The organism is Staphylococcus sp. McC-251-APC-3A2 (assembly GCF_009695665.1).
Classification (GTDB): Bacteria; Bacillota; Bacilli; order Staphylococcales; family Staphylococcaceae; genus Staphylococcus; species Staphylococcus cohnii.
Genome location: NZ_VUNO01000008.1, coordinates 1 through 43,785, shown reverse-complemented (window position 1 = coordinate 43,785; position 43,785 = coordinate 1). Strand labels below are relative to the sequence as shown.

At 33.0% G+C, this 43,785-nt stretch carries 41 protein-coding genes and 2 pseudogenes; 23 read left to right on the top strand and 20 right to left on the bottom strand.

The genetic code is table 11. The features are described from left to right. Positions 1 to 1,136 precede the first annotated feature (1,136 nt). From ilvA to ilvD, 9 genes are all read right to left on the bottom strand, one after another. Positions 1,137 to 2,405, bottom strand: a complete 1,269-nt coding sequence (gene ilvA, locus FYJ81_RS12265) for a threonine ammonia-lyase IlvA (RefSeq protein WP_107383571.1) — start codon at positions 2,403 to 2,405, stop codon at positions 1,137 to 1,139. A gap of 27 nt (positions 2,406 to 2,432) precedes the next feature. Next, complete coding sequence (leuD, locus tag FYJ81_RS12260) at positions 2,433 to 3,008, bottom strand: 3-isopropylmalate dehydratase small subunit (protein WP_019469534.1); 576 nt, start codon at positions 3,006 to 3,008, stop codon at positions 2,433 to 2,435. A gap of 1 nt (position 3,009) precedes the next feature. Then, on the bottom strand, positions 3,010 to 4,380 hold the full coding sequence (gene leuC, locus FYJ81_RS12255; RefSeq protein ID WP_107383572.1) for a 3-isopropylmalate dehydratase large subunit: 1,371 nt from the start codon (positions 4,378 to 4,380) through the stop codon (positions 3,010 to 3,012). A gap of 17 nt (positions 4,381 to 4,397) precedes the next feature. Next, on the bottom strand, positions 4,398 to 5,438 hold the full coding sequence (gene leuB / locus FYJ81_RS12250) for a 3-isopropylmalate dehydrogenase (RefSeq protein WP_107383573.1): 1,041 nt from the start codon (positions 5,436 to 5,438) through the stop codon (positions 4,398 to 4,400). Continuing rightward, a complete protein-coding gene (locus tag FYJ81_RS12245) occupies positions 5,435 to 6,970 on the bottom strand; it encodes a 2-isopropylmalate synthase (protein ID WP_107383574.1) in 1,536 nt (511 codons plus the stop codon). The genes leuB and FYJ81_RS12245 overlap by 4 nt, the downstream gene beginning before the upstream one ends. Before the next feature lie 121 nt (positions 6,971 to 7,091). Continuing rightward, positions 7,092 to 8,096: a ketol-acid reductoisomerase gene (ilvC, locus tag FYJ81_RS12240; RefSeq protein ID WP_019469538.1), complete on the bottom strand. Its 1,005-nt coding sequence runs from the start codon at positions 8,094 to 8,096 to the stop codon at positions 7,092 to 7,094. 46 nt (positions 8,097 to 8,142) lie between these two features. Continuing rightward, positions 8,143 to 8,616, bottom strand: a complete 474-nt coding sequence (ilvN, locus tag FYJ81_RS12235) for an acetolactate synthase small subunit (RefSeq protein WP_107383575.1) — start codon at positions 8,614 to 8,616, stop codon at positions 8,143 to 8,145. Further along, positions 8,613 to 10,403, bottom strand: a complete 1,791-nt coding sequence (gene ilvB / locus FYJ81_RS12230; RefSeq protein ID WP_107383576.1) for a biosynthetic-type acetolactate synthase large subunit — start codon at positions 10,401 to 10,403, stop codon at positions 8,613 to 8,615. The genes ilvN and ilvB overlap by 4 nt, the downstream gene beginning before the upstream one ends. Positions 10,404 to 10,415: 12 nt before the next feature. Beyond that, the gene (gene ilvD / locus FYJ81_RS12225) at positions 10,416 to 12,104 is read right to left on the bottom strand and encodes a dihydroxy-acid dehydratase (protein ID WP_107383577.1); all 1,689 of its coding nucleotides are present in this window, start codon (positions 12,102 to 12,104) and stop codon (positions 10,416 to 10,418) included. A gap of 587 nt (positions 12,105 to 12,691) precedes the next feature. On the opposite strand from ilvD, the gene tsaE reads away from it, so the two are divergent. The 5 genes from tsaE to FYJ81_RS12200 all read left to right on the top strand — a co-directional run bounded on the left by tsaE (position 12,692) and on the right by FYJ81_RS12200 (position 16,013). After that, positions 12,692 to 13,153, top strand: coding sequence for a tRNA (adenosine(37)-N6)-threonylcarbamoyltransferase complex ATPase subunit type 1 TsaE (tsaE, locus tag FYJ81_RS12220; RefSeq protein ID WP_107505082.1), 462 nt, complete (start codon positions 12,692 to 12,694; stop codon positions 13,151 to 13,153). Further along, positions 13,134 to 13,796, top strand: a complete 663-nt coding sequence (gene tsaB, locus FYJ81_RS12215; RefSeq protein ID WP_107386127.1) for a tRNA (adenosine(37)-N6)-threonylcarbamoyltransferase complex dimerization subunit type 1 TsaB — start codon at positions 13,134 to 13,136, stop codon at positions 13,794 to 13,796. Before tsaE ends, tsaB begins: the two co-directional genes overlap by 20 nt. A gap of 11 nt (positions 13,797 to 13,807) precedes the next feature. Next, complete coding sequence (gene rimI, locus FYJ81_RS12210; RefSeq protein WP_394859185.1) at positions 13,808 to 14,233, top strand: ribosomal protein S18-alanine N-acetyltransferase; 426 nt, start codon at positions 13,808 to 13,810, stop codon at positions 14,231 to 14,233. Continuing rightward, a complete protein-coding gene (gene tsaD / locus FYJ81_RS12205; RefSeq protein WP_107386128.1) occupies positions 14,226 to 15,254 on the top strand; it encodes a tRNA (adenosine(37)-N6)-threonylcarbamoyltransferase complex transferase subunit TsaD in 1,029 nt (342 codons plus the stop codon). The genes rimI and tsaD overlap by 8 nt, the downstream gene beginning before the upstream one ends. Positions 15,255 to 15,590: 336 nt before the next feature. Further along, positions 15,591 to 16,013: a VOC family protein gene (locus FYJ81_RS12200; protein ID WP_107383582.1), complete on the top strand. Its 423-nt coding sequence runs from the start codon at positions 15,591 to 15,593 to the stop codon at positions 16,011 to 16,013. 114 nt (positions 16,014 to 16,127) lie between these two features. On the opposite strand, the gene FYJ81_RS12195 is transcribed toward FYJ81_RS12200, so the two are convergent. Both FYJ81_RS12195 and FYJ81_RS12190 read right to left on the bottom strand, forming a co-directional pair. Beyond that, positions 16,128 to 17,720, bottom strand: coding sequence for a MutS-related protein (locus FYJ81_RS12195; protein ID WP_107383583.1), 1,593 nt, complete (start codon positions 17,718 to 17,720; stop codon positions 16,128 to 16,130). Positions 17,721 to 18,065: 345 nt separating this feature from the next. Next, positions 18,066 to 19,994, bottom strand: coding sequence for an ABC-F family ATP-binding cassette domain-containing protein (locus tag FYJ81_RS12190; RefSeq protein ID WP_154409698.1), 1,929 nt, complete (start codon positions 19,992 to 19,994; stop codon positions 18,066 to 18,068). Between the two features lie 147 nt (positions 19,995 to 20,141). Between FYJ81_RS12190 and FYJ81_RS12185 the strand changes: the two genes are divergently transcribed. The 5 genes and pseudogenes from FYJ81_RS12185 to FYJ81_RS12165 all read left to right on the top strand — a co-directional run bounded on the left by FYJ81_RS12185 (position 20,142) and on the right by FYJ81_RS12165 (position 25,550). Next, complete coding sequence (locus FYJ81_RS12185; protein ID WP_107383585.1) at positions 20,142 to 20,783, top strand: redox-sensing transcriptional repressor Rex; 642 nt, start codon at positions 20,142 to 20,144, stop codon at positions 20,781 to 20,783. 198 nt (positions 20,784 to 20,981) lie between these two features. Then, a pseudogene (locus FYJ81_RS12180) lies at positions 20,982 to 22,066 on the top strand (YeeE/YedE family protein). A 25-nt stretch (positions 22,067 to 22,091) separates the two neighbouring features. Further along, positions 22,092 to 22,316 (top strand): sulfurtransferase TusA family protein, encoded by a 225-nt coding sequence (locus tag FYJ81_RS12175; protein ID WP_019469551.1) that lies wholly within the window; start codon positions 22,092 to 22,094, stop codon positions 22,314 to 22,316. Between the two features lie 786 nt (positions 22,317 to 23,102). After that, a complete protein-coding gene (locus FYJ81_RS12170; RefSeq protein ID WP_192945503.1) occupies positions 23,103 to 24,584 on the top strand; it encodes a sucrose-6-phosphate hydrolase in 1,482 nt (493 codons plus the stop codon). Then, positions 24,585 to 25,550, top strand: coding sequence for a carbohydrate kinase family protein (locus FYJ81_RS12165; protein ID WP_107386132.1), 966 nt, complete (start codon positions 24,585 to 24,587; stop codon positions 25,548 to 25,550). It abuts the gene before it with no gap. A gap of 190 nt (positions 25,551 to 25,740) precedes the next feature. Here FYJ81_RS12165 and agrA read toward each other — a convergent pair whose 3' ends face one another. From agrA to FYJ81_RS12135, 6 genes are all read right to left on the bottom strand, one after another. After that, the gene (agrA, locus tag FYJ81_RS12160; RefSeq protein ID WP_019469554.1) at positions 25,741 to 26,457 is read right to left on the bottom strand and encodes a quorum-sensing response regulator AgrA; all 717 of its coding nucleotides are present in this window, start codon (positions 26,455 to 26,457) and stop codon (positions 25,741 to 25,743) included. Between the two features lie 12 nt (positions 26,458 to 26,469). Continuing rightward, the gene (agrC, locus tag FYJ81_RS12155; protein WP_107524341.1) at positions 26,470 to 27,765 is read right to left on the bottom strand and encodes a quorum-sensing sensor histidine kinase AgrC; all 1,296 of its coding nucleotides are present in this window, start codon (positions 27,763 to 27,765) and stop codon (positions 26,470 to 26,472) included. 30 nt (positions 27,766 to 27,795) lie between these two features. Beyond that, positions 27,796 to 27,933 carry a cyclic lactone autoinducer peptide AgrD gene (gene agrD / locus FYJ81_RS12150; RefSeq protein WP_064264468.1) on the bottom strand — a complete coding sequence of 46 codons (138 nt, stop codon included), beginning with the start codon at positions 27,931 to 27,933 and terminating at the stop codon, positions 27,796 to 27,798. Positions 27,934 to 27,935: 2 nt separating this feature from the next. Continuing rightward, a complete protein-coding gene (locus FYJ81_RS12145) occupies positions 27,936 to 28,505 on the bottom strand; it encodes an accessory gene regulator AgrB (RefSeq protein ID WP_107386671.1) in 570 nt (189 codons plus the stop codon). Positions 28,506 to 29,243: 738 nt separating this feature from the next. Then, a complete protein-coding gene (locus tag FYJ81_RS12140; RefSeq protein ID WP_064264466.1) occupies positions 29,244 to 30,029 on the bottom strand; it encodes a carbon-nitrogen family hydrolase in 786 nt (261 codons plus the stop codon). 228 nt (positions 30,030 to 30,257) lie between these two features. Then, the gene (locus tag FYJ81_RS12135; RefSeq protein ID WP_107505336.1) at positions 30,258 to 30,887 is read right to left on the bottom strand and encodes a nitroreductase family protein; all 630 of its coding nucleotides are present in this window, start codon (positions 30,885 to 30,887) and stop codon (positions 30,258 to 30,260) included. 193 nt (positions 30,888 to 31,080) lie between these two features. On the opposite strand from FYJ81_RS12135, the gene FYJ81_RS12130 reads away from it, so the two are divergent. Beyond that, a complete protein-coding gene (locus tag FYJ81_RS12130; protein WP_154409697.1) occupies positions 31,081 to 33,357 on the top strand; it encodes an SdrH family protein in 2,277 nt (758 codons plus the stop codon). 80 nt (positions 33,358 to 33,437) lie between these two features. On the opposite strand, the gene mroQ is transcribed toward FYJ81_RS12130, so the two are convergent. After that, on the bottom strand, positions 33,438 to 34,181 hold the full coding sequence (mroQ, locus tag FYJ81_RS12125; protein ID WP_064264595.1) for an intramembrane glutamic endopeptidase MroQ: 744 nt from the start codon (positions 34,179 to 34,181) through the stop codon (positions 33,438 to 33,440). A gap of 176 nt (positions 34,182 to 34,357) precedes the next feature. Here mroQ and groES point away from each other — a divergent pair, with 176 nt between their 5' ends. Then, positions 34,358 to 34,642, top strand: a complete 285-nt coding sequence (gene groES / locus FYJ81_RS12120; RefSeq protein ID WP_019469562.1) for a co-chaperone GroES — start codon at positions 34,358 to 34,360, stop codon at positions 34,640 to 34,642. A gap of 48 nt (positions 34,643 to 34,690) precedes the next feature. Next, a complete protein-coding gene (groL, locus tag FYJ81_RS12115; RefSeq protein WP_064264596.1) occupies positions 34,691 to 36,313 on the top strand; it encodes a chaperonin GroEL in 1,623 nt (540 codons plus the stop codon). A 68-nt stretch (positions 36,314 to 36,381) separates the two neighbouring features. On the opposite strand, the gene FYJ81_RS12110 is transcribed toward groL, so the two are convergent. Next, positions 36,382 to 37,551: a site-specific integrase gene (locus FYJ81_RS12110; RefSeq protein WP_154409696.1), complete on the bottom strand. Its 1,170-nt coding sequence runs from the start codon at positions 37,549 to 37,551 to the stop codon at positions 36,382 to 36,384. A gap of 10 nt (positions 37,552 to 37,561) precedes the next feature. Further along, positions 37,562 to 38,197, bottom strand: a complete 636-nt coding sequence (locus tag FYJ81_RS12105) for a helix-turn-helix domain-containing protein (protein ID WP_154409695.1) — start codon at positions 38,195 to 38,197, stop codon at positions 37,562 to 37,564. 173 nt (positions 38,198 to 38,370) lie between these two features. Between FYJ81_RS12105 and FYJ81_RS12100 the strand changes: the two genes are divergently transcribed. The 10 genes and pseudogenes from FYJ81_RS12100 to FYJ81_RS12055 all read left to right on the top strand — a co-directional run. Beyond that, positions 38,371 to 38,583: a helix-turn-helix domain-containing protein gene (locus FYJ81_RS12100; protein WP_154409694.1), complete on the top strand. Its 213-nt coding sequence runs from the start codon at positions 38,371 to 38,373 to the stop codon at positions 38,581 to 38,583. A 3-nt stretch (positions 38,584 to 38,586) separates the two neighbouring features. Next, positions 38,587 to 38,889 (top strand): helix-turn-helix domain-containing protein, encoded by a 303-nt coding sequence (locus FYJ81_RS12095; RefSeq protein ID WP_154409693.1) that lies wholly within the window; start codon positions 38,587 to 38,589, stop codon positions 38,887 to 38,889. Further along, complete coding sequence (locus FYJ81_RS13055; RefSeq protein WP_192958343.1) at positions 38,886 to 39,026, top strand: hypothetical protein; 141 nt, start codon at positions 38,886 to 38,888, stop codon at positions 39,024 to 39,026. Before FYJ81_RS12095 ends, FYJ81_RS13055 begins: the two co-directional genes overlap by 4 nt. After that, positions 39,027 to 39,386, top strand: a complete 360-nt coding sequence (locus FYJ81_RS12090; RefSeq protein ID WP_154409692.1) for a pathogenicity island protein — start codon at positions 39,027 to 39,029, stop codon at positions 39,384 to 39,386. Between the two features lies 1 nt (position 39,387). Beyond that, the gene (locus FYJ81_RS12085; RefSeq protein WP_154409691.1) at positions 39,388 to 39,819 is read left to right on the top strand and encodes a hypothetical protein; all 432 of its coding nucleotides are present in this window, start codon (positions 39,388 to 39,390) and stop codon (positions 39,817 to 39,819) included. Positions 39,820 to 39,830: 11 nt separating this feature from the next. Continuing rightward, positions 39,831 to 40,136: a type II toxin-antitoxin system toxin TscT gene (gene tscT, locus FYJ81_RS12080; protein WP_154409690.1), complete on the top strand. Its 306-nt coding sequence runs from the start codon at positions 39,831 to 39,833 to the stop codon at positions 40,134 to 40,136. A 61-nt stretch (positions 40,137 to 40,197) separates the two neighbouring features. After that, positions 40,198 to 41,097 carry a primase alpha helix C-terminal domain-containing protein gene (locus FYJ81_RS12075; RefSeq protein WP_154409689.1) on the top strand — a complete coding sequence of 300 codons (900 nt, stop codon included), beginning with the start codon at positions 40,198 to 40,200 and terminating at the stop codon, positions 41,095 to 41,097. 15 nt (positions 41,098 to 41,112) lie between these two features. Further along, positions 41,113 to 42,567: a virulence-associated E family protein gene (locus tag FYJ81_RS12070; RefSeq protein WP_154409688.1), complete on the top strand. Its 1,455-nt coding sequence runs from the start codon at positions 41,113 to 41,115 to the stop codon at positions 42,565 to 42,567. A 286-nt stretch (positions 42,568 to 42,853) separates the two neighbouring features. Next, positions 42,854 to 43,195 carry a pathogenicity island protein gene (locus FYJ81_RS12065; protein WP_069795035.1) on the top strand — a complete coding sequence of 114 codons (342 nt, stop codon included), beginning with the start codon at positions 42,854 to 42,856 and terminating at the stop codon, positions 43,193 to 43,195. A gap of 311 nt (positions 43,196 to 43,506) precedes the next feature. Continuing rightward, positions 43,507 to 43,785: pseudogene (locus tag FYJ81_RS12055) on the top strand (hypothetical protein); the annotation flags it as partial.

The following is a 43,785-nucleotide window of genomic DNA, read 5'->3' as shown; positions in this document are numbered from 1 at the left end:
ACGTTGCCAGGCAATTAAGACCCGAAAGGGTCTCTTTTTTTGCATCAAAAAGGAGCTTAACTTCCAGTTCGAAGAACTGTAAACTGACAAAAGAAAGCGTTTGAAGCTGACGAAGTGAGCGAAAGACGAAACGAGCTTACAAGTGGTAAGTGAGTGAGGAAAGCGTGAAACTGAGAAAAGATGCGAGCGCTTGTCTAAAGTCAGGAAAGGTCCTTAGCGCCGAAGGTAGCCGACTTACGTTCCGCAAGAGTAGGACGTTGCCAGGCAATTAAGACCCGAAAGGGTCTCTTTTTTTGCATCAAAAAGGAGCTTAACTTCCAGTTCGAAGAACTGTAAACTGACAAAAGAAAGCGTTTGAAGCTGACGAAGTGAGCGAAAGACGAAACGAGCTTACAAGTGGTAAGTGAGTGAGGAAAGCGTGAAACTGAGAAAAGATGCGAGCGCTTGTCTAAAGTCAGGAAAGGTCCTTAGCGCCGATGGTAGTCGACTTACGTTCCGCAAGAGTAGGACGTTGCCAGGCAATTAAGACCCGAAAGGGTCTCTTTTTTTGCATCAAAAAGGAGCTTAACTTCCAGTTCGAAGAACTGTAAACTGACAAAAGAAAGCGTTTGAAGCTGACGAAGTGAGCGAAAGACGAAACGAGCTTACAAGTGGTAAGTGAGTGAGGAAAGCGTGAAACTGAGAAAAGATGCGAGCGCTTGTCTAAAGTCAGGAAAGGTCCTTAGCGCCGAAGGTAGCCGACTTACGTTCCGCAAGAGTAGGACGTTGCCAGGCAATTAAGACCCGAAAGGGTCTCTTTTTTTTGCATCAAAAAGGAGCTTAACTTCCAGTTCGAAGAACTGTAAACTGACAAAAGAAAGCGTTTGAAGCTGACGAAGTGAGCGAAAGACGAAACGAGCTTACAAGTGGTAAGTGAGTGAGGAAAGCGTGAAACTGAGAAAAGATGCGAGCGCTTGTCTAAAGTCAGGAAAGCTCCTTAGCGCCGAAGGTAGCCGACTTACGTTCTGTAAGAGAAAGGAAACGGAAATACATGGCATGAGCAAAAGCTCATGCATAAGTACCATTAGAACAATAAATTGAAAATGTTAAATTCGTATTGAACATAAAATAAAAAGTCTAGCATAAGCTAGACTTTTTTAAATTAATAGTGAATAAAGCATTTTATTCTCATTGATGTAGATATTTGAAGGGTCAAATTCATCTACATTTAACTTTAAGTTATCTAAATCTTGATGATTATTTAATTGGATACCGATGATAACAGTCCCTGTATTTTGAGAACTTTTCTTAAGATACTCAAATTTAGTAATGTCATCTTTTGGTCCAAGCACATCATTTACAAATTCTCTTAAAGCTCCAGGTCTTTGTGGGAAGTTGAGAATGAAATAATGTTTCATTTCCTCAAATAATAAAGAACGTTCTTCGATTTCTTTCATGCGGTTAATATCATTGTTACCACCACTTACAACACAAACAACTGTCTTACCTTTAATTTCTGAACGATATTGTTCTAATGCTGAAACACTCAAAGCACCAGCAGGTTCAGCTATAATTGCTTGTTTAGAATACATGTCTAAGATTGTTGAACATACAGCACCTTCATGGACTTGTACGTAGTCATCAACTACATTTTTGGCGATATCATATGTGATTTCACCGACTTTTGCTACAGATGCACCATCCACAAATTTATCAATTTCAGGTAAAGTCACAATTTGATTTTCTAGCACAACCGAAGCATACATGCTACTAGCACCAGCAGGCTCTACGCCAATGATTGAAGTTTGTGGTGAATGTTCTTTAAAGTAAGTACCTACCCCTGAAATTAATCCACCACCACCTATAGCTGCAAATAAATAATCAAATTGTACGTTATCCTCTTTAGATTGTTCTAAAATTTCTTTAGCTAGTGTACCTTGGCCAGCGATTGTATAAATATTATTAAATGGATCGATGAAATTCATTTTATGATCTTGTGTATACGTGAGCGCCTTTTTTAGACAATCATCAAATGTATCACCGGTGAGTACGACTTCAGTGTTACTTCCACCAAAAAATTTCACTTGATTTATCTTTTGAAGAGGCGTAGTCACAGGCATAAATATAACAGCATTTAAATTAAGTTTGTTAGCCGTGTATGCAACACCTTGTGCATGGTTACCTGCGCTTGCACATGTAATACCGTTTTGTCTATCACTTTCATTTAACGCTATAATTGCGTTATAAGCACCTCTTAATTTAAATGATCTAACCCATTGTAAGTCCTCTCTTTTTAAATAGACATCACAATCATATTTATGCGATAAGTAATGATCCTTTTGCAAAGGAGTTTCTTTAACAACATCTTTCAATTGTAAGAAAGCTTCATCTATATCTTTTGAAGAAACAGTTGTTTTAACAGCCATAAATTTCACACCTTTATTTAAGTTTCGTTAAAAAGTTTTTGACGTTTCATAAGCTTGAATTTCATCTTCGTATTGTAGTGTTACCGCAACATCATCAAGTCCATTAACAAGTTTATTTTTCCACGTTCCATCAATGTCAAAGTGAAATGATTTATTATTTGCAGTTACAGTTTGATTAGGTAAGTCAACAGTGACTTTGCCTGCATTGGCAATATATTGACGTTCATCTGCATTTAATACGATAGGTAACATCGCATTTTTAGTACAATTCATATAAAATATATCGCTATAACTACCAGCAATTATAATATCAAACCCATAATCTTTAATTGCCCAAGCTGCATGTTCACGGCTCGAGCCACAACCAAAATTATCACCCGTTACTAAAATAGTGGCATCTTGGTATTCTGGTTTATTTGGATTGAAATCTGGATTGTCGGATCCATCCTCTAAGTAGCGCCATTCATCAAAGGCAAAAGGTCCAAAACCAGATTTAGAAATTCGTTTTAGGTGCACTTTTGGAATGATTTGGTCAGTATCTATATTATCATGGAACAGTGGCACAACTTTACCAGTATAGGTTGTGATTGGTTGAATTTCCATATTATACAACCACCTTTCTTACGTCTACAAACTTACCGTTAATGGCTGCAGCAGCTGCCATAGCAGGGGAGACTAGATGTGTTCGTGCACCTTTGCCTTGACGTCCTTCAAAGTTACGATTACTTGTTGATGCACAATGCACACCAGCAGGTACTTGATCTGGGTTCATACCAAGACACATCGAACAACCAGGTTCTCTCCATTCAAATCCAGCATTTTTAAATACTTTATCAAGCCCTAGCTTTTCTGCTTCTATCTTTACAGTTCTAGACCCTGGAACAACGATTGCTGTAATATTAGGATGCACTTGATTTCCTTTTACAATATGGCTCGCTTCTATTAGGTCAGATAGTCGGGCGTTCGTACAAGAACCTAAAAATACATAACCTAAATCAATGTCTTCTGCTTTTTGGCCTGGTTTTAACCCCATATAGTTGTAGGCACGTTCATCATTAACGTCATTGATTTCGGGGAATGGTGTATTAAAGCTAACACCCATTTCAGGGCTAGTACCCCAAGTCACTTGTGGTTCTAAATCAGATACATCTAGTTGTATGATTTTATCAAAATTTGCATCTTCATCTGTGTATAATTCACGCCATTCATCCACAGAGTACGCATAGTTTGTTGCATAGGGTCTTCCTTTAACATATTCAAATGTAGTTTCATCAGGAGCCATCATGCCATATTTTGCACCTGCTTCGATTGCCATATTACAAATAGTCATTCTAGCTTCCATTGATAGACTACTTATAGTTTCACCTGAAAACTCAAGTGCATATCCAGTACCAAAGTCAACACCATGTTGGTTAATAAGATGTAAGATAATATCTTTTGCATATACACCTGTAGGTAATTTACCAGTTACATCAATTTTTAAATTTTTAGGCTTTGTTTGCCATAATGTTTGTGTTGCAAAAACATGTTCTACTTCACTAGTTCCAATACCAAATGCAATTGCACCAAAAGCACCGTGTGTGGCAGTATGTGAGTCTCCACATACGATTGTTTTTCCAGGTTGTGTAAGTCCGGTTTCAGGACCAACCATATGCACGATGCCTTGTTCATCAGAACCCATATCAAATATATGCACATCAAATTCTTTTGCATTTTTTTGAAGTGTTGTTATTTGTTTATTAGCAATTTCATCTTTGATATTAAAAATATCAATCGTAGGGACGTTATGATCTAGTGTTGCATATGTTAAATCTGGTCTGCGCAACTTTCTATTTTGTAGTCTGAGCCCTTCAAAAGCTTGAGGAGATGTGACTTCGTGTATAAGATGTAGGTCTATATATAATAATTGTGGGTCACCTTCTTTACCAGTTAAGACATGCTTATTCCAAACTTTGTCAAATAGTGTTTTACCCATATGACATCTCCTCCTTTTTAAAGATTTTGTTTAATAAATTTAAAAATATCTGTTGTTTTATATTTACCATTGAGATCTTGAGTCGTTTTTTCATCTTCGATAAGTTGGTATATGACTGATTCTAATTTTTGAGCTGCTTCAGGAGCATTAAGACTTTCTCTTAAACACATAACCACTGATAAAAGCATGCCGAATGGATTTGCAATATCTTTATTTGCAATATCCGGTGCAGAACCATGAATTGGTTCATAGAGTCTTGGTCCTTTTTCACTAAAACTCGCTGATGGCGAAAGACCGAGTGAACCAGGAATTACAGATGCCTCATCACTTAAAATATCTCCAAATAAATTTTCAGTTACAATGACGTCAAATTGAGAAGGATTTGTAATGATGTGCATTGCGCAAGCATCTACAAGTAAATGATTAACCTCAACCTCTGGATATTCTTTAGATACATCATTTATAACTTTTCTCCATAATTTACTAGAAGATAGTACATTTTCCTTATCTACTGAAGTTAATTTTTTATGACGATTTTGGGCTAAATCAAAAGCAACCCTTGCAATTCGTTCTATTTCTGTGCGTGTATAAGTTAAGGAATCTAAAGCTTTATCTTCATCCCAATGTTTTGGTTCGCCAAAGTAAATACCACCTGTTAACTCTCTCACTAAAATAAAATCTGTACCAGCTACACGTTCTTTTTTAATAGGTGATAAATTGCTGGTACCGCTTGTTACAATAGTGGGGCGAATATTAGCAAATAGACCTAATGCTTTTCGAATACCTAATAGACCTTGTTCAGGTCTATTGTTAGGGTCTGTCCATTTTGGGCCACCAACAGCACCTAATAGAATTGCATCGGCTTGTTTACAAGCATTTAGCGTCGTATCTGGTAGTGGTGTACCATGATTATCAATAGCGATACCGCCAAAATCATGTGTTTCTATTTCATAGTTAAAATTATAGATATCACTTAGTTGTGAAAGAATTTCTAGTGAACCATTTAAAATTTCTGGCCCAATCCCATCCCCGGGAAGTGCTACAATCTTATAACTCATGAGTGAATACCTTCTTTCACTTCTGAATTAGAAACGTATTTAGCATGTGCTTCAACATAAGATTTACATGACGCTAATAAGATGTCATGGTCAATACCTACACCTGTAACAATTTGATCTCCTATTTTAATTTGCACGTGAACTTCTGCTTGTGCATCAGTACCTTCAGTTACAGAGTCAATGCGATAATCTATAAGTTCAGTTTTGCGATCAAAAATTCGATCTACCGCATTGTATACAGAAACAATTGAGCCAGTACCAATACTTGAGTCTTGATACGTATTTCCATCTCTATCTTGAATAACTACGACAGCACTTTGTAGTCCATTTGAGACGAATTGTAGTTGTAGTGCTTCTACTTTATAGATTGCATTTTGTTCGTGTTCAGTACCTTGAATGAGCGCATGTATATCTCTGTCAGTAACTGCTTTTTTCTTATCAGCGATTGTTTTAAATTGCTTAAATAGTTCTTTTTGTTCTTCTGAATCTACATCATATCCCAATGCGACTAACTTTTCTGAAAAGGCATGTTTACCTGATAATTTACCAAGTGGTAGTTCAGTTGTTTTGACGCCTACTAATTGTGGTGTCATAATCTCATAAGTTTCAGGGTTTTTAAGAACACCATCTTGATGAATACCTGATTCGTGACTAAAAGCATTTTGTCCGACAATAGCTTTGTTTCTTGGGACTCGAATACCTGCATATCGTGCTATTAAATCAGATGTATTTTTAGTTTCTTCAAGATTTATTTGTGATTGATTACCATAATGATCTTGTCGAACGTATAGGCCAAGTGCAACTTCCTCTAGGGCTGTGTTACCTGCACGTTCGCCAATACCATTTAAGGTGCCTTCAATGCGTTTGGCGCCATTTTCAATTGCGGCCATACTATTTGCAACTGCCAAGCCTAAGTCATCGTGACAGTGTGCACTATAAATAACTTCGTGATTCGTATTAACGTTTTCTTGGAGTGTTTTAAAAATTTTGCCATATTCTGTAGGATAACTAAATCCAACAGTATCAGGTATATTGATTACACTTGCTCCCGCATCAACTGCAGTTTGCACACATTCGATTAAGAAGGGCAGTTCCGTTCTTGTAGCATCTTCTGGTGAAAATTGAACTACGTCAAAATACTTTGTAGCATAAGCAACATGCTCTTTGATTGATGTTAACACTTCTTCTTTAGACATCATGAGTTTTGAGTCACGATGTATAGGGCTAGTTGCTAAGAATACATGTATTCTAGGTTTTACAGCCTCTTTAGTTGATTGGTACACTGCGTCAATATCTTTTTTTACACAGCGTGCTAAGCCACAAACAGCAGTGGTTGTTAATGCTTTAGAAATAGCTTCCACAGATTTAAAGCTACCTGAACTTGAAGCAGGAAAACCAGCTTCGATGATATCAACGCCCCATTTTTCAAGTTGCTTCGCAATTTTCAAGCGTTCATCGAATGAAAAGTTTACGCTGGGCGTTTGTTCTCCGTCTCTTAGTGTTGTATCAAAAATTTGAATATGGCTAGTCATTTTAAACATCTCCTAATAAATAGATTTAGTTGAATATGATGTGTCGGCTGAAGAATCTTAACTTGTCCTTAAAATAAAAGGGGGACTTCGCTTGATTCTTCAGACATCATCATATAACTAGTTATTTTTCAATACTCTTGGATTTAATGAACGGCATCATTTCACGTAAGTCTCTACCTACCGCTTCAATTTGATGTCCGTGTTGTTCTTCACGTAGTTTATGGAATTCTTCGAAATTATTTTCATTATCTTTGATGAAACGATCACTGAAGTTTCCTTGTTGGATATCGTTAAGTACTGCTTTCATATTATCTTTAACATCTGGAGTGATTACGCGTGGTCCTGATACATAGTCACCAAATTCAGCTGTGTTTGAGATGGAATAACGCATGTTTTCCATGCCACCTTCATACATTAAATCAACAATTAATTTCATTTCATGTAATACTTCGAAGTAAGCAATTTCTGGTTGATAACCAGCTTCAACTAAAGTTTCAAAACCAGTTTGAATTAGTTTTGTTGTACCACCACAAAGTACAGCTTGTTCACCAAATAAGTCAGTTTCAGTTTCTTCTTTAAATGATGTTTCTAAAACGCCAGCACGTGTTGCGCCAATACCTTTTGCATAACTTAATGCTAAATCAGTAGCTTCTCCACTAGCATCTTGTTCAACTGCAAATAGGGCAGGTACAGCGCTTCCTTCGGTAAAGGTACGTCTAACTAAATGTCCAGGTCCTTTTGGTGCTACTAAGAATACATCTACTGTTTCAGGTGGTTGAATAACATTAAAGTGAATATTAAATCCATGTGCGAAAACAAGTGCATTATTTGGTTCTAAATTAGGTTCAATTTCTTCTTTATATACTTGTCCTTGAATTTCATCTGGTAATAATACCATGATGACATCAGCTTGTTTTGCTGCTTCATTTACAGGATATACTTCGAAACCATCATCTTTTGCTTTATCAAATGAACGCCCTGGTCTGATGCCAATAATCACGTCATAGCCGTTATCTTTTAAGTTTTGAGCATGGGCATGTCCTTGTGAACCATAGCCAATGATAGCTACTTTTTTACCTTGTAATGCATCTTTCGTTACTGATTGGTCATAATAAACTGTTGTCATAATAAAATCCTCCATGTTTTTAAATTATAGTTTGGTGACTTGTGTTTTAAACTAAACCGGCTGAACCAGTTCTTGAAACTTGTTCAATGTTATATGATGATAGATCGTCTAATAAATTATCCATTGTATACTGTGGACCTGATGCTTGTAGATAGGTATAAGGATCTTCATTTTTTAAAATAGAGACTAGCGCATCATAAGGTTTAATTACTTTTTGTAAATCTTGATGGTTGCTTGGTGTTTCTAATTTCACAAGCACCAATTCTCTGTTGTAAGTGTTAGTATCAGTGATATCTTCTACATCAATGATATTTATTTGTTTTTCTAATTGACTAATTAGGTTTCTTAGAACATCTGAATCTGGAATTTCTGCTACGAATGTTATGTTGGAAACGCCATCTTCTCTAGTAGGTGTAACTGATAACGTGACAATGTTAAATTGTCTGCGAACAAAGATGCTCGTTAATCTATTTAAAGTACCAGCTTTATCTAAAACTCTTGTTCTAAATGTGCGTCTCATAATAATCCCTCCATCTCATAATTAGCTTTACCGCTAGGAACCATTGGGTTAACTGGTTCGATAGGTGAGATACGAACATCAATTAATGCAGGACCATCATGTTTGAAAGCAGCATCTAGTTGTTCTTCTAAATGTGTTGGATCATCGATAAGGAAACCTTTAACATTGTATGCTTCACCCAATTTTAAGAAATCGGGTTGTCCATTAAAGACAGAATGAGAGAAACGTTTGTTAAAGAATTTATCTTGCCATTGCTTAACCATACCTAACGTACCATTATTGATAATTACAACTTTTATATCTAAACCGTATTCTTCTAGTATTGCTAATTCTTGATTGGTCATTTGGAAACCGCCATCGCCGACAAAGGCCACAACTGTTTTATCAGGTTGAGCTAACTTTGCACCGATTGCTGCAGGTATGCCAAATCCCATTGTTCCTAAGCCACCACTCGTAACTAATTGTCCATGATTTTTAAATGGATAGTACTGGGCAACCCACATTTGATGTTGACCAACATCAGTAGTAACTACTGCATCACCTTGTGTAATTTCTCCTATATACTCAATTGTGCGTTGTGGTTTTGAAAACGTACCATCAGGGTCTTCACTGTATGCAAAAGGTTGTTCTGCTTTATTGTTAAAGCATTTTTCTAACCAGTCATCATGGTTGATTGAATAGCTATCGAATTCTAGTAAAGCTTCTAATGTTGCCTTACAATCCGCAATGATGCCTAGATCAACCTTGATTATTTTATTAATTTCTGATGGATCAATATCGATATGAACAATTTTTGCATTAGGTGCAAATTCATCCGGTTTGCTAGCAAGTCTGTCATCAAAACGACTACCAAAGTTTATGAGTAGATCGCACTCAGTTAATGCCATATTGCTGGCATATGATCCGTGCATACCTCCCATGCCTAAAAATAGGGGATTTTCATATGGTATGGCACCTAAACCTAATAAAGTGCTAACTACAGGCAATTGATGTCGTGTAACAAATTCAGTGAAAACTTCATTTGCTTTAGCGTGATTTATACCAGCTCCTGATAAAACAACAGGTTTCTTAGAAGTTTTTAAATAATCACGTAATTTTTGAATTTCTGTTTTGTCTGGTTGATTAGGTACTGAATAGCCAGGTAGATTTAATTCGTTTGAAATTTCTGCGTTAGTAGATAAGATTCCCATATCTTTAGGAAAATCAATAACTACTGGTCCTTTTCTTCCTGTGTTAGCCACGTGAAATGCCTCGTGGATTATTTTTGGAATTTCATTTACATTTTTAATCTGATAGTTATGTTTAGTTATCGGCGTGGTCATTGAAAGCAAGTCTGCTTCTTGGAAAGCATCTTTACCTATACCAGCTGTAGCAACTTGACCTGTGATAACGACAAGCGGTAATGAATCACTATAAGCATCTGCAATACCAGTGATTGCATTTGTTGCTCCTGGTCCACTTGTAACAACAACAACACCAGTTTTTCCAGAAACACGGGCATAACCTTCAGCAGCATGTGAAGCGCCTTGTTCATGTCTTGCTAGAATATGTTTAATTTTCCCGTCATAAAATGTGTCATATAGTGGAAGTACAGCGCCACCCGGGTAACCAAATATAAAATCTACATCCTCATTTACAAGTGAATCTACTAATAATTCTGAACCAGATTTCATTTCATCAATTGTTTCTTTTTCTAATTCAACTTCGGGTTCAATTGTCTCTGCTGTTTCAAAATAATCTAAATTTTCTGATTTTTCATATTCAAGTATTTCAGTTTGTTTAGACATCATACTCACTCCTTAAATGAGATCTTCAGGTACTTGCATAATACCACCAGTGTTAGCACTCGTTACTAACGCTGTATAGCGTGCAAGATAACCTGTTTTCACTTTTGCTTTAAATGGTTTCAAGTTTTGCTTTCTAGATTCTAACACTTCTTCTGTAACTTCTACATTTAATGTTCTGTTTGTTAAATCAATTGTAATATCGTCGTTGTTTTCAATTAAAGCGATAGGGCCACCCGCTGCAGCTTCTGGTGAAATATGTCCAACAGCAATACCTCGTGTTGCCCCGGAAAATCTACCATCAGTGATTAATGCAACGTCTTTACCTAATCCTCTTCCTACAATAGATGATGTAGGGGCCAACATTTCTGGCATTCCAGGACCACCTTTAGGGCCTTCATACCTAATCACAACTACATGACCTTCACGTACTACGTGATTATCAATTGCTTCAACGGCTTCATCATGTGAATTAAAACAAATCGCTTTTCCTTTAAAGACTTTAATTGAAGGATCTACACCGCCGACTTTTATGACTGCACCTTTAGGAGCTAAGTTACCATATAGGATTGAAAGGCCACCTTGTTTATCGTAAGGATTATCAAGGTGTCTGATAACATCACTATTTAATATCTCTTTTTGTTCGTTATTTTCACGAAGTGTTTTACCTGTAGCTGTGATTCTGTCTGGATGAAGTGTACCTTCTTTTTTAAATAATTCATTAATGATTGCTGGAACGCCACCAGCTTCATGTACATCATGCATAGAGTAGGAAGAACTAGGTGCTATTTTTGACAAATAGGGCGTTTTTTTCGCAATTTCGTTAATCCTTGATAAGTCATAATCAATACCTGCTTCATTTGCAATTGCTAATGTGTGTAATACTGTATTGGTAGAACCCCCCATAGCCATATCTAAAGCAAATGCGTCATCAATTGCTTCTTTAGTTACAATGTCTCTTGGTTTAATGTCATTTTTGATATTGTCGACTAGTTTAAATGCTGCTTCTCTAATCATTTCTCTACGTTGTTCACTTACTGCAAGAGCTGTACCATTATATGGGAGAGCTAAGCCTAAAACCTCCATTAAACAATTCATTGAATTTGCTGTAAACATACCAGAACATGAGCCACAAGTAGGGCAAGCATTTTGTTCCATATCCAAAAATTCATCTTTTGAAATTGAACCATCTTTAAATGCTCCGACAGCTTCAAACATTGAAGAAAGTGTTAAAGCTTTGCCTTGTGATGATAAACCTGCTTTCATAGGTCCACCTGAACAAAAAATAGCAGGAACATTGGTTCTTACAGCAGCTAATAACATGCCAGGTGTAATCTTGTCACAGTTTGGTATGTAAAACACACCATCAAACCAGTGTGCATTGATGACTGTTTCTGCTGCATCAGCGATAACCTCTCTAGATGGCAGTGAATATCTCATTCCAATATGTCCCATTGCAATACCATCATCTACACCGATTGTGTCAAATTCAAAGGGGATGGCACCTGCTTCGCGAATTGCTTCTTTAGCAATATCAGCTAATTCTCTTAGGTGAACGTGCCCTGGAACAATGTCGATGTATGAATTACATATAGCTACGAAAGGCTTATTCATATCTGTTGGTTTTTCTAAAGCACCTGTTGCATGCAAAAGGCTTCTTGCTGGAGCTTGATGATCTCCTTTTTTGATCATATCGCTTCTCATATTAATTCCCCCATAAATTTGAAAATAAAAAAGCGTCCCAATAAATAATTGGGACGCTTTCAAGTCCCATTCAACTAGAAATAGGACTTAAACATTTAGTAGATTCTTTACTAAAGTTCCAGTCCTAATAGCATAATAAAATGACTAAAATATTTGAAGTTGTTGGTTGGTATTGCATTGTATATTTGGTCATCTCATTATGCTCCTTTCCGTTAGAATGGTTTATCTTTTAATGTGTTAAATTGAATTGTCTAAAAATTCGATAAATTAAATTTACTATACTGAACTTCTACTGTCAATGATTTTTTTAAATTTTCTATCAATTCAAATAATTCCAAAATGTTGGAACTTGTTTTAGTTTGAAGTAAAATAAGAAAAAATTTGTTAAACTATAATAGTTAATTTAATGATAATAAAGTTTTTAAAGAAGCAGATAATCATTAAGCGCTGATGTAATTATTAAATATATTAGTCATTTTTATCCATCAACAATATTTTGAAAGTAAATAGAAATACTTGTGCGAAGCTCAAGTATAAGCGACCCTAACTAAATTAATTTGGAACTGTTGCTAAAAAAGGAGAGGCATATGATTAAAATAAATGATTTAGAAAGTATGGCACATTTTGCAGAAGTGTTAGCGAAACATTTATCTACAGGGGACATTATTTTATTAAATGGTGATTTAGGCGCTGGTAAAACTACATTAACGCAATTTATTGGTAAAGCCATAGGTGTAAAACGAAATATAAATTCACCGACGTTTAATATCATTAAATCTTATCAAGGTAATGCATTTAAATTACATCATATGGATTGCTATAGATTAGAAGATAGTGAAGAAGACTTGGGATTTGATGAATATTTTGAAGATGAAGCTGTTACATTGATTGAGTGGAGTGAATTTATTGAATCATTTTTACCAAATAATCACCTAACTATAAATATTAAAACTATAAATGAAACGAAAAGACAAATAGAGATAAAAGCAGTCGGTGAACATTACCAAAAGTTAAAGGAGGTTGTTGAACATGATATATCTGTTGATTGATACATCGAATCAACCGTTGTCTGTTGCAGTAATGCAAAATAATGTAGTATTAGGTGAAATCAATACTAACGTGAAGCAAAATCATTCTACTCAGTTAATGCCAGCCATTCAACAGTTGATAAATGAGAGTGAAATAGCAAAAGAAGAAATAAATGCTATTATTGTTGCACAAGGACCTGGTTCATATACTGGTCTTAGAATTGGCGTAACCGTTGCTAAAACTTTAGCTTATGCATTGAATGCTGAACTATACGGTGTATCTTCACTAAAAGCGCTTGCTGCAACTGTTCAAGATGACGAACGACTATTGGTTCCAATATTTGATGCACGTAGAGAAGCGGTTTACACTGGCGTTTATCAATATAATGAAAATCAATTGGTTCAAATAGAAGAAGATCAATATTTACCAATACAAGAACTTCTCAACTTATTACATAGATTGGGGAAACCCTATGTATTTGTGGGCATAGATACTGAAAAAGTAAAAGATTTATTAGATAGTGATTGCATACCCAACTTACCAAAAGCAAAATATATGAAACATTTAATTGAAACTACTGACGATATACATCAATTTAAACCAAACTATATTAAATTATCAGAGGCTGAAAGAAATTGGTTAAACCAACAGAAAAAGAGTTAAATATACGTTTGATGACTTTGAGCGATGTACCTCAAGTATTTGATATTGAAAGAAATAGTTTTAACGACAGTAGTTGGACGATTGATGCTTTTTATCATGAAATAGAACAAAATGAGTTTGCACATTATTTTATTATTGAATATAATCGTATGATTATTGGGTATATTGGTATTTGGATAGTGATAGATCAAGCTCAGGTTACAACAGTTGCCATAGATGAAACATATAGAGGTTATGGTTTAGGACAGTTATTATTAAAATATGCGATGAATTATGTACAAACCAAATGTGAAATAATGAGCTTAGAAGTTCGTGTAGACAATGAGGTTGCACAACATGTGTATACAAATTTAGGCTTTCAATTTGGTGGTAAACGTAAAAATTATTATGGTGAAGGTGAGGATGCGATAGTGATGTGGGTGAATTTAAATGAGTGAGCAAACATTGATTTTAGCAGTTGAATCAAGCTGTGATGAAACGAGTGTTAGTATTATTAAACAGGGCACAGAGGTTTTAAGTAATATTGTATTAAGTCAGATTGAAAGTCATAAACGCTTTGGAGGTGTGGTACCTGAGGTCGCTAGCAGGCACCACGTGGAAGGCATTACAACGACAATTGACCAAGCATTAAATGAAGCAAAAGTAACAATGGAAGATATAGATGCAGTTGCTGTAACACAAGGCCCTGGGCTCATAGGTGCATTACTAGTAGGAATCAATGCAGCTAAAGCGTTAGCTTTTGCTTATGATAAACCATTGATACCTGTACACCATATTGCAGGGCATATTTATGCAAATCATTTAGAACAACCATTACAATTTCCTTTAATAGCTTTAATCGTTTCAGGAGGTCATACAGAACTTGTATACATGAAAGATCATTTGAATTTTGAAGTTATAGGAGAAACTAGAGATGATGCTGTTGGTGAAGCCTATGATAAAGTTGCAAGAACGATTGGCTTAGGTTATCCAGGTGGTCCGCAAGTTGATCAATTAGCAGCAAATGGTCAAGATTGTTATAACTTTCCAAGAGTTTGGTTAGAGGCAAATAGTTACGACTTTAGTTTTAGCGGGTTGAAAAGTGCAGTGATAAATAAATTGCATAATTTACGACAAAAAGGGTCTGAAATAAAACCTGAAGATGTTGCAACGAGTTTTCAAAATAGTGTTGTAGAAGTATTAGTTGGAAAAGCAGTGTCAGCTTGTGAGGCTTATGATGTGAAACAGTTAATTGTAGCTGGTGGTGTCGCGAGTAATAAAGGTTTAAGGGCAGCGCTTAATAAAGCATGTAAGGATTATGATACCAATTTGCGTATACCAAGCCCAAACCTTTGTACAGATAATGCTGCAATGATTGGTGCTGCAGCACATTATTTATATCAAGCAGGGTTAGTTGGAGATATGTCATTAAATGGATTTAACGATATGGATATTGAACAATTTTCATTAAATAATTAAAATTGGTATTGTAAATATTTAAATATGTAATAACAAATCATAGTGTAGTTTTAACTGAGTATCACAATGTACTTATTAAATGCGCACAAAGTATGTTAATTACTAATACTGGAAATGTTGGAGTAGGAATTTTAAATCAAACAGTGATTTGATTTATGTTTCTACTTTTTTTGAAATTTACTACTATGACTTTCAGAAAAAGATAAAGGATTGATTTTATCAATTTAATCAAGCTCAAATGTTTAAATATTAAAAAATGGGTATATATTTTAATATATAGTCATACTATATAGAATAATGTAAATAAGCATTACATTATTAGGAGGCGTCTTATAAATGAAATCAGTTCAGTATTTTAATTTTGAAAATAGTTTAGCAGCATTAGACTTTTATGAAAAAAATTTAGGTGCCACAGATATTCAACGTATTGGTGGTGACCATGAAATGTTTACAGATATGCCAGAAGAATTCCAAGTAGATAAAAACTTTACAATGAATGCTTCATTTAAAGTCTTAGGTGAAACATTTTATTGCAGTGACACATGGAAAAATAAAAAAATCGATAATAGTGGTGCGATTGTAACATTTACATTCGATCATAGTAATGAAGCGGATAAGCAACAAGCTATTGATTTTTTTAATAATGCTATAGCAGCTGGATGTGAAGAGGCAATGCCGTTAGGTAAAACGGAGTGGTCAGAATTATATGGTATGTTTAATGATCCTTTTGGTGTTACTTGGATGATTAATGCTGAATAAAATATTTAAACTAAATAAAGGAACAATGAAGTAAATGCAAACTTCATTGTTCTTTTTTTTTTGCATTCATAAACGCATTTATGATTATGTTATTAGGTTTAAGATTTCAAAGACTTAAGTGGAAGATGCTTTAGCTCGCGTATAAACTTGATTAGGGAATTTTAAGATTCTTAATAATTCAATAGCATTTCTTGTATCTGCTTTTCCAGCTTTAATTTTATAATCAAAAGCGATCTCATTTTCATAAATAATCTCATTAAAATGAAAGTTTTTGAAATTATCTTCTAATAACGTGGCTAATTCAATATCATGAGTCGCAGCTATGATTTCGTAATTTTGGCTATTACCTAAATAATTTAACACGGATTCAGAAGCAGCGATACGTTCAGTTGTATTGGTTCCTTTAAATATTTCGTCTATAAAGCAATAAATTTTATCCTCTGTTTTTAAATCAAATAATCGCTTAATAGATTTGATTTCTGTCATAAAATAACTATCACCAGACAAGATATCATCTTGGTTCACCATAGAAGTGAAAATTAAACCAGGTTTATACTTGAAGTAATTTGCAGTAACTGTATTTATCGTTTGAGCTAATAAAAGATTTAAGGCGATTGCTTTCATAAAAGTTGATTTGCCTGACGCGTTTGACCCAGTTAATAATATATGGCTATTGATTTCTAAATCATTAGAAATAGCATTGACAAGTAATGGATGCGTAAGTGCTTCAAATTCTACTGAATCATCATTACTTGCTTGAGGCAATGCATATTGTGATAGCGTTTCTCTCCACAATGCTATTGCATAATGATTGTCTATGCTACCTATATATTCATAACAAGCCATAACTTCAGATTCATATTTTTTAAAGCTATGTTGTATTAAATGGAAGATATGATAGTCCAACATAAATATTGCTTTAAATAAAAATGCAAATATCATAGAATCTTCTGCTGTATTTACTCTTCCTAGAAGACCGCTTAGCCTACGAGCAGCCTTAAAATGATTAAAGTCAACATCTATGGTAGGCGCACCATCTATTTTATGAATTGCATAAGCTTTTTTAATAACATTTGACGTATAAAATAAAGAGTTCAAATCTTGATCAAACGTTTTTCTAAGTATGCCACTCAAAATCATATTGAATATAGCAGCAAGTATAGTTAAAAGTATACCGATTTCAGGTTTTAAAAATGTAAATAGCAAAAAGGCTAACGGAAAATACGTAGTCAACATAAAAAAATGATTACGTTTCACTGTAGTCAATTGATCAGGGAACGTTGGATAAATCGCTTTACCTATTTTAGCAAGGTGGGTTGATATTTTAAGACGAAAAATATCATCATTTTTAAATTTTTGAATTAAAGCTTGATTATGAATCGTAAACATCTTTCTTAAGGTTGCATACAAGCGCATTTCGCCAATTGCAGAAAAATTAAAATTCATGTTGTCGAAAAGGGCATTTAAATTCAAATCAGCGTAAGTTTTATCATCTATAAGATTTGTTTCATCAAATTGGTGTTTATATGTATCAAATTGATAACTATACCTATGATTAGGTCGAACAAAAGATTCCAAAGGTTTTCTTAGTGACCATAAAGGTTTGATATCATGTTTTAATTTTTTATTGGCAATGATTGTCGTGATAATAAATAACAGTGTTGTTCCAATTATTAATGCGATTAGGAACCAAAAAATAGGATACATAAGTTTCACCTCATACTAAATTAATATGTTTTATTATGTCATGAAATAAATGGATTCACAAATAGCTGGATATGTTAAGTGGTGATATATGTCAATAGAGAACGTGCGTACTTATCAACAATTAGTGTATAACTTGTTGATAAGTCGTGGGCAAATGTGTGGATATGCATTGTTTTCTGAATATTCAACGGTTGAAAAGTTACATTTTACTTGTGGATAAATAGGATAACTCTGTGGATAGCTTTGATGATAGGGTTAAAGCTGTGAATAGTTAATGTGTAAAATAATAATAAAAAGTACGAAAAATGAAAAAATCATTTTTCGTACTTATAGTTAAAATTAGTTTTAAATTAACTTTTCTTGTAATTCTGCCCATTTTGACATGACTTGTTCTAATGCTTGTTCGCTATTTTCTTTCTCTTTGGCTAAACGATTTGCTTCCTCTGGATCACTATATATATCTGGTAAAGTAAGCAATTCATTGATTTCACTAATTTTAGTTTCAAAGTTATCTATCTCGGTTTCACATTCATCAATTTGGCGTTCAATTTGACGTTGTTCGCGTTTTTGAAGTTTTTGATCAATATAATTATCGTTTTGGGTCACTATCGGTTTTGTCTGATGTGAAGCTTCATATTCTTTTTTAGCTTGAATCGCTTCGTTTTCTTCTTTCTTCTCTATAAAATATTGATAATTACCTAAATACATTGTGCCACCATGAGTGTCTAGATCATAAACTTTGTTTGCAAGTTGATTAATAAAATAACGGTCGTGAGAAACAAATAAAATCGTTCCTTCGAAGTTATCCAATGCTTGTTCTAACATTTCTTTTGAATCTATATCAAGATGATTTGTAGGTTCATCTAAAATAAGTACATTGTTACGTTCAAGCATTAACAAAGCTAATTGTAATCTAGCTTTTTCACCACCAGAAAGGTCATTAATGATTTTTTTAACATCTTCTTGTACAAATAAAAATCTACCTAATACTGCACGTATATCTTTTTCATTCATTGATGGGTATTGGTCCCAAAGGTAGTCTAGTATTGTTTTACTAGATTTAAATTCAGCTTGTTTTTGATCATTGTAACCGATTTTTAAATTCGCACCAGTAGTAATTTCGCCGTTTAATTTTGGTTGAATACCTGCAACTGTCTTGATTAAAGTAGATTTACCGATACCGTTAGGCCCGATAATAGCGATATGGTCTCCTTTAGTTACTTCAATGTTGATACCTTTGGTAACTGCCTGTTCATAACCAATATCTAAATCTTTGATATGAAAAACATCATTACCTGTATTTCGATCAAAATCAAATTGGATATTAGCACTTTTGGCATCAACCATTGGTTTATTGATTCTTTCCATTTTTTCAAGCATTTTCCTACGGCTTTTAGCCATGCCAGTAGTTGAAGCCCGCGCTATATTTTTATCAACAAATGTTTCTAAGCGTTTAATTTCATCTTGTTGACGTTTATATTCTTGCATGCGTTTTTCATAATACTTATCTCTTTTTTTAATAAATTGTTTATAATTACCTATATAATGTTGTACATCTCCAAGTGCTACATCATAGATTTGATTTACTATTTTATCTAAAAAATATCTGTCGTGGCTAATGATAACAATAGCCCCTTTAAAATAGTTTAAATAACTTTCTAACCATTGCGTTGTTTCCATATCCAAATGGTTAGTTGGTTCATCTAGCAATAATAAATCAGGCTCACTTAGTAACATTTGGGCTAATGAAAGCCTTGTTTTTTGACCGCCACTAAAGTCATTAATAGGGCGACTGAAATCTGATTCAGTGAAATTTAGACCGTGGAGTACGGTTTTTATCTTACTTTCATATTGATATCCATCTTGTTGTTCGAATTCATTGGATAAGTATTCATAACGATCAATATGATTTTTATATTCATCTGTATCATATTCATTTGCATGCTGTGCTAACCAATCTGTTTCTTTTTTCATTTCAGATTCAAGTTTTTTCATATTTTCAAAAGGTTTGGACATTTCTTCAATCACAGTTTGGTTTGTGTTGAGAGTCATTTGTTGTGTTAAATAACCAAGTTTTAAATTTTTACTTTTTGAAATATGACCACTATCATAACCTTCGACGCCAGCGATAATTTTCATTAATGTAGATTTACCAGCTCCGTTACGTCCAACGATACCGATACGTTCGCCAGTTTTAACTTCAAAATTTACATTGTTAAAAATATCTTCTCCGTCGAATGATTTTGTAATGTCGTTTAATTGTAATAATATCATCCGATTTTGCACCTCTCTATTCATTATCATTCTACCGTATTCTGCGTGTTGTTAAAACTACCAGTGTTTATTTTTATAATGTATTAATGTATAATGTTGAAGTAATTATAAGATTAATTAGAGATTATAGTATAGGAGGACAAGATCTTGGCTAACCAAAGCGAAAAGATTCCTCGTGCCACGTTAAAACGGTTACCGTTATATTATAGATTCGTCAATACTTTGAAATCTAAAGGGATAGACAGAGTTAATTCTAAAACAATTAGTGAAGGTTTGAACATTGATTCTGCAACAATTCGTCGTGATTTTTCTTATTTTGGTGAATTAGGCAAAAAAGGGTATGGCTATAATATTGATAGCTTGTTACATTTTTTTAAAAATGAGATAAGTGAAAATGATGAAATTAAAATAGCCATCGTAGGTGTAGGGAACCTAGGTAAAGCATTACTAACATATAATTTTTCTATTCATGATGAAATGACTATCACAGAAGCGTTCGATATACGTGATGATGTAATAGGAACACAAATAGGCAATGTGGTTGTAAGCCCGTTTTCAAAAATCACTGATGTATTAAAGCAAGAGCAAATTGATGTCGTGATATTAACAACGCCTGAAAACGCAGCACAACAAGTTGCAGATACATTAGTTGAAGCAGGAATTAAAGGGATTCTAAATTTCACACCAACACGTGTTTATACACCGTCAGATGTACAAGTTCATCACATTGATTTAGGGATTGAATTACAGTCTTTACTTTTCTTTATGAAAAATTATAGTAATAAATAATGATTTTTAAATATTAACTTTGTAGAGACACAAACATTATTGATGTTTAGTTGTCTCTACAAAGTTTTTTTATTGTTCGCTAGCTCCGCTTCATCTTATACATATACCTATGAATAACCCTGAAAACATAAAGGTTGAAATTTCAGTACAAATCTAATATGATAATTCTTATTGATTTTATCGGAAAGAGGTAATGTTATGAAGTGGTTAATAATCAGTGGCTTAATCGTAGGTGGACTTTTGGGATTTGTCATGCAACGTACACGATTTTGTCTTGCTGGTGGATTTCGGGATATGTATATTCAAAAAAGTAATAAAATGTTTTATGCCTTGTTAATAGCAATATCAGTGCAAAGTATTGGACTGCTAATTCTAACTTCGACAGGGTTAGTAGAAATACCAGAGTCAACATATCCAATCATAGGTACGGTTATTGGCTCATTTATTTTTGGTATTGGAATTATATTAGCTGGTGGTTGTGCAACTGGTACATGGTATAGAGCTGGAGAAGGATTGATAGGTAGCTGGATAGCACTTATTGCATATGCATTTACATCAGCTGCTACTAAATTTGGTTTATTATTACCTTTAATGAACGGTATCAATAAACCTACTAATGTAAATACAAGTATGGCTCAAACAACTGGTATTCCAACATGGGTATGGGTCGCATTATTAACAATTATAACGGTTATATTTGTTGTTAAAACGCTACGTAAACCAAAGCCAAAATTTGCGGTACCCAAATTAAAACAAAAGTTTACGGGAATTCGTTATTATTTATTTGAAAAAAATACCATCCCTTTGTTGCAGCTATTGCAGTTGGGCTAATTGCATTATTGGCTTGGCCAGTGAGTGAATCTACTGGCAGAATGTACGGTTTAGGAATTACAACGCCTTCTGCAAATATCGTTCAATTTTTTGTAACTGGTGATCTTCAACTATTAGATTGGGGTGTATTCCTTGTTTTAGGTATCTTTGCTGGTTCTTATATTGCAGCAAAAGGAGCTAGAGAATTTAAATGGAGACTACCTGATAAAAAGACAATCCGCAATAGTGTTATTGGTGGCGTATGCATGGGATTTGGTGCATCAGTAGCAGGTGGTTGTTCTATCGGAAATGGTTTAGTTGAAACAGCTACAATGTCTTGGAAAGGCTGGATTGCGCTTGCATCAATGATACTAGGTGCTTGGTTTATGAGTTATTTCATATTTATTAAGCCGATGAAAAAAGCACAAAAATCTACAACTCAAACAGTTTCCGCACAAACACAAACGACATAAATTTTATTTTTAGGAGGATTTCATTATGGTATATGAATTAGGTACAGTAGGTATGGTTTGTCCTTTTCCTTTAATTGAAGCACAAAAGAAAATGACTACTTTAGAGAATGGTGACGAATTAAAAATTGATTTCGATTGTACTCAAGCAACTGAAGCAATTCCAAATTGGGCAGCTGAAGAAGGTTATCCAGTTACTAATTATGAACAACTTGATGATGCTTCATGGACAATCACTGTTCAGAAAGCTTAATGATATAACATTAAATTTAAATAACTGGGTAAGATGAAAGTTAATGTTATATTAAAAAATATTAATTTATTATATACTGCTCACTGAGAGAAAGTCCGAGACATATTCTATGATGTTTCGGACTTTATTTTGTTTTATAAAATTGTCTTATATTGAATGACACATGTTGTAATGGCAAATGAGATTAGTCGTCTTTGAATGATATATATTTTTAATACTAATAATGTATATAGTTGCTTCTTGAACTCAGTATTATTTTTGTGTTTACAAAGTAGTTTGAGTTTGACTTTTAACAGTATTTAAAGGGAATACAATATGATAAAATAGATGATGTTTACAATGCCAAGTAATGAGAGTGAAAATAAAATATGATTGGCATATCAAAGTATAATATTTTTTAGATAATTGATGATAAATTCAGTTACTGGCAATATGTGCAATTATGGCGTCAAAATAATATGCGATAAGTTAAATTATGGACGTTAACAAATCTATACAAATTTAAATAGTAATTTAAAAATTGATGTGTGAGGAACTTTTTATATGAATAAAGTCGATGCCATTTTAAGTACCATTGGTTGATGGCGCCCTTGTTACAGGAATCACATTTCGATTAATACATCATACCGCGTGTACAATTGTTTTGTAGCATTGGAAGCCATAGCTTTGTATCAATGAATCGGATAAATCTAATATAATGATAATGAAATACATAGATATTATGATGCACTGAATTGCGACAGAACAAATATCAGAAAGTAGTAGTTTGTAATAGGAGGAAATAAAGTGAGTGAATGGACAAGAGATGAACGTTATCAACGTTATGAAGATATTAATCAAGAAACAATGGACGAATTAACTGAGCGTGTGAATCAATCTAAATATAGACAATTGTTTCATATCCAGCCGAAAACAGGATTGTTAAATGATCCTAATGGTCTAATTTATTATAAAGGATATTACTATATCTCACATCAATGGTTTCCTTTAGGAGCCGTCCATGGTTTGAAATATTGGTATACATATAAAAGTAAAGATTTAATAAATTTTGATGATCAAGGAATTTCACTAAAACCAGATACGAAAGATGACAGTCATGGTGTATATAGTGGCAGCGCATTTACATATAACAACAACTTGTATTATATGTATACAGGAAATCATAGAGATGAAAATTGGAATAGAAAGTCTACACAACATATAGCTAAGGTACATGACAATGGTGAGGTTCAAAAATTTCCTAAAGCAGTAATAGCAGCACCACCGTCAGGCTATACGCAACATTTTAGAGATCCTAAAGTATTTGTGAAAGATGAAATTTACTATGCAGTAATTGCTGCACAAAATGAAGAAGGATATGGAAGAATACTTCAATATCAATCAACAGACATTGTGAATTGGACATTTCAAGGTGAAATAAAAACAAAACTTGAGGCGTTTGGTTTTATGTGGGAATGCCCAGATTATTTTAATTTAGATGGTTTCGATTTACTGCTATTTTGTCCTCAAGGTATTGAAACAGAAGGTGAAAAATTTAGGAATATTTATCAATCTGGTTATATTATGGGGCAATACGACATAGATCACCTCGTTATGGATCATGGTGATTTTCATGAATTAGATCATGGTTTTGATTTTTATGCGCCTCAAACTTTTACAGATGAATATGGCAAAAGAATACTCATTGGTTGGATGGGTTTACCAGAAGTGAACTATCCTACAGATTCAGATGGTTGGGCGCACTGTTTAACAATTCCTCGTATTTTGACAATTGAACAAGGTAATTTAAAACAGCGTCCTATTAAAGCACTTCAACAATTAAGAACGAATAAAGAAACAGCATTAGGTTATGCTAATAAGTTTACGCGATTTTTAAATCCATATGAAGGTAAACAATTTGAATTGATTATTGATATTTTGGAAAATGACGCTACTGAAATTTATTTTGAAATCAGAGCTTCAAAATCACAGTCTTTACTTATTGCTTATAATACAAAAACAAGAAAAATTACATTGGATCGTAGTGAAAGTGGCTTATTACCAGAACCAGTCGATGGTAATACACGTAGCACGTATTTAGATACGCCATTATCTCAACTACAAATGTTCGTAGATACATCGAGTATTGAACTATTTTGTAATGATGGTGAACGTGTGATGACTTCAAGAATTTTCACAGATGATGATGCCATAGGATTTAAAGCTTCTACCGAATCTGGCCAAGTCTTTCTTAATTTTACAAAATATGACATAAAGGATGATCAATAAATGAAACGTTTACTTGCAATAGGGGAAGCACTTATCGATTTTATCCCTAATCAAAAAGATTCAAAATTAAAAGACGTTGAAGGGTTCACAAGACAAGTCGGTGGTGCGCCTTGTAACGTTGCCTGTACTACGACAAAATTAGGTGGGCAAGCAGAAATGATTACCCAGTTAGGTAATGATGCATTTGGTGATTTGATTGTTGAAACCATAAGTAATATTGGTGTGCATACAAACTATATTCGACGTACAGATGAAGCGAATACTGCTTTAGCATTTGTAAGTTTAACCAAAGAAGGGGAACGTGATTTTTCATTCTATCGTAAACCATCAGCAGATATGTTATACCAGCCTAGCAATATAGATGCAATTACTGTAACAGAAAATGATATGTTACATTTTTGTTCTGTTGATTTAGTAGATAGTCCAATGAAACAGGCGCATAAAGCGTTAATAAATAAGGTGAAATCGGCAAATGGTACGATTATCTTTGATCCTAACGTACGCTTGCCGTTATGGACTAGTGAAGCGGAATGTAAAAATGCAATTCGTGAATTTTTACCATTAGCGCATGTGCTTAAAATTTCAGACGAAGAGCTGACATTTGTGACTGGAAAAAAAGTTGAAAAAGAGGCCATCGCGTGGCTATTCCAAGGTAGCGTGGAGGCAGTTATTTATACTAAAGGCAAAGAAGGTGCAGAAATTCATTTTAAAGATGGCACAGTGATTGATCACCCTGGTTATAAAGTGAAAGTGATAGATACTACTGGCGCTGGCGATGCTTTTATAGGAGCATTAATTAATAGATTGGCAGTATCTGATATTGTGAATCCAATAGAAGCATTAAAACTCCAAGGTGAAGATATACTTCAATTTAGTAACATAGTTGCTGCAAAAGTTACTACTAAATATGGCGCGATTGAGAGTATACCTAGTTTAGATGAAGTTAATGAGGTACTTGAATATTAAAAGAGTGAACGTGGAAAGCAATCTTATTCAATGAATCCAATTACGTTAAGATGAGTGTGGGGATAATAAGGATTAAGGAATATTTGGGCATTAGCGCATGTATAAGTCCCACTAACTCAATAAATTGAGAAGTGTGCTTTAATGATAATAGGCAGAGACAATGAATTGTCTCTGCCTACTAATTTATGTATTAAATTTTTTTGACATTACGTACGGACGCGTAGCAGTGTTCATTATTTTTGAAGTAAACAATACGAGACTTAGAATCAATGGATTCTATATTGTGTCTATTAACAACAAAACTATTATGACATCTAAAAAATCGTTCATCTAAATTATCGATTTCTTTTAAATTACCATAAAATTCAATTTGCCTATTGTCTAGATGAGCAATCAAACGATGTGAATTCGAAGAAGATTCAAAAAACATTACATCATCATATTGTACATAAATAGAATTACTGCCACGTTTGAGCTCGATTGTTTCAACTGTGTTTTCTTTTGAAAGTAGCTTCAATCGAGTTTCTGATGTTTCGAGACAATCAATTACTCTTGATTTTAATTCATCAGGATCATCTTTGAAAATAAAATCCATAGCAGCAACTTTATATACAAAAGTTAAATAAGTGAGCTCACTGTGACTTGTGACAAATATAATATTGCTCACTGGATCGTATTTTCTAATCTCACTTGCTAATTTAATGCCATTAATATCAGCTTCTAATTGTATATCAAGAAAATAACAACCAATATCCTTAAGTTCTTTTGCACGTTCCAATACCTCATAAGGATCTGACGTAGCTACTTCAATTTCCATTGGCTTTTCTTCTATCATGATGTAATTATTGATAATTGAAACTATATTTTCACGTTGTCTTACATCATCTTCACAAATGAATATTTTCATATTTACACATCCTTATGAATTAGAATTTAATATTTCTACTTTTTGGATAAAGTAATTATTATCAATAGTTGTATCTAATAAAACATTGGAAGTTGCATCGGTTATTTCCTTTAAGTTAGATAATCCTAAACCACGATTTTTTCCTTTTGTTGAGTAGTTTTCTTGGAATAAAGTATGCACTCTAGGCATATCAGGTTTACATTTATTCATGATGATAAACATCACTGAATCATCTTCATTTTTGATAAAAGCAATGCGAATTAAAGGGTCATCTTCAATTTTTTCTGATGCTTCTATGGCATTGTCTAATAAAATACCAATAACTCTACTTAAATTGATAATAGGCATATCAATTTTTTCAATTGGTTCTGGAACTTCAATGCTCAATCTTATATTTTTTTCTTGAGCTTGTAATATTTTAGTTGTTAATAAACCTTTAATTTCACGAACTTTTAAATTTTCAATGCCATTAATTTTAAGTGTTTTCATTTGCATATTATCTTGCATTGGTATGATTTCTTCATTAAAATACTTACGTAAACCTTCCATATCGTCTTCTCGGATATAATCAGATAATGTTGAAAGTATATTAACATAGTCATGTCGAAATTTACGCATCTCATTATTAATTTTTTCAATTTGCAACGTATATTTATAATAATTTTCTATTTCTTTGATATTACGTTTATATTGAATTTGTCGTATAATGCTGAAGGAAATAGTAATGATTAAAATAGCAGTAGTAATAATGACCACTGCATACATGATAGAAATAAATTTAGCATCACCAAATGAAACATTTTGGTTTGGTAAATAAAAATATATTAATCCTAAGATGATAAGTAGAAATAAACTGACTAATATTAAATATAATTTATTCAAAGATAAATCTGAAAAAGAGAGTCGTTTTATAAAAAATCTTGCTATGTATGCATAAATTAATGAAAATATAGTGAAAGTAATAGCATAAAATATTGAAAAATTATATTTGACAACTATTATATCTACAATTAAACTGCTTAACCACAAACTTGTGAAATTAGCCATATATAAAATGAAAAAACAAATCATTGTAGTAACAATACCAAGGAATTTGTTTTTATAATACATAAATATTAAGCTCGCAACGAATAAAAATAGTACAGCTTTTGATTCAATTATAAAAAATAGAATAGCAGAAAGGATTATAATTCCAATAATAGAAATATAATCCTTTTTCATAAATTGAACACCACTTATAAGGCGCAAAGTATAAAATAAAATAATTGCTTGTAATAATGATAAAATCAATGAAAATAAAACTGCCATGTTATACACACTTTCTAAGTAACTATTATTTTATTTGTATAAATCTGTTAATTCTTTAGGAATTTCAGGTTCGTCAACAAATCCTGTACAAGGTTTAACACTAGAGATTGTGCCAATAAAAGCAAAGAACTTAGCAAAAACGGTTATAATTGATTCGAAAAAATTCATAATTAATAATCCTCCTTAGGGAAAAATATTGGAACTTGTAAAATTGAAATAATAGTTATACCAAGCAACATTAGTTGTTGATATGGTTCATTTAAAAATACAGAAATAATTAATAAAAATAAAGTTACAATGATAGCTTTGATTTTTTTTCCTTTTCTAAGTCGTTGTGGAATAGGTTGCTTTTTAGTCGCAGATGGTGCATAAATTATAATTAAAATTAATCCCATTAAAGATAAAGTGTACATTATTAAAGACGGTACTTTCATATACCCGACTATCCAAGGAAGTAAAACAAAGAAAAAAAGACTTTCTAAATAACATAATAAAGAACTTCTAGCATGTGCACCATGTGCAAAATGTCTAATTACAAAAAATGATAAGTGTACAGTTAGTGTGTATAAAAACAGGTTACAAAGGATCGAAATGCCATAAATTACAATTGCTTTAAAAAAGTTACTTACTACAACTTGCATGCCTAAACGCATTTTCAAATATTCAATATTATCTAGGCTATTGTGTATTTGAAGTTGTTTAACAAGACTATCAATTTTATTATCAATTAATTTTACCATTGGCTATTCTCTCCTCACCCGTATTATACAATTTTAATTATATTTTAGGCGTCTCATTGCTTAACTGTAAGTTTTATATTCCTAACTGTTTGAATTTCTTATCTTTTTAATTTTAACATATAATTCTTAACAAATAAGTATGAAATATAACGAGTTAGGAATTATTAAACGCAATTCTAGAAATCCATGGTTTAATATACTTGTATCACAAAGAAGTGATAAAATTATTTAGACTTAACCGTTTAAATGAAGATGTTAATTAGGCTTTTGAGCAGGAGTCTAATTGGCTTTACTAAATTGTAACTGTATCTTCGTATAGTTATTGGAGTTACAAGTTTAGTTGTCGGTTTCATTTCTTTGAATACGGACAAGAGGAGGCTGATGTTGTGACAAGAACCTTTTCAGTAATAGCTAGTGGTTTCGTAAAATAGTACTAGATTAGTACACAACTCGCTTAATACGTTAAGCAAATCCCTTAAATTTGTATTTGTAGACCTTTCCCAGTCTCAAATCAAATCTATTTTAACTTTGTCTATAACAGAGACAATTTAAAATTTAAACATGTAAGCTATCGTAAACATCATTCAATTTATCATTTTAATCGGTAAATTCACTAATTTTTTTCATAATTAATAACATCCCCAAAAAATAGATAGAGAAATAACTGTATAAAACATTCCCTTAATAATAAGTTACAAAAAACCGTGAGTCTCTCCCAAGCTCACGGTTTTTTTATGTTTATTTATAAAGGTGTGGTCTCAAATTTTTAAAGACTGGTATTGCTTCACGTTGTTTGGCAACCTCATCTAAATTTAGTGAACAACTTAATCTTCCTTCTTTGTCATTGAGTTGATCTATAATTTCACCATTTGGATTAATAATCATTGAGTTACCAGCATATTCTGTTTTACCATCGTCACCACAGGTGTTACAACCGACGACAAACATATCATTTTCTATCGCACGTGCTTTTAGTAAAGCAATCCAATGGTCTAATCTAACACTTGGCCACTGCGCTACATAAAATGCGATTTCTGCACCTTTACGTGCTGGATAACGTAATATTTCAGGAAAACGTAAGTCATAACAAATAATTTGTGCAATTTTCACTCCGTTAGAAAGTGAAAAAGGCTCAGGCACAGCGTTACCTGGACTCATAAAGAGTGGCTCATCTAGCATCGGGACGAGGTGTACCTTATCGTAACTATTGATTAAATAGCCTTGTTTCGATACTGCAAAGGCAGTGTTATATACATTTTCTTTCATAATATTAGACACAGAACCTGCTACAATATCTACTTGATATTGTATAGCTAATTTTGAAATAAATTCAAAACTTCGTGATAACTGTTGATCAGCTAGTTTGTTTAATTGGGGTAAGGCATATCCGTTATTCCACATTTCTGGCAATACAACAACATCTGTTTCAGTTGTTACATAATTAGAGAACCAATTTTTAATGGTTGTTTCATTAAATGAAACATTTGCTGGTTCAATTTTAAGTTGAAAGATTTCTATATTCATCAATTTCACCCCTTGTATTAGTGTTAGACTAAATATACTAAATATATTTAGAAAATTCAAAATTTGGTTAATAGTATTATAAAGCAAGTATAAAAAAGAGGCGAAGACATGAAAGTCTTTGCCTCATATAATGATAGTTATATAAACGTATATAAATAAATTTATTTTTGTCTATGTTTTTTGATGGTGGATGTAAAATATCTTGTCATGCTGTAGATATTTAATTTTTTACTTTTTTATAAGGAAGCGTTTATCTATATCATTAAATTCTTTTTCGCTAGCTTCTTCACGAATATTACCGAAAGGCATTTGTGCCATAAGTTTCCAAGTTTTAGGAATATCAAAAGCTTCAGAGACTGCTACGTCTACAAGTGGGTTATAATGTTGTAATGAAGCACCGATACCTTCAGTACTTAGTGCTGTCCAAATAGCGAATTGATGCATGGCGTTTGTTTGGCTTGACCAGATTGCAAAGTTTTCTGCATAGTTAGGCATTTGATTTTGTAAACTTTCGATGACTTCTTCATCTTCAAAGTATAAAACTGTACCGTATGAATGTTTAAAATTATCAATTTTATCAGCGGTAGGTTGGAAATCGCGATCAGGTCCCATTGTATTTTTTAGTTCTTCTTTTGTGATTTCCCAGAATTTATCATGATTATCATTTAATAATAAAACAATACGTGTAGATTGTGAGTTAAATGAAGAGGGTACATGTTTAATTGCATGTTCAATTATATTTTCAACTTCTTTATCAGAAATTGAAATTTCTTTATTTAAACTATAAATTGTACGTCTCGTTTCTATTGCTTTTTGAAATGCATCTAAATCTTTTGATTTTTTAGTGAATAATCCCATTATAGTAGCTCCTTTATTAATTCAAAATATATATCTAGTATAATAATTATATCAGATTTTGTAAATAGGCTTTTTACAAAAAATTTCAGATTTATTACTTTTTCCTTTCAATAACCATCTATTTAATGAAAAAAAGTGAGCTTTCTAATATAATTATAATGAATATAAGGTCTATTACTATGGAGGTGAGAAAATGAAAGGGTATAAAATGAATAAAATATTAGTTTCTAGCTTCGCTTTTGCTATAAGTGCTTCTTTATTATCAAAACCGATTCAGGCAGCTGAAGATCAAAAAAATAATATATCAACTGATACAAAAGATGTTTTAGCTGGAAATGATGACATGGGACGTTCAAATTTTGTACCTTCAATTTCCGACCTTTATAGCACAGATGGTAAAGAAAATTTTGATACTAACGTTGAAAACAATAATACAATAAAAAATGAGTTGTCAGCTGATAAATTAAATTCAGGTGAAAAAGAAAAATCAGTAGACGATGACGTATTTAATAATGAAGGTACTGATACACCAGTTCAACCAGATGAACCAAACGATGGAGACACGTCTGATTTAAGTGAAGACGATAATACAGGAGAGCCAACAACACCAGATGAACCAAACGAAGATGAAAGCACACCATCAGAACCAGACAATCCAAGTGATGAAGACACGTCTGATTCAAATGATGGAGATAACTCTGGTACAAATGAAGGGAAAGATGAACCAAGCGATGGTGACACGTCTGATGCAAGTGAAGACGATAATACAGGAGAGCCATCAACACCAGATCAACCAAACGAAGATGAAAGTACGCCATCAGAACCAGACAATCCAAGTGATGGAGAAACATCAGGTTCAAGTGAAGACGATAATACAGAGGAGCCATCAACACCAGATCAACCAAATGAAGATGAGAGTACACCATCAGAACCAGATGAACCAAGTGATGAAGATACGTCTGATTCAAATGATGGAGATAACACTGGTACAAATGAAGGGACAGACGAACCAAGCGATGGAGACACGTCTGATGCAAGTGAAGACGATAATACAGGAGAGCCATCAAAACCAGACAAACCAAACGAAGATGATGAGAGTACACCATCAGAACCAGATGGATCAAGTGATGAAGGCACGTCTGATTCAAACGATGGAGATAACTCTGGTACAAATGAAGGGACAGACGAACCAACGACTCCAGACCGACCAGATGAAGGTGGAGGCACGCCGCCAAAACCAGACAAACCAAACGATGGAGATAATTCTGGTGCAAATGAAGGGACAGATGAACCAACGACTCCAGACCGACCAAATGAAGGTGGAGGCACGCCGCCAAAACCAGACAAACCAAACGATGGAGATAACTCTGGTACAAATGAAGGGACAGACGAACCAACGAACCCAGGCCGACCAAATGGAGGTGGAGGCACGCCGCCAAAACCAGACAAACCAAGTAATGGAGATACATCTGGTTCAAATGGAGGAACAGACGAACCAACGAACCCAGGCCGACCAAATGGAGGTGGAGGCACGTCGCCAAAACCAGACAAACCAAGTAATGGAGATACATCTGGTTCAAATGGAGGAACAGGTGTACCGACGACTCCTGATCGACCTAATGATGGGGGAGGCACGTCATCAAAACCAGATAATCCAAGTGAAGGAAGTACATCTGGTTCCAATGGAGGAACAGGCGTACCGACAAATCCAGACCGACCGAATTTGACACCTCCACAAACACATTACCCAAATAAACCAAGTAATGGAAACCATAGAAGTGGTAATGGCGATGCGTATCAGCCAACACAACCAGTCAAACCTTCAAATCCTACACGACCAAACTTAAAAAGACCAAGTGAAAATACGCAACCAAACAAAAATCAAAATGAAATAAATTATGGAGACTTGTCAGTTAAACAAGATACAAGTCAAACGTCGAGCAGTACAAATAGTGATCGTCAAATTTTAAATAGATTTAATCAAATGTCTACCGGTTCGTTTAAATATAATCCTTTTGTCGTAAACCAAGTAAAACAATTAAATAATGGTGAACAAAAAATCTCTAACAGAGATATTTTATCCATTCTTAGACCACAACGATTTGATGATAATGCTTTTTTAAATGAGTTACAGAAAGGAACGAATTATTTTAAATTTCAGTATTTTAATCCTTTGAAATCACAAGATTATTATCAAAATTTGGATAATCAAGTATTAGCTTTGATTACTGGTGAAATTGGATCAATGCCAGATTTAAAAAATCCAAAAACGGAAAGTGCTTCAAGTAAATATGAGTATCACTCTAGCAGCGATGAAGAAATGACTGAAACTGCAGACAAAAATTCAAAAAATACTATCGATATAAAATTTGAACGTACTTTATTCGCTTTAATAACAGCTATTTTTATGATATTTATTGGTGTCGTAGTTGGTTACTTTGTTCATCGTAAAAATAAAAATAATGAATAATTGAAATATAAAAAGGACTAATCCATTCAATAGTATGGATTAGTCCTTTATTTTGAGCATAGAAGTTATTTCCAAATTTGTTAAATAATAAGACTGAAAATAAAAGAAGTAGTTTCTTGTAATTCTTTTATTTTTTCTGGGCCAATTAAAACTTGAATTATTACCACAAAACCATTTTGCATCATATGTACAGCAATAGGTACCCATATGCGTTTTGTAAAAGCGTATAACCCTGAAAAAATCATTCCCATACCAAAGTAAATGATGAAGAAGGCTGGATCACCATGTGCAGCACTAAATATAATAGAACTTACTACTGAAGCTACTATGAATTTTAGGGTTTTATTACCTTTCATAAGTTGATATAACTCACCAAAAATAACTTTTCTAAATACATATTCCTCGAGGATTGGACCTACGACTGAAATTAAAATAATGAAGACGGGAATATCCTGAGCTACTTTCATTAACCTTTCAGTATTTGGACTTGATTGTGGACCACCTAATACGAACATATTAATTAAATTAGCAATAATTTGATAGACCATAACACAAACATATCCAACGAGCGCCCATAATATTGCGTAGCGTTTCTTTTCTTTTGTTCGTTGTTCTAATTGTGTTGGATTAGCAATGAAATTATTGATTATAATGATAATGATTGATGCGATTATAAATAAAATAACTTGTGTATAAATATTGGTAAACATTAACGATTTACCACTTAAATTGTTGAAAAAACCTGCCATATGTAAAAATATAACACCATATTGCGCTAGACCATAAATAATTAATGTCAATATGGATACCCACAAACGAGACATAATGAACCTCCAAAAAATAGTTTATATCTTATTTTATCGTAAATTATCGTCACACACAAAATATACAACGATGGTTTTAACTTGAAATGTTGACCAACTTTGATTATTATAGAAATTAGATTAGCACTCAAGGTAATGAAGTGCTAAAGATTTCTAATTCTAAGGAGGAACAATCAATGTTAAAACCATTAGGTAACCGAGTAATTATTCAAAAAATAGAACAAGAGCAAACAACAAAAAGTGGTATTGTATTAACAGATAGCGCTAAAGAGAAGTCAAATGAAGGTACGATAATTGCAGTAGGTGCAGGACGTATTTTAAAAGATGGTTCTCGAGTTGCTCCTGAAGTGAACGAAGGCGATAACGTTGTTTTTCAACAATATGCTGGCACAGAAGTTAAACGTGGAGACGAAACATATTTAATCCTTAACGAAGATGATATTTTAGCAATTATTGAATAATAAATTATAAAACGATAAATCATACTAACAACATGGAGGTTAAGAAATATGGCTAAAGATTTAAAATTCTCTGAAGATGCACGTCAATCTATGCTAAGAGGTGTAGATAAATTAGCAAATGCTGTTAAAGTTACAATTGGTCCTAAAGGGCGTAATGTTGTATTAGATAAAGAGTACACTTCACCATTAATTACTAATGATGGTGTAACGATTGCAAAAGAAATTGAATTAGAAGATCCTTATGAAAATATGGGTGCTAAATTAGTACAAGAAGTAGCAAATAAAACAAATGAAATCGCTGGTGATGGTACAACAACAGCTACTGTATTAGCACAAGCAATGATTCAAGAAGGTTTAAAAAATGTTACAAGTGGTGCTAATCCAGTTGGATTACGTCAAGGTATCGACAAAGCTGTAGAAGTAGCGATTGAAGCTTTACATGAAATTTCACAAAATGTAGATAATAAAAATGAAATCGCTCAAGTTGGTTCTATTTCAGCAGCTGATGAAGAAATTGGTAAATATATTTCTGAAGCAATGGAAAAAGTTGGAAATGACGGTGTTATTACAATTGAAGAGTCAAGTGGCTTTAATACTGAATTAGAAGTTGTAGAGGGTATGCAATTCGACAGAGGTTATCAATCTCCATATATGGTCACAGATTCAGATAAGATGGTTGCAGAGTTAGAAAGACCGTATATTTTAATTACAGATAAAAAGATTTCATCTTTCCAAGATATTTTACCGTTATTAGAACAAGTGGTTCAAGCTAATCGTCCAATTTTAATTGTAGCTGATGACGTTGAAGGTGACGCATTAACAAATATAGTCTTAAACCGTATGCGTGGTACATTCACAGCAGTAGCAGTAAAAGCGCCTGGATTTGGTGATCGTCGTAAAGCTATGTTAGAAGATTTAGCAATTTTAACAGGTGCACAAGTGATTACTGACGATTTAGGCCTAGAACTTAAAGATGCATCAATTGATATGCTTGGTACTGCTAACAAAGCTGAAATTACTAAAGACAATACTACAGTTGTCGATGGTGATGGTGATCAAAACAATATCGATGCAAGAGTAAGTCAAATCAAATCACAAATTGAAGAAACTGATTCTGATTTTGATAGAGAAAAATTACAAGAACGTTTAGCAAAATTAGCAGGCGGTGTTGCAGTAATTAAAGTTGGTGCTGCAAGTGAAACAGAATTAAAAGAACGTAAATTACGTATTGAAGATGCTTTAAATTCTACAAGAGCTGCTGTTGAAGAAGGCATCGTAGCAGGCGGTGGCACAGCATTTATGAACATTTTTGATAAAGTATCGAAAATTGAAGCTGAAGACGATGTAGCTACTGGGGTTAATATTGTCTTAAAAGCTTTAGAAGCTCCTGTACGTCAAATAGCAGAGAATGCTGGTTTAGAAGGCTCAATTATAGTTGAAAGACTTAAAAATTCAGAAGTTGGCGTTGGCTTTAATGCGGCTACTAATGAATGGGTAAATATGCTTGAAGCTGGTATCGTAGACCCAACTAAAGTAACACGCTCTTCGCTTCAACACGCAGCAAGTGTTGCAGCAATGTTCTTAACAACTGAAGCAGTCGTAGCCAATATTCCTGAAGAAAATAACAATGACCCACAACCAGGTATGGGCGGTATGCCAGGTATGATGTAAAAAGACCATATAACGTTGATATGGTGGTATATCGTTCGCTCAATGGTCATAATTTAGTCATAGAAATTTTAAAATAATTCTTTACTGACGTTTTCCATGAGATTACTAAATCTTTGGGAAGCGTCTTTTTTGTATGATTTTGTAATGCCTGCGTAAATATTCATAGTCGTCTGAATATCCTTGTGACGTAAACGTTCTTGAATTTCTTTAATATGCACACCAGCTTCTATTAAAAGGCTGCAGTGAGTATATCTGAACGAGTGCGTCGTGATGTTCTTATCAATATCAGTCATGGACATAATCGACTGTATCCATTGTGAGAGTTTTTTTATAACAAGTGGGTAACCGTTATTATCTGTGAAGATGAAATCATTATCCACGTATAACTCATTTTTCCATTTATCTTGCACATTTACTTTATAATCCTGAAGTAACTTAATAACGTTAGGATCTATTGAAATTTTACCGATAGATGATTCTGTTTTGGGTGTGAGTATTTGATAATTTTTCTTGTTATTATTCGGATTGTAATAAGTCTTTGTGATACTCACTGTGCATTCTTCAAAGTTGATATCAGACCATTTAAGCGCTAATACTTCACCAGCACGCATACCAGAATATGAAAGGAAGGTAAATAATTCAAAGCTATTCAGTGGCTTGTGGTGGTGCTTAGCAACGCATAGAAACTCAAATAATTCATCTTTTTCAAGAAACTTTTGTTGTATGTTATTCTGTTCCAAATCCTCAACAGTAGGCTTAAATTTGGCTCTTTTTATTCCCTCAATAGGTGACTTAGCAATTATCTTCATATCTAACGCATACTTAAATATAAGGTTGGTCGAGCTTATAATACTATCTACATAATTTTTACTGAATCTAGTGCTTATATCGTCCACAAATGCTTGATAATCACGCTTAGTTATTGTTTGTATACTTCTATTACCAAATAGCTCTTTAGCATGGTATATAGCCTTCTCACGTGCTCTCACACTACTTACTTTTGCATCTCTACTATAATGATTTATCCATTCATCAGCTACAAAGTTAAATGTATGAGTGGAAGGTGCGATATACTCACCATTTCTTATTTGTCTTTCAACCATTTCAGCGTGATTCTTAGCATCAGATTTACGAGCAAAACCCGATTTAGATATATATTCATATTTACCAGTGTTAGGATTTTTACCTAGTGATATACGATAACGCCAGTTGTTGCCACGTTTTTCAAAGTTTGCCATTTAATCACCTTTATTTAATATGAAATTTTTTCAGTGTTTCAAATTTACTATCTTCAAATAATTTCAAAGCGATATAATCATTCTTCTTCAGTGAAACTTGATCTCTTTCTATGGTTTCTATTTTTGCATCCATATCCAAGATATCTTTTAATTGATTTTTTACACCAGTTATCAGTTTATTTATAAATTCAGTTCTAAAAGAAATACTTAAATTGTCTACAAAACCAAAAAATTCACTATCGGTATAATGTTCAGATGATTCCAGTTGCACAGATAAGTACCAGTCAAAATCGCCAGTTTTTACAGGTATATCGTAAGAATTTCCAGAATACACGTTTATATCTATATAAAAGTCTTTTTCATAATTTTGGTTTTTAATAGTAACTTCAAAAGACTTTAAAACATCTTTGTTTTTTTCACTATTTATCATTTTATAATTAATTAAATAAGGTGAATATTCAAAGAATTCGCAAGGTGTTACACCCAGAAAATTACATAATTTATCAACTGTATCGAATTGTACACCTTTCCCGGTGTTTTCAGATACGGCCATTAATGTAGTTTTAGAAATACCTGTTTCTTCATATATATCAGAAATTTTTAATCCTCTTTCAGCCATAAGTACTGATAATCTACTTTGTATCATTATGTAACCTCCACTTATTATTATATTCGTATCATACTATAACTCACTAAAAATTAACAGTACAAACTAATATATTAGTGATGTTTGACATTTGGTATTTAGTAGTTTAGTATACTATTTATAACAGATATCAAAAAAATATAACAAACATCTGTTATAAAGGAGTGAGGAAAATGAATAATCAATTTAGGGTTATATTAGCTAGAAAAAAACTTAATATCTCAGAAGTATTTGAAAATACTGGTATAGCTAAAACAACTTTATATGGTTTGTATTACGAGAGGACAAAGAATCCTGATACATCTACTATTATGAAAATTTGTAATTATCTTGAAATTACCCCTAATGACTTTTTTGGAATTGATAACGTAATTAAGGAGGCATAATAAATGTTCAGTATCGATATTAATGAAGATGAAGCTCGTGAGATGATGCAACATGCTATTGATAAGCACATCGAAGAATTGGCAAAAGAGAAATACTTTATGACTTACAAAGAATTATCAGAATACCTTAATTTGTCTAAGCCTACTATAGAAGATTTACTAATTAAAAATGGAATGCGCTATTACAGAGTAGGTAGTACTTATAGATTCAAGAAATCAGATGTTGATGAATTTATGAATCAAATAACTTCGCAAATGGATATTACTAATAATGATTTGAAAAGTTTGAAGAAGGTGTTTTTATGAAATACCTAATATACATTTCAATGCTATCAATACTAACTGTATTAATTGGTATAGCAGCAGATATTTTTGTGGCCTTTTCACTATTTATTGTCGCAACAGCATACGGACTTAAATTAGAAAATTTGGAGGAATTATAAATGAAAAAATTAACTAAACAGGATTATAAAAATATAAAAAATGCAGTGAGTGAAGATCGTATTTTTAAAGGTAAGAAACACGCTAAAAAAATGACAGAACTATTAAACAAACGCCGTGATAAAGATGCGTCAATTATAAGTAGGGCATACCCTAATTTGAATAAGGATGAAATTTCAGAAATCCTTGATGATTATAGAAATTATAGTGAGCTTGTGCAGGCGATAGAAATTTTTACAGACTTTCCTATAAATTATGAGGATTCTAACGTACGTCATTTTATTACCAAAGACGATATTGAAGAATTAAAAATAGCTATCGAAGAAATGGAAAATTTTGTGAGATTTTTGGAGGTTGAATAAGATGACAAACCATGAAAACAGCCCACAAATAGAAATAGTTAGAGAATTTAAAAGTAAATATGGTAGAGAAATTGCACTCATGCTCATAAATGAACGTATTAATAATAGAAAATTGAGTAAAGATGATAGAGAAGTACATGAAATGCAACTTATTCAAGAATATATGAAATCTCAAGACGTTAATGACAAATATATTGGCGAATTAGACATTCTTGATATGATCCAAGATTTTGAAACGATGATTCAAATGTCAGTATATTCAACAAACATATTAAAGAAAATGCGAGTTAAGAATTATGATATGGCTAATGAAATCAGTTACTTCTCTCGAGAAGACGACTTAAACAACCTCTATCTTGCTAAGCTAGAAATTGAAAAGCTAATCAAAGCGATTGAGAAAAACAGACCAAATTACATTAATTTTTATAAATAAGGAGTTTTACGATGAATTGGAATCAGAAAGATTTAATATGCGAATTTGAATTATTGAAAGAAAAAATTGATGACGTGATAACGACCCATGTGTGGCATGGTGATGAAATGTTTACTAAAAGAGATTTAACAACTAAAGAGGAAATGATGACTTACGCAATTGGTTATAACGAATCTCGTATACAACATGAACATACAACCGAGTTAATGCAAATTTACTTACAACGATTCGATGATCTAATTAAAGAATTTAAAGCGTTAGACATAGAAAAAGCGTCATCAGAAGAATGTTTGGCGACAGAATCTGATAACGCATAAGAATAAAAATACAAGAGGCAATACAATAAGATTGCCTCTTATATAGAAAGGAGTTCGTGACATGAACTTTTTCAAAAAAATAGAATTGGATAATGATTTTGCTATCTCTATTATACAATACGATAATCTTTACGCCAACTCTTTTAGACAATTTAATACGTGGAAATGGTCTGATTGGCTGAATAAATTACAAATACCAATGAATAATTCAGACAAATATAAACGTGGTTTAGTGCTTTATGGTGATGTTGAAGATGAAGTGAAAGACGATGAAACAATTCCTAAGTACCGTAAAGACGACAATATTATTAATCGTTCAGTAATTGCACTTGATTATGATGAAATACGTGAGCAGGACTTCAATTCGTTACACAAAGCGATTTCTAAGCAATTAGAAGGCCACTCATGGGCATTTCACACCACACACTCACATACCACCGAAAAACCCAGAATACGCTTGATGGTGCCTTTAAATGGGCCTGTGAGTGCAGATGACTATCGCAAATATAGTAGAGAATTAGCAAATCATATCGGTCATAAAGTAGACAAAGCAAGTTTCGTACCATCGCAAGCTATGGCGCTACCAGTAAAAAATGATAAAGATGCAGTATACATTTTTAGATACAATGATGCGCCTGCGATAACGATTGAAGAATTAGTTAAAATGTCGAGAAATCTCGATAACTCTCAAAAAGACAATCCGATCACCACCAATTACTCAAACCAGTATAAAAAACGTGATTCATCTTATTGGCGTAATATTGCATTTGGCGTGGGTGAAGGTGAACGTAATCAAGTGTTGGCATCTTTAATTGGTTATTTATTACGCAGATATGTAGACGCAAACCTTATATATGGATTAGTAAGTGCATGGGCGCAGATGTGCCAACCTCCTTTAGAGCAGGGGGAAGTCAATAAAACTTTTAAATCCATTTTGAAAAAAGATAGTAAAAGTAACTAGAGAGGAGGCTTCTATTTGGAAGTATCAAATAATGAAGTATTAGAAATTATTGATGAAAAAAAATATTTAACAAATAGTGACCATTGGAAAAGTAAATTAAGAATTTCTCCCACTACAGGCGCATATAAAAAATCTACTACAAACGGTGAATTGATTTTGCAAAACGATGAGTATCTAAAAGATATGCTTCAATATGATACTTTTGAAAAAGTAACAAAATTAAAACGGTTACCTCAATGGAGATCAAATGACGATACCAATTACTATTGGGGGGATTTAGACACAATACATGTTAAATCATACATTGATAAATGTTACAACATCCAATTTAGTACCGACATCCTAGATGAGGTTATAGAAAAAGAAGCTTACCAACACAAATTTCATCCAATTAAATCATTTATAGAATCTAAGCAGTGGGATGGAATCAAAAGAGTTGAAACTTTATTTATAGATTATTTAGGTGCTGATGACACTCACTATAATAGAGAAGTTGCTAAAAAGTGGGTGATGGGGGCAGTAGCTCGAGTTTATAAGCCTGGAATTAAATTCGATACTATGACGGTTTTATATGGGGGCCAGGGGATTGGTAAGTCTACTGTTGCTAAAAAAATGGGTAATAGTTGGTATAATCAATCGCTTAAAAGTTTCAAAGGTGATGAAGCGCTAAAAAAAGTACAGGGCTCTTGGATTGTAGAAATTGAAGAATTATCAGCATTTCAAAGTTCTACAATAGAAGAAATAAAAAGTTTTGTTACTGCTATTATAGATGTTTATCGCCCATCTTATGGAAAAAGAGTTGAGCGTCATCCTAGGCAATGTGTATTTATAGGTACAACTAACAATTATGAATTTTTAAAAGATAAAACAGGGAACCGAAGATTTTGGCCAGTAACTACAAATGAAACCAAAGTAACTAAAAGTCCGTTCGATGAATTGACAGAGAATATAGTTCAACAAATATACGCTGAAGCAAAAGCTTATTTCGACGAGAATCCAACAGAAGAGATATTACTTCTTGATAAAGAGGCAGATAAAGTTGCTTTACAAATGCAAAATGAACATGCTGAAAAAGATGCGCTTGTTGGAGAAGTAGAAGATTTTCTAGAACGTCCCCTACCATCTGATTATTGGTCTAGGGATTTAATGGATAAAAGAATATGTACGCATGATGTAATTGATGTTGATCTAATTAAATTATATGGCGATGGAAAGTTAATTGAATTACCAAATAGCAAACCTGGCGCTTATGAATGGCGTGATAAAGTATGTGCTCTAGAAATTTGGCGTGTCATGATGCAAAGAGACGATCAACCACAGCCACATAACTTAAGAAAAATTGATGAGGCTCTAAGAAATTCACGTTATTGTGGGCAATCAAAAAAACGTAGAAGATTTGGTGAAAGTATAGGGTTACAATGGGGCTTTGAAGTGGATATGACATCATATATTAAAGATTTAAAGGCTTAAAAAGTAAACATTAATAGTAATTTGGAACGTTGGAACACCAATGGCACACTATTGGAACACCTTTAAACCATTGGGAGAGTAATTGCCATGCTATTAGTGTTCCGGTGTTCCAATAATTATAATCTAAACTTTTAAAAAAGTATTTAAATTTTCTATAAGTATGAAGCAAAAACAGTGGAACATTGGAACACTTAATGTTAAAAGCATGGGAGAGTAGGTTTATCAGCGTTCCATAAAGTGTGACATGGTAAGTAAAATAGAACACCAAACACTAGGAGGTCAAAAAATGACAAAAGATAATATTAAACAAAAATTATTGGAATATATAGATGGCCATGAAGAAACATCATTTGTAGAAATTGAAAGGGTCTTTGAAGAACATGGTTTCAATTATGAAGGTGATCTAACTTTAACTGGTACAAATAATGAAACACTTATATTATGGATCAATTGGAATAAAGAAGCTATTGAGGTTGTTACGGAATTAATGGCTGAAGAAAAAATATATATGGATGCATGTCAGCCTTTATATTATCTAATTGATGGTAAAAGCATAAATTTACCAATTCCTAAAAGAGCTGGCACTAAAAAACCACATTGGCTACCAGTAGCTTTTTCCACTTTATAAAATATGTAAAAAAATGCTATAAAAAACATCGCAAAAAGCGCTTTTAAGCCAGTCGTACCATGTTTTAAGGCATTTTTATGGTATAATATAAGTATATTCAAAATACACAAAATGAGTATAAATTCATATAAGAGGTGATGAGCTGAATCACCAAAATATTGCTTATAAAATTATGATGACACTTCCTGCAAATGTAAACAATGTATCGGATAAATATATTAGTTCATTGGTAAGAAAGCATACTAGAAATAAGAAAGACTTTAGTGCAATAAAGCGAATAATAAATCAAAAACGAAAGAAGGCATTTAATTATGGTAAAAACAGTACAAGATAATACAATCAATATCTTTGATAATCAAATCTATAATAAGGGTGTTAAGGCAAAAGAGGTTAAACAGAAGTACCATCAGCTAACAAATCGTATTAAACAGATTAATAGTAAAATTACACATTATCAAAATAATGATGAATTTGCAGAAGCAACAAAATTAAAAAGTCTACAATCAGATTTAGAACAAGAATTAATCGAAGTCGACGAACAACTTAACTCATCAGATTATAAAGTAACTGAAGAAGAATTTGACCAGTTC

What these genes read in the sequence shown, in the direction of transcription:
- groL (WP_064264596.1), top strand. Translation starts at nt 34,691, where the DNA reads ATGGCTAAAGATTTAAAATTCTCTGAAGATGCACGTCAATCTATGCTA.
- tsaD (WP_107386128.1), top strand. Translation starts at nt 14,226, where the DNA reads ATGAGTGAGCAAACATTGATTTTAGCAGTTGAATCAAGCTGTGATGAA.
- leuC (WP_107383572.1), bottom strand. Translation starts at nt 4,380, where the DNA reads ATGGGTAAAACACTATTTGACAAAGTTTGGAATAAGCATGTCTTAACT.
- tsaE (WP_107505082.1), top strand. Translation starts at nt 12,692, where the DNA reads ATGATTAAAATAAATGATTTAGAAAGTATGGCACATTTTGCAGAAGTG.
- ilvD (WP_107383577.1), bottom strand. Translation starts at nt 12,104, where the DNA reads ATGAGAAGCGATATGATCAAAAAAGGAGATCATCAAGCTCCAGCAAGA.
- rimI (WP_394859185.1), top strand. Translation starts at nt 13,808, where the DNA reads ATGACTTTGAGCGATGTACCTCAAGTATTTGATATTGAAAGAAATAGT.
- FYJ81_RS12145 (WP_107386671.1), bottom strand. Translation starts at nt 28,505, where the DNA reads ATGGTAAAATTAATTGATAATAAAATTGATAGTCTTGTTAAACAACTT.
- leuB (WP_107383573.1), bottom strand. Translation starts at nt 5,438, where the DNA reads ATGAGTTATAAGATTGTAGCACTTCCCGGGGATGGGATTGGGCCAGAA.
- FYJ81_RS12065 (WP_069795035.1), top strand. Translation starts at nt 42,854, where the DNA reads ATGACAAAAGATAATATTAAACAAAAATTATTGGAATATATAGATGGC.
- FYJ81_RS12110 (WP_154409696.1), bottom strand. Translation starts at nt 37,551, where the DNA reads ATGGCAAACTTTGAAAAACGTGGCAACAACTGGCGTTATCGTATATCA.
- mroQ (WP_064264595.1), bottom strand. Translation starts at nt 34,181, where the DNA reads ATGTCTCGTTTGTGGGTATCCATATTGACATTAATTATTTATGGTCTA.
- ilvC (WP_019469538.1), bottom strand. Translation starts at nt 8,096, where the DNA reads ATGACAACAGTTTATTATGACCAATCAGTAACGAAAGATGCATTACAA.
- FYJ81_RS12245 (WP_107383574.1), bottom strand. Translation starts at nt 6,970, where the DNA reads ATGACTAGCCATATTCAAATTTTTGATACAACACTAAGAGACGGAGAA.
- tsaB (WP_107386127.1), top strand. Translation starts at nt 13,134, where the DNA reads ATGATATATCTGTTGATTGATACATCGAATCAACCGTTGTCTGTTGCA.
- FYJ81_RS12100 (WP_154409694.1), top strand. Translation starts at nt 38,371, where the DNA reads ATGAATAATCAATTTAGGGTTATATTAGCTAGAAAAAAACTTAATATC.
- FYJ81_RS12075 (WP_154409689.1), top strand. Translation starts at nt 40,198, where the DNA reads ATGAACTTTTTCAAAAAAATAGAATTGGATAATGATTTTGCTATCTCT.
- FYJ81_RS12200 (WP_107383582.1), top strand. Translation starts at nt 15,591, where the DNA reads ATGAAATCAGTTCAGTATTTTAATTTTGAAAATAGTTTAGCAGCATTA.
- FYJ81_RS12195 (WP_107383583.1), bottom strand. Translation starts at nt 17,720, where the DNA reads ATGTATCCTATTTTTTGGTTCCTAATCGCATTAATAATTGGAACAACA.
- agrC (WP_107524341.1), bottom strand. Translation starts at nt 27,765, where the DNA reads ATGGCAGTTTTATTTTCATTGATTTTATCATTATTACAAGCAATTATT.
- FYJ81_RS12085 (WP_154409691.1), top strand. Translation starts at nt 39,388, where the DNA reads ATGACAAACCATGAAAACAGCCCACAAATAGAAATAGTTAGAGAATTT.
- agrA (WP_019469554.1), bottom strand. Translation starts at nt 26,457, where the DNA reads ATGAAAATATTCATTTGTGAAGATGATGTAAGACAACGTGAAAATATA.
- tscT (WP_154409690.1), top strand. Translation starts at nt 39,831, where the DNA reads ATGAATTGGAATCAGAAAGATTTAATATGCGAATTTGAATTATTGAAA.
- leuD (WP_019469534.1), bottom strand. Translation starts at nt 3,008, where the DNA reads ATGGAAATTCAACCAATCACAACCTATACTGGTAAAGTTGTGCCACTG.
- FYJ81_RS12165 (WP_107386132.1), top strand. Translation starts at nt 24,585, where the DNA reads ATGAAACGTTTACTTGCAATAGGGGAAGCACTTATCGATTTTATCCCT.
- groES (WP_019469562.1), top strand. Translation starts at nt 34,358, where the DNA reads ATGTTAAAACCATTAGGTAACCGAGTAATTATTCAAAAAATAGAACAA.
- ilvB (WP_107383576.1), bottom strand. Translation starts at nt 10,403, where the DNA reads ATGTCTAAACAAACTGAAATACTTGAATATGAAAAATCAGAAAATTTA.
- FYJ81_RS12175 (WP_019469551.1), top strand. Translation starts at nt 22,092, where the DNA reads ATGGTATATGAATTAGGTACAGTAGGTATGGTTTGTCCTTTTCCTTTA.
- FYJ81_RS12090 (WP_154409692.1), top strand. Translation starts at nt 39,027, where the DNA reads ATGAAAAAATTAACTAAACAGGATTATAAAAATATAAAAAATGCAGTG.
- FYJ81_RS12095 (WP_154409693.1), top strand. Translation starts at nt 38,587, where the DNA reads ATGTTCAGTATCGATATTAATGAAGATGAAGCTCGTGAGATGATGCAA.
- FYJ81_RS13055 (WP_192958343.1), top strand. Translation starts at nt 38,886, where the DNA reads ATGAAATACCTAATATACATTTCAATGCTATCAATACTAACTGTATTA.
- FYJ81_RS12135 (WP_107505336.1), bottom strand. Translation starts at nt 30,887, where the DNA reads ATGGGATTATTCACTAAAAAATCAAAAGATTTAGATGCATTTCAAAAA.
- agrD (WP_064264468.1), bottom strand. Translation starts at nt 27,933, where the DNA reads ATGAATTTTTTCGAATCAATTATAACCGTTTTTGCTAAGTTCTTTGCT.
- FYJ81_RS12140 (WP_064264466.1), bottom strand. Translation starts at nt 30,029, where the DNA reads ATGAATATAGAAATCTTTCAACTTAAAATTGAACCAGCAAATGTTTCA.
- ilvA (WP_107383571.1), bottom strand. Translation starts at nt 2,405, where the DNA reads ATGGCTGTTAAAACAACTGTTTCTTCAAAAGATATAGATGAAGCTTTC.
- FYJ81_RS12105 (WP_154409695.1), bottom strand. Translation starts at nt 38,197, where the DNA reads ATGATACAAAGTAGATTATCAGTACTTATGGCTGAAAGAGGATTAAAA.
- FYJ81_RS12130 (WP_154409697.1), top strand. Translation starts at nt 31,081, where the DNA reads ATGAAAGGGTATAAAATGAATAAAATATTAGTTTCTAGCTTCGCTTTT.
- ilvN (WP_107383575.1), bottom strand. Translation starts at nt 8,616, where the DNA reads ATGAGACGCACATTTAGAACAAGAGTTTTAGATAAAGCTGGTACTTTA.
- FYJ81_RS12190 (WP_154409698.1), bottom strand. Translation starts at nt 19,994, where the DNA reads ATGATATTATTACAATTAAACGACATTACAAAATCATTCGACGGAGAA.